The following is a 55790-nucleotide window of genomic DNA, read 5'->3' as shown; positions in this document are numbered from 1 at the left end:
TTCGGTAGAAAGGATCAGGCTGCGCAGGTGCCGCAGAGCCCGTGAATTTCAACAATGTGCCGCGCCGCCCGAAAAGCGGTTCGGTCGGTCAGTACGGTGAGTTTCGGCAGCAGATCGCTCCCGTCATGTTCTTCAACTAACCCGCAGCCTTCACAGATCGCCAGGACAGGCACACTTTCGACGTGGCTACAGCGACAAGGTGCAAAGGCTTTGATGGATTCCAGCCGGTGAGCGCGCCCCTGATCAGTCAAAGCCGAGAGCGCGCGATAAACCGTCGGTGGCGCAATATCCGGCTCACTGACCTGAAGCCGTTCAAGAATTTGATACGCCGACATCGGTTTGTCGCATGCTTTCAAAACACTCAGAACATCTGTTTGCCGGGCCGCCGCGCTCTTTCTCATGTGCCAGATTCCCTCTTTGAAAAAGAGTTATTTTATAAAATAACAACCCGCAAGCGAAGAATACAGCAATCGCCAAACCAGCCTTTGGCGCAGCCGCAGCGAAAGCACCCTTTGTCCCGCTTAGCGGTCAATCGTGGATTCCGCAGCTTGGGTCTGGATTGAGCCCAAAGCGGACACTCGCTCAAACTTGATTGGGTGTCGATTATTATCCCACAACCGTTTTATTGACTGATCGGTTGCCAGAATCGCAGTCTTAGGTGATCCTTCAAGAAATCGAAGGATCGCAATATGTTTAGGTTTCTATTAATTGCATTCGGTATTTGCGTATCTACTTCCGCGTTAGCGCAAGAGTCGTCCGAAGATGTAGCGGCAAAAGATGATACCTCGGCGACCTCGTCCAGTCTGCTAACTGACGCTGAGTTGCAGACCTTGGTCGCCCCGGTTGCTCTTTATCCCGACACGTTACTCATACAGATATTTGTCGCGGCAACCCAGCCATTGGAAATTGTTAAGGCTGAACGGTATTTGCTCGATAACGCCGACCGCGACCCTGTTGAACTAGAGCCCGAAATCGATGCGATGGGATGGGATCCTTCCGTCAGTGTGTTGGCAACGGCGTTCCCCGAAGTTGTTGGTCAGATGGCCACCCATATCGACTGGACCGAGACAGTTGGCACTGCCATGTTGGCCCAGTCCGACGATGTGATGGATGCGGTGCAGGTCATGCGGGATCAGGCAATTGACAGCGGCGCTCTTGTTTCAGGGCCCGAGCAAACTGTCGAAGTGTCTGACGATGACAACGTAGTAATTACACCGACAGAACCCGAGACGGTATACGTCCCACAATACAATCCCGAGACGATTTATACTGGCCCGTCAACTGGGGATGTTGTGGGCGCAGCACTACTGACTTTTGGCGCTGTTGCCCTGATCGACGAAATTTTCGACGACGACGATGATTGGAACGACTACTGGGGGTGCCGAAATTGCGGTGGCTGGGGCGGCGGTCCGATTTATAGAAATCCAGACATCGACATAGACGTGGATGGCAACGTCAATATCGGCAATGATATAGATTTAGGTGACCGAACGGATATCGGATGGAACCCCGATCCTGACCGGCAACAGGAGGCCCGGAACAAAATAGCGGACCACAAAAGACCCGAAGGTGGCCGTAGCGACTTGCCGGTTAACCGTCCTGACGGTCGCACGGATGAGCTGCGTGCAAAGTTGAGCCGAGAATCCGGTGCTGCAGATATTAGCCGGGACCGCGGGGTGGCTGCAGCCGCGGTCGGTGCGGGTGCAGGGGCTGTAGCAGGCGGTGCCTTGGCGAACCGGAACAACGCTGATCGGGACAAGGCTGCCGCAAAGCAACAAGCCATTGATCGCACCAAACGTCCAGATTCAGCGAAAAAGCCAGTCGCACAAAGACCACAGACCGCCAAGAAGCCGCAAGCGAAGAAAGCCGCATCGACGCAGCGCAAGCCCGCGGCATCCAAAGGGCAAGCGATGAAGAAAAAGGCGTCCGGCAGCAGAACTCAAAGCGCGTCCAAGCGTGGAAACGCCGCTAAAGGCAAGCGGAGACGGTAAAATGCGTAGATCAGTATTTTCAATTTTGTTGCTTGCCGCGACCACAAGCCCGGCCCTCTCTGAAGGAGCCAGATTTGATACGCCGCAAACCGCACTGGATGCTTTTGTTGATGCGTTGAAGGCTAATGATCAGAGCAAGCTGATCGAAATTTTCGGGCCTGAAGCCGAGGATCTGGTTGGAACGGGTGATCCGGCAGAAGATCAAGAAAGAAGGCAGGAAGTGCTTGGCATGTATGCCGAGGGGTATCGTTTCCGGCCTGAGGACGATGGCGTTGTACTTCTTCTGGGTGAAGACGGTTGGCCTTTTCCTATCCCAATTCTGCGTAAAGATGACGGTTGGCGCTTTGACCTGGAGGCTGGGATCGAGGAACTTTCAGCTCGTGAAATAGGCTTGAATGAGTTGGAAGTGATCGAATTGCTTGAGGCCTATGTTGACCTGCAGGCAGCTTTCCGACTTGTGGACCATAACGGGAATGGCGTTATGGAATTCGCTCAGACGATCATTTCCGATCCGGAAGAGCAGAACGGTCTCTTCTGGCCTGGAAAAGACAGCTTTGTCGGTGCAGCGCTTGCCCGCGCCGCAGCTTCGGGGTGGAGTGACGGTCAGGTTGACTATGAAGCTGAACCATTTCTTGGCTATTATTACACAATCCTGCAAGAGCAGGGCCCCAACGCTCCAGGGGGTGCCTACCCCTATTTCGTCGGGGATCACTTTGTTGCAGGACATGCCTTGCTGGCAATACCGGCAGACTACGGAGAAACTGGTATTCATTCCTTTCTGGTAGGCGAAAACGGCATAGTCTACGAGGCAGATTTTGGCCCGGAGACACTCAGTATTGCATCTGAAATTTCTGCTTATGATCCAGACACGAATTGGTCACCGGTCGAGTAATATTTGGATTGAAAGTGTCGCTTAAGCTCTGCGCTTTGCTGAGGCCACTATTTGCGGTTCGTGTGACAAGCTTCAGTTCGATGGTTACGTGTACCCGAATAGGTTCAGCCTGGATCGCTCTTGCAACACCCATTGTGACTGCGAGCAAATTGCCCATCTTACGACTTGATCCATTCTTCTGCCTTCACACGTTTCGACTGAATGACTGAAAAGTCCGCATCTTCCCAGTCCATCGTCGGTGCAGCGAACGGCTGCAACGTCATCGGCGGTTGATGGCGTCAGCCAATGACCGGTTTGGTGAAGTTCGCTGCGTTGCGATCTCGCGTCGCCGCAGTAGCGAAGACCTGTGGCGGATTTCAGTGATCGCGCTCGCTGCGTCTGCACGAGTCCGGTCAGTCCGCAACTCTGCCGTTCAACAGATTTCAGCGAACGTCCGCTGCCGTTCAATGCAGACCTTCAGGCGAAATTCCTCGGAATGACCACCAACAATGACCGCTATCCATTCCTAAACCGTCATCTGACTGAAAGACTCAGATGATCGCATCGAGCCCGGAACGGACTGTCTCACCTGTCTGTTTTTTTACTCTGGCCAGACCACCGCCCAGTCTTTTGCCATGTCGGCAAAGAACCACCCGCGCTCGGCCCCTTCGTCAAGACCGCGATTCAGTACGCCAACGTGGCCTTCGCGATCGTAAGCCCATTCGCGTACTGCGTCGGTGTGATGCACATAAAGTCCGAAGGACGGGCCGTCACCGGTGGTCGTCCATTCGAGCATCTGGAAATCGCCGTCAGAATTGCCACCAGCGAAGATGGGACGCTTTCCTATGTGATGGTTGATTGCAACCGGCTTACCGGCTTTGTCATCATTGAAGAACAGATCAGGTTGCTTCATCAGCGCTGGCAAGCCGTTCTGAACGACGTACTCGGAGACCAGTGATGAACCAACGACCTGGTTAACCGGAATGTTGTAGGCATCCTCTGACAATACGCGAATGAAATCTATGCCACCGCCGGAGACAATGTATGTCGCGAAGCCCTCGTCACGGAGATAGCTCAGCAGTTCCAGCATCGGTTGATAGACCATCGCAGTATACGGCTTACCTGTGGTCGGATGAGTGGCCTCCGCGAGCCAATCGGCGACTGTATCTTTGAATTCTGCTACGCTCATTCCAGTATGAGCAGCAGCCAATACCTCAATGAGTCCTTCCTTACCGGTCGCCATGAGCGCCTCAATGTCACCCTCGGCAGCGGCCTTAAGTGCCTCAGAGGTGAGTGCAGCCGCATCCATCTTCTTCACCTGATCGATTGCGAAAAATAGCTGGAAGTAGGCTGGTTTTTCCGACCAGAGAGTACCGTCATTATCAAAGACCGCGATTCTGTCAGACGGTGTGACATAATCGTCGGAGGCGGGATCCGTTACTTCTTCCACGAAAGCAATGATGGCACTTTTGGTCTCTCCGGCGTTCCAGGATGGAAGCGGGTCAGCGGCCAGCGGACTTACGAGAATGACTATGCCAGAAACAAGTGCGGCTACCTTTTTTAAGTTGAATGACATTTGAAAGACCTCTTCTATTTGTACAATTCACCCAAATGATATGTGAAAGGCCAGATGGTGAGCCGTTGGCTCTTTTCGCTGTCGAACGTAAATCAGAATGATTGTCCCCGCAACGGATCACAAAAGCTTCGGCTGCTTCCATGTCAACGAGGGGCGATTGGCGCATTACCCACTCGCACAGGCGACCGTTTTTTTGCCTAGCAGGCCTTCAGGCGGTCTTTCGTTCTGTCCCACAGCGAACAGCAACTTCGTCCCGCAACTCTGCCGTTCAACAGATTTCAGCGAACGTCCGCTGCCGTTCAATGCAGACCTTCAGGCGAAATTCCTCGGAATGACCACCAACAATGACCGCTATCCATTCCTAAACCGTCATCTGACTGAAAGACTCAGATGATCGCATCGAGCCCCGAAGGAGACCCATAAGGATTTTGTTGCGCGCGCTTGCAGCGCGACGCCCTGCTGCACTGCCGAATTTCTCACGCTGCACGGCAGAAGGAATTGCCGACATTCAGGCAGCGCGCAGCGAGTTTTCGATGGTCAATGCCCGGGTCGCGGGACGAAGCGGCCACTTTCAGCTACGATCTACGACGGCGAGCAATCCAACCTAGGCCTACGAGGCCACCGAACAGAAGCGGCAGGGAAGCTGGTAGAGGAACAGGGGCGATGGGCTGGTCATAGAGTGCAAATGCCCGGTCTCGCAGAGACGGACTAACGCAAAATTGCGCATCAGGGACACCACCACAGCCTGTTATCCAGCTTGAATACCCGTGCCAAATAGCCGGTTGGCTTCCACCACCATTTTCCGTCGACGTCCACTCCCAAACTGCCGAGGTGTTGGAGTCATTCTCAACAATAGAAATCCAGTAGTCTCCAGCCGTGAGAATAAGCGGCGCCAAGTTTGCGGTGTAACTATACACGAGCCGCCCGTCTCCAGAAGTCGTAATCCCTGTTGAGAAGCCGATGACGTTCAGTGTCTGCGAAAAAAGGGAGCTACCTAATGGAAGATAGCCGCTCCCGTCGTCAGAGAATATCCTCAGCTCAAAGCTCGTGGTGCCAGGAAAAGTTTCATCTTGACTGTAGTTGCCCCACCACTGGACGCTTCTAACCGTTGCATCGGATGTCAAACTGAAATCATCAGCCACTTGCTGATCGGAAGAGCCAGCCGCCGGGTCATTGCTGCCTAGACCTGCGTAGGGTGAAAGTAAGTCATTCGCGGTAAGTGTGGCCGCCCCAGAAGCACCAGCCGTACAAACCATCGCGATCGCCAGTGCAGCAAGCAAATTCTTCATATGAAACCCCTTAAGCACATTTTCCCACTTCACCACAGGCCAACCGAACGAGTCAATCCGGCAACAGGTTGTCCGATCATCGCGGCCAGAATCGCCATTCGCTGCAATATGTTCTTCCGTCCGCCTTGGGCTCGGTGCGGTCATCCGACTAGTTCGGTCGAATGACTGCTTTGAGTGTTAACCAGTCAGTGCCCAATCAATGGATCAATTTCTGTAGTTCTTTATCTGTGCGAATTATCTCGTTGATGGTTTTGCGCATTTTTTCGGCCTTTCGTGATCTATCTCCGTGCTTCCATGACGGATGGCTTGGCCCTGCAGCGTGTCCGCCGCGCGCGCCGTGAACACGACATACAGTCCAACCTTGAACTGCTGGCGCCTTACATCGCCCACCTGTGGACTTGGCCGTAGCAACGCATCTGGGGGCGTCTCTTAGCCGTTTTGTGGGGTCCATGAGGTTGTCGTTACTTTTTTTCATCGCCCCGCCCCCCTGTGTGGACGTTTCCAACAATTGCCTGACCACCTTCTTTAACCTCAACGCGTTCAACCCGGACGGTTTGATCCGCCTTGGAGCGATACCGCTTTAGGGTTTCAACCTGGCTGGTGAAAGTGCGCGCGAGTTTATTAAGCGCCCGTTCCGCTGAATCTTGCTGCGGGAGAGTTTTTGCGTGGTTCAGGCGCCGTGCCATCATCATCGTAGCCTGGTGGACCGCACCCATTTGGATCGCAAGCATGGCTTCGATCTCGTCCTGCGGCTTAACCCCAGCAACAACCGACATTACGAAGTTCGATGCCGTCTCGGAAACAGATCTATCCTGTTGCCCGAGAGTTGCGACTTGATCCATGACACCTTCGAAGAACCTGTAGTCTGCTGTGCCTAGCTCATGCATTGCCAAAGCACACGCTGCGTTTGGGTCTTTCCCTTTGTGGCCGACTGTAAGCCTTCGCGTTTCCTCTTCGAAGTCCAGCTTGATATCCGGGGCCCGGACACGTGATCTCTTTCGCTCCCTCAGATCAGCAATCGCATTGACTTCTGCCTCAGTAAGTTCGGAGTCCTTTCTCTGAATTTCGCCGCCTCGGTCTTTCTGTGTCTTGCTCATGCCTGCCTCGCTTAACAGGGAGTGGTTAGTATTAGTGTTCCGTTTCAGAACCGAAGGACCGACGAGAAATCGGCCTGACGGGTTCTGAATTGGAACCATGAGAGGTCTTTGGGTTCTCAAACGGAACCACAGAGGATGCTGACGGGTCCGTCTCAGAACCGCGTTTTGTTTTTCTGGGTTGCCAGAGCCGCCAATCATTGGTGGCTGCTTTCTTTCCGGAACGGGTTTGTGTGGTCTTGGTCGTTAGCCGCCACTCATGGGCGCGCCGGTGATACCAGTTGCCTTCCTGCTCGAGCACAAGGAAGCCTTTGTCCTGCAGATCCTCGAAAGCGCGTTGAACGGTGGCCTTGCCCAATCCGAGAATTTCCGCCGCCTCGTTCATCGACAGAAACACTTTGCCATTGTTGCCACCGTTGAAGCGGGTGTGAAGCTCCAGCCAGAGCTTCACTGCAGGTCCGGATAACGTCCGCCATGCCGGAGATTTGATCATCGCATAGGGCAGCGGAACATATTGGCCCTCATCCGACCGCTTGCCTTTGGGGGATCGGCGCCTATTCATCGCGACACGTCCGCTGGAAGCGCTCGGGCAATTCCTCCAATTCCGGGATATCGAAGCCTATATGCGCCCGGACGAGCCGGGTTAGGCCGGATTTGGACACACAGTACCCAAGCGTGTCCCAAGCCGCTCCCCCGGCTGGAAATTGGGGTCTCTGGCGCTGAAACAGCCATTGGATACCATCCCTGCAGACGGCGACGCGGTAGAAACCATGGCGAAACAGCTCACCGCTGTAGTTCTCAGCAGTTTCCCGATGATCAGTTCGGGAAAGGGGGCCGTCTTCCAGCCCGCTTTCATAGCTTTGGTTGCGCGACTTGGAAAAGGACATATCAGCCATGCTCGATCCGACCTTTCCGCACGATCACCCGTTCGACCGAGTGGCTCTGGGGCGACCAGTAATACCGACGCTCGTTTTGTCTTGCCGGCACGGGACATCCTGTGGCATCAACTTGACTTGCTAGGGTGGCAGTTGATGTCACTGGAAAAGCCCCATCTCCGCGCTTGGAGTTGGGGTTTTTCATTATGCAGCCTCGTTGTTGGGGTCGGTGCGCCGGGTCGCCAGCCAGTCGTTCAGATCAGCGCCATGATAGGCGATCCGCCGACCGATGCGGATAAAGGCCGGACCACACATGCGGTGGCGCCATTGAGCCAGCTTCTCGCGGTTTCCCAGCAATTGCATTTCAGGATCTTCTGGGAAATAGACCCGGTCGTCATTGAAGACGTTTGCCATCGTTGAAATCCTCTTGGATCAGTTGCGATGGCTCCCGATTATGGGCAGCTTTGCTGAAGTGTCACCAGACTTTTACCGGCGCTTAAGCGTCTTCCTGAAGCGAGAAAACGCTTAGGCGTTTTTTCTAAAAACGGCTTCATACCTTGATTTGAAGGGTTCTTCTGAACGTAACGCCGTTCCATAGTCTGCATGAGTTTTTTGCGACTTTGGGAAGCCCTTGTGTTTTGCAACTGACTTTTCCAGGGCTTGCTCGACAATTCGTTCTTCACTGATCAAGCCGACCGCGCCTGAAAGCTGCTCAATTTGTTGCATCAGAATCTCAAGGTTTGCCAACCTTCGAGTGCTAGAAGCCTTTCCGCCACTCGAACCAGCCTGATCGTATTGTTGATTCCTATTCACAATTTGGGCTTCAAATTGGAACTTCCATCTATAATGCTCAACCAGACGCCCCAGTTTCACAGCATCCGCAATGTACCTTTTTATCCAAAAATTGCGCATCTTTCCATTGAGCGGATTTTCGGGAGAACAATCATCTTCGCTTGAAGTCTCGATTTGCTTGATGGCATAAGAAATCTTCCTTGAGAGAGCCAGAGCATGACGTTCAAACCAGCGTTTCGTGTATGGGTATTGTGCGCTCTCGATCCATTGTTCAAAGCTTGGTCTATCTTCAAACGAGGAATTGAAGGCATCTTCGTTCTGAAAATGGCCGAAATAGCGTTCTGTATATTCCGAAATTACTTCTTTTCGCTTTTTCTCGAAGTACGCTTGGATTTTCATAAAATTGAATCCGAAAGGTATCGACCAAAACGTCTCCGAAGACCAATTTGTTTCCTTGAAGAAGCCGGAGTCGTCCATGTTCTCGGATTGCGTGACCGATCGGACGCTTTGATCGTCAAAATAACTCCGGCTCGAAACATAGACGACGTCTTGAGACAAAGGATTTGTGTGAAAAAGGTCTCCCATTTCGACTTTCTCTAGTTTCAAACCAGGGAGGTAGTCGTCCTTGAAACCATCTTCTAAGGCTTCCTCGAGCTCTGTCATTTCTTGCTGGGATAACTTTTCGCTCATATATGATTTATCCACTCAAATTGAGGCCGCGAACATGACGTGACCATAATTGGGTCAACTCTCGCCGCCTTTCCAACATATCCGACCGGGCGTAGGCACGCTCCACATCAGACCCAACCTGATGGGCCAAAGCTGTCTCTGCCAATTCACGTGGCGCGTTCGCAGCCTCTGCCGCCCAGTCCCGAAACGAACTTCGGAAGCCATGCACGGTGACGCCATCCTGCCGCATCCGGCGCAGCAGCATCAGCATGGACATGTTCGACAAGGGCTGATGCCGCTTTTGCCCCTCGAACACATAGTCTGAGGCCAAAGCGCGCAGCGGCTCCAGAATGGCCAGCATTTCTTCGGTGAGAGGCACACGGTGGACCTGTCCGCCTTTCATGCGCGCCGCCGGTATGGTCCACAGCCGCGCATCGACGTCAACCTCGGGCCATTTCAACTCCAGCACTTCAGAGGTCCGGCAGGCGGTCAGGATGGTGAACTGCAGCGCCTTGGCGGCCATGGCTGAGCGGGTCTGCAACTCGGCATAGAACGCGGGCACCTCCTGCCACGGCATCGCGTCATGGTGCTGAACTTTGGCTTTGAAGGTGGGCAGCACCTTACCTTCGCGGATCGCGGTCACCGGGTTCTCGCCCGAGCGGAAGCCCTTGGACTTTGCCACGTCGAGCACTGTCTTGATCCGTTGAGACAGCCGCTTCGCCGTTTCTTGTTTCTCGGTCCAGATGGGGGACAGGCACATCAGCACTTCAGGTTGATCGATGCTGTCGACCGGCATACGGCCGATCTTGGGGAACGCATAGTCGCGCAAAGTGTTGAGCCACTGCTGCCCATGCTTGGCATTCTTCCACGTCGGTAGGCGGTCAATGTGAACCTGTCGGCTGAGCTCTTCAAAGGTCGGGATTTCTCGCTGGGCATTGAAACGCGGGTTCAACCCGGACTTTGCCATTCGTCGATACTCGAGAGCTCTTTCTCGGGCTTGGTTCAGAGTGACAACATCAGCGCCACCCAATCCAAAATCCGTGCGCAGCGGAGCGCCCTTGCGGTTTTTCTGTCCCTTGACCGTTACGCGCACGATCCAGCGCCGCGCACCAGAGGGATCAACAACAAGATAAAGACCAGAACCATCGCCATGCCGACCCGGGCCTAGATTTTCTACCAGCTTCTTTGTCAGCTTCCCGCTGAGCGCAGCCATGGCAATACCACAAAATATACCACTCAACGAAAGTGTACTGGTATAGTCGGATAAAATCCAACGAAACCCGCCAACGCGGCTACAGTCATAAAACACAGAGGTTTGAGAAACCTAGTGTGTCTCATCGGAATTTTGGAAAATTACCAAGTGGCGGACCGAGGAGGATTCGAACCCCCGACCCCTTGATTCGTAGTCAAGTACTCTATCCAGCTGAGCTATCGGTCCACTTGGTGAGGGGCTGTTTAGACGCAGCATCGGGGGGGCGCAAGCCGATTCTGCAAAAAACTTTCAAAAAACCCGATCGCCTCTGGGAAGCCTTATTTCAAAGGTCGTTCCCTCCGTTCCGGTCTCTTTCAGCACCAGCTCGCCGCCATGGCCCCGCACGATTTCGGAAGAAATCGCAAGGCCCAGCCCGGTGCCGCCCTTGCGCACGCCGCCCTGAAACGGCGTGAACAGATTCTCCCGCGCCTTGGGCGGCAGGCCGGGGCCGGTGTCGCGCACCTCGATGCACCAGTCCGTTTCATGCTCGCAGGCGGCGATGGTGATGATGCCCGGTTTTTTCGCCGCCTCCAGTGCCTGACGCGCGTTGCGCACAAGGTTCATGATCACGCGGAACATCTGCTCGGGATCGGCGCGGATCACCAGATCGGCGGGCATCTCGTTGACGATCTCGATACAGCCCTCCTCGACCGCCAGCCGCTCGCTGGCGGTGACATCCTCGGCCACGTCGTGAATGCGCACCATGGTCAGGGCGGGCGCCGGTTCTTCCGCCCGGCCAAAGGCCAGCGTGCCCTCGCACAGGGACACCGCCCGGGTGATCGAGTTCACCAGCTTGGGCGCCATGCGCCGCACCAACGGGTCTTCGCTGGCCTCGATCCGGTCGGTGAACAACTGCGCCGAGGTCAGGATATTGCGCAGGTCATGACTGACCTTGGCGACAGCCCCGCCCAACTGCGCCAGCCGCTCACGCTGCTTCAGGGCCTGCGTGATCTGGGTCTGCAGCATCTGCAGCGCTTCTTCGGCTTCGCGCAGTTCGGTCACGCCCGCGTGGGGCTGGATGATGCCACGCACGTCCTCTGGCGCGCGGGCATAGCGCTGCATGTATCCGACAACCCCCTTGATCGGGCGCACGATAAAGGCGCGCACAGCCAGGAACAGGAAAAACGCGGTGATGATCGAAATGACCAGTGACAACCAGAAAATGCGCACGCCGTAATCGATCATCGCCATGCGCAGCGGCTTGGTCTCCATGGTGACTTCGATCAGCAATCCCGCGCCGCGCACTGGTTCGCCGATGACACGGATGATCTCGTTTTCCGGCTGGATCAGGCGGGCCATGGCGTCGCGGATCAAAACCCAGGCCGAAGCCGCCCGCAAATCATAGGTATCCGTGACCTCACTCGGGATCGGCGATGACAGCATCAGTTGCCGCACCTCGTCGCGCCGAAGAACCACGTTGAAAACGCCGGCATTGACCAGCAGTTCCGCCTCAAGCTCTTCGGCCAGCATGTCATCGGCCAGCAGCGCCAGCGAGGCGATTTGCGCGCGCTCCAGCCGGGTGAGCAGGAAATCCTCGCGGAAGCGCGCAATCGACGGGACAAAGATCAGAACTTCGGCCAACATGACGAAGACCGTGGTCAGGATCAGAAACCGGCCGGACAGCGAGTTCAGCATACGCTCCTTTTCCGGTCAGGGCACCCAGCGCTGGACCAGCCCGACCAACCGTTTAACCGTTTGATTCTCAAACAGCCTTGGCGAGAAATAAGCCCCCGCCACCCGTTTGTTAAGCTCTCCGATTGTCGGATAGGGCGAAACCATCGCGGCAATTTGGCTCATTTTCAGGTTATTAGCCAGCGCCAGTGACCACAAGTTAATCAATTCACCGGCCTGGTGTCCGACGATTGTAACCCCTACAGGACGACCACCGACAACCATCACCTTGATGAAACCCGTCGTTTTTCGCTCCGCCACCGCCCGGTCATTGTGGCGATAATCAAAGCGGACAACCTCAAGCTTTTCGCCATGAATATCCTTGCCTTGTGTCTCTGTCGGCCCGATCTGCGCCAATTCCGGCTCTGTATACGTCACCCAGGGAATATGGGCCGTCTTCGCCTTGGACGGCAGGCCGAACAGGGCCGAGCGGATGATCACCCCCGCATGATAACCGGCTACATGGGTGAATTGCAGCCCGCCCGCCACATCGCCAATGGCATAGACTCGGCGGTTCGTCGTGCGCAGCCCGGTGTCCACTTTGATCCCCGCCCCCTCTGTTTCGATCCCGGCGGCCTCCAGATTCAGCTGCGCGATATTCGCCTTGCGCCCCACCGCCAGCAACAGGTGGGTGCCGCGATGGATCTCCCCCTCCTGCGTGACGACCTCGACCGCGCCCGCCGCGCCCCGGACCTGTGCGACGATGGCCTGTTCGACAATTTCGACCCCCTCGCCCCGCAGCGCCTCCAGCACCACAGCGGCGGCCTCGGGATCATCCTTGCCCAGCGCCCTCAGCCCCTCGATCACCGTCACCTTGCAACCCAGCCGGACATGCGCCTGCGCCATTTCCATGCCGATGGGACCGCCGCCGATGATCAACAGATGGTCGGGTTTCTCGCGCAACTCGAATATGGTCTCGTTGGTATCGTAAGGAACAGCGTCCAGTCCCGGTATCGGCGGCACCAGCGGCGACGACCCCGTCGCGATCACCACCCGCCGGGCCGCGATCACATGGCTGCCCGCCTGCACCTCGGTCCGAGAGATGAACTTCCCGTATTCCCGGATCACCCGAACACCGAATCCCTCGAACCGCTCCTGGCTGTCCATCGGTTCGATTTGCGCAATGACGTCGCGGACGTGATCCTTGGCTGCGGCATAGTCCACCTGTGGCGCCACATCCGCGACCCCAAAGGTCAAGGCATGCGACTGCGCATGGGCGGCCTTGCCGCTGGCAATCAGCGCCTTCGAGGGCACGCAGCCGAAATTCAGGCAATCGCCGCCCATCCGGTGCCCTTCCAGCAGCACCACATCGGCCCCCATCTGCGCCGCGCCTGCCGCCACCGACAACCCGCCCGACCCTGCGCCAATGACCAGCAAGTCGGTCTTGATCCTGTTCATGCCTCAGACCTCTTTGCGGCCACGGACGGCCCTGAACACGATGGGCAGCGCCGCCAGCGCGCACAGTCCCAGAATCGGCCCGATCACGAACGGCTCCCACAACAGCGAGATATCCGGCGTGCCGCCCCGGTCAAAGACACCCCCCAGCCCGACGCCGATCCAGGTATAGACGATCCCGCCGGGGATGATGCCCAGCGCCGTGGTCAACAGGAAATTGCGGAACTTCACGCCCACCAGCGCCGGCACCAGGTTGGCCACGAAAAACGGCACCACCGGAACCAGCCGCAACAGGAACAGCACCGGGATCTCGTTTTCCCGCAACCCGTCCTTGAGCTTTCTGACGGTGCCTTCGGATGCCTCCAGCCGCGCGGTCAGCGCCTGCCCCAGCCCCCACCGGGCCGCCAGAAAGATGGCCGAGGCGCCAATCGTCGCCGCAACGACATTGTAAACCGTCCCGGCAAACAGCCCGAACAGGAACCCGCCGGTCATCGACGCCACCGCCGCCCCCGGCAGCGAAAATGCCACGATCAGGACATAGGCCGCCATGAACGACGCCACCAAGGCCCAGTAATTCGCATCGCGCCACGCCAGCAGCGCCTCGCGGTTGTCGCGCAACGTCTCGAAGGTCAGGAAATCGCCCAGCGCGAAAAAGCCGATGACGGCCACGGCGAGAATCACCAATAGCGGCACATGCCGCACCAGCCCGCGCCGGGGCATCTGGGTTGCATCACTCATCTGATTGTTTTTGCCTTTTTTCATTCGCCCCCAACATGCGCTGCGAAAGTGAAAAGCAACAGGGGCCTCACGCCGCCTTGAACTTTATGGCGGCAAATGTGAGTGTTTCGGGCCTTGTTCGCTGTTTTTGAAACCTCCCGCACCGGTCGCCGCTGATTTTGTTGCAAAAGAGGTCGAAAACACCGCCCAAGGGGTTTGACTTGCCCCCGACTTGCCAGTAGAGGACAGGCTTCGAACACCCGGGCAGGCGAATCCGCGCCGCACCCCGACCGCCAAAGATTGGAGACGGAGCGATGAAACGCACCTATCAGCCTTCGAACCTGGTTCGCAAACGCCGCCACGGTTTCCGCGCACGCATGGCCACCAAGGCAGGCCGCAAGATTCTGAACGCACGCCGCGCGCGTGGCCGCAAGTCGCTGAGCGCATAAGCCCTCAACGACCGACGTTCTGACGCACATGACGCCGCCGGAGGCCCCTGAGGATGGCATCGACCACCCCGGGGAAACGCCCCCGGCGGCGTCCGTTTGCGCGCCCGTCACCCTGACCGTGCTGCGCAACAGATCCGATTTCCTCAAAGCCGCCGGCGCCCGCAGGCAGGGCACCTCGACCATGATGGTGCAGGCCCGCAAACGCAGCCCCGACGAAGGCGGCGAGGGCATTCGCGTGGGCTTCACCTGCTCCAAGAAGGTGGGCAACGCCGTGGCCCGCAACCGCGCCAAGCGACGCCTGCGCGAAGCGGCGCGCGCGGTGCTGCCCGAAACCGGGCGTCCGGGCTGGGACTACGTCCTCATCGGCCGCGCCAACGAGACCGGCACCCAGCCCTTCGAAACACTCCTCGGCGATCTCCGGCGCGCGCTGCGTAAACTGCACAGCCCGCCCAGATAATCCCGCCTATCTGCCGTGGCTGCGGTCATACCCGTTCAGGCCGGGGCTCTGCCATCCCGCCAGCGCGCCATCTGCAGGCGCGAATACCTCGACCAGCATCGGATAGCAGGCGGCAGTGTCCGAGGAATGCTCTGACGAACAATCGCCACCCGGACAGGCGCTCAGATTGCCCAGCACATCGATCTCGGCAAAAAACTCCAGGTAATCGCCGGGCCGCACCGGCGAGGCCTTCATGAAATACTGCCCGGTATCGCGGGTGAACCCGGTGCACATGAACACGTTCAGCACGTCGTGAACATGCAGTTCGGCCTCGGCCAGCGGTATGCCCAGATGATCGGCCAGCGCCCGTGTCAGGTTGGAATGACAGCAATGGTGATACTGCGTCCCGGCCAGCAGATTGCCGGTATAGGGATCGCAGCGCGTGCCGATCACGTCATGCACCGAACCGCCGAATGCGTCGATTCCGTACCAATCCAGCGTGTCCTCGATGATGGTGGCCATCGGACGCATATGGGGCAGGCTCGACCACAACCGCTCTCCGGTGGTGACATGGGTGCCGTGCAACGCGCGGGTCTTGCCCGAAAAAAACCGCTCGGACAGATCGTGCAGATTCCACAGGTTGAAATCCCCCACCTGCGGCCCCTCGATCGAGGTGATGCGAAAGAAATGCCCGGCAGGCACTTCGAAACAGGCGGCATCGCGCGGCGGCACCACCACCTCGGCCGTCTTGGTCGCCGTCGCCCGCGCCGCCCGGTAAAGATCCAGATCGGGCGCGGGCAATGTTTCGGGCGGATAGCAGATCACCGGCGCCACGGCGCGGCGGGCAACGGCATCAGAAGGGGCATTCGTCATGGGGCACCTGTCACGGGTTTTCCGCACATAAAGCCCCAGTCAGACCCCGGAGGCAAGACGGCCCCGGCCCCAGGTCCGAAAATTCAGATCGCAATCACATCCAGCGGTGGAAACCCGTTGAACCCGACCGACGCATAGGTCGAGGTATAGGCGCCGCAATTGCGGATCGTGATCCGATCACCGCCACGCAGGCCCAGCGGCAGATGCACCAGTTTCTTTTCATACATCACGTCGGCGCTGTCGCAGGACGGCCCGGCCAGAACACAAGGCCCGGTGGGCTCGTGATCCCGCTCGGTCAGGAACTGATAACAGATCGCCTCGTCCATGGTCTCGGCCAGACCCGAGAACTTGCCGATATCCAGATAGACCCATCGGTGCAGATCGTTGTCCGACTTGCGCGCAACCAGCAGCACCTCGGCGGCAATCGCACCTGCCTCGGCCACCATGCCCCGGCCCGGCTCCGCCATGATGTGCGGAACCTCGCCAAAACGCTCGGTCACCAGCTTGATGACCTCGGCGGCGTACAGCTCGGGCGCATCCACCTCGGTGCCGTAATAGGCCGGAAAGCCGCCGCCGATATTGAGCAGGCTCAGGTCGTGTCCCGCCGCGCGGGCGGCGTGCCAGACGGCGGCGACCTGATCCAGAACCGGCACCCACATTTCGGCCCGGCGGGTTTGCGACCCGACATGGAACGACAGACCAATCGTACCCAGACCAAGCGCGCGCGCATGGTCCAGCACCGCAATCGCCTTGTCGGGTGCACAGCCGAACTTGCGGCTCAGCGGCCAATCGGCCTGCGTCGCCTCGACGATCATGCGGATATAGACCCGCGCGCCGGGCGCATGCTCGGCGATCTTGTCCAGTTCGTCTTCGGCGTCGGCAGCAAACAGGGTGATACCCGCGTCATGCGCCCACGCGATGTCGGTCGGCTTCTTGACGGTGTTGCCGAACGAAATCCGCTCAGGCCCTGCACCGGCAGCAAAGCACATTTCGATCTCGGCACGCGAAGCCGCGTCAAAATTGCTTCCTGCGCGGGCAAGCGTTTCCAGGATCGCTGGATGCGGATTGGCCTTGACGGCATAGTGGATCCAGGCCCTGCCCAAACCCTGCGCCAGCGCCGCGAACTGACGGGCAACCGCATCGGTGTCGATCACCAGCGTCGGGCGGTCAAATCGGTTGGTCAGAATGAAGGATTCAGCGCGCGACAGAGTCGCATCGCCACGGGCAAAAAGCCCGGTTACGAGAGCGTTCATGGTCATCTCCAACAGGCGCGGCGCGGTGACCGCGAAGCTAAGGTGGAGACGTTACCGTCGCTACGTAACCATAGGGAGCAGCCCTTACGACAGAGGCGCGTGCGTTGGCGTCTTTAATCGCCATATCGGAGTCTTGCGAACTCATTGCAAGAAAAAAGATCGGGTCCAAAATAAATTTTTGCCGCGCCCGCAAATTCTTTGTCGCCCCGACAACGCATTTGTACAAAACGGAACATGACCCCTTTGAAACCGGTACAATCCGGACAGTTCGAGGCCTAGTCACGCGTCCGCAAACATGCCTTGGGCGAATCCTGACCCGCCACGCGCGCCCCGCAAAACGCGCAGGTCCAGCACCCTTCGGCCCGGTGCTGCCGCCATCGGCAATCACGCGTCAGCGAAGTTGTACGCGCCCGCCAGACGAAATAGGCAAATACCCCAAGGGCAAGAAGCAATAGCAGAACCGGCATACCCCAGACATCTGCCCGGGGCCTCGCCGGAACGCAAGCCTTAGGTTACGCGGCGTTTGCGTATTCGAACAGATCGGGCTCACGCGAAACGGGCGGGATTTCCTTTTCCGGAGTGTAATATGCCCATGCCTGCTCCAACAGTTTCAGGGCCTCGTCTGCCGGGAATTTTCTTTTTTCTTCAACGGCTTTCATGGGTGTCGTCCTTCTCAAGGTCAACCATCCCTCCCCGCTTCGACATTAGGCCCGCGAACGGCGCAAATCACCCCATCTCTTTGCATTCTGGACATGCACGGACCGCAAGGCTGACCTCAATGGATCAGCATATCGCCCGCAAGACCCAGCGCGAAACCCATCACGCCACCAAGGGCCGGCGACCAGCTTCCCTTGCTTCTCGCCTCAGGTGCGATGTCCTGAAACAGCAGGTACAGAATACCGCCAGCGGCAAAGATCATGATCGCGCCCAGAGTTTCCGGATCGTTGGACAGAAAGTGGAAACCAACTGCCGCACATACCGGCCCCAATGCCGCAAGGCCCAGAAAAATAACGATAATCTGCACGCTCGACACATGACTGTTTTTCCAGATGTCGCGAAATGCCGAAAACCCCTCGGGCAGGTTTTGAAGGAAGATCATCGCCGCCAGCAGCTTGGCCGTTGCCGCCTCGACGGTCAGCAAAGCGCCCAGCGCCATCGCTTCGGGCAGGAAGTCGAGCAGCATCGCCAGCAACAAGGCACCGGTCCCCCCCTGCCGCTCAAGGTGCTTGTCGACTGCATAGAAGGTCAGCCCACCGCCCAACAGAAGCGGAACGGCAAAAAAGACGGGCAAAGCTTGCGACCCTTTCGGCACCAGTACAAGCGCAACCGCCGATAGCAAAGCACCACCTCCAAAGGCCGTGATGCCATGCAGAACCCGGTCTTTCAGCTGCAGATCGCTGATATGTTCATAGCGCGCCAAAGCTCCGCCCAAAGGCATCGCGAGGCCAGCAAAAAGGGAAAGCAACAATGCGTATGTCAGCGGCGTCATACCGCTGACACTAGGCATCTCAAACGGTGCGTTCCACCATCATTTTCTTGATCTCCGCAATCGCCTTGGCCGGGTTCAGACCCTTGGGACAAGTCTTTGCACAGTTCATGATCGTATGGCAGCGGTAAAGCTTGAATGGATCTTCCAACTCATCCAGACGCTCCCCCGTTGCCTCATCCCGGCTGTCGATGATCCAACGATAGGCGTGCAAAAGCGCGGCGGGGCCAAGATAACGATCACCGTTCCACCAATAGCTGGGGCACGAGGTCGAGCAGCTGGCGCACATCACGCATTCATACAGCCCGTCCAGTTTCTTGCGGTCCTCTATCGACTGCTTCCACTCCTTGGCCGGACGGTTGGTCTTGGTTTCCAGCCACGGCATGATCGAAGCGTGCTGGGCATAGAAATGCGTCAGATCCGGGATCAGGTCCTTGACCACCGGCATATGCGGCAGCGGATAGATCTTCACGTCGCCCTTGATCTCATCCATGCCGTAGATGCAGGCCAAAGTGTTTATTCCGTCGATATTCATCGCGCATGAGCCACAAATGCCTTCGCGGCAGGAGCGGCGGAAAGTCAGCGTCGGATCGATCTCATTCTTGATCTTGATCAGTGCGTCCAGAACCATCGGGCCGCATTCGTCCATATCGACGAAATAGGTATCCACGCGCGGGTTTTGACCGTCATCCGGGTTCCAGCGATAGATCTGGAATTTCCGCACATTGGTCGCGCCTTGAGGCTTGGGCCACGTCTTGCCCGTGGTGATCCTGGAGTTCTTGGGGAGGCTGAATTGAACCATGATCTGTCTCCTTAGAACGTCCGCGCCTTGGGCGCGATTTTCTTGAGGCTGATGCCGCCTTCTTCTTCGGTGGTCAGCGGATCAACGATGACGGGACGATAGCTGAGTTCGACCTGGTTGCCTTCAACCCGGCTGACTGTATGCACCCGCCAGTTCTCGTCGTCGCGCGTGGTGAAATCCTCGTGCGCATGCGCGCCGCGGCTTTCCTTGCGCGCCTCGGCACCGACGATGGTGGCCAGCGCGTTGGGCATCAGGTTGGTGAGTTCCAGCGTTTCCATCAGGTCGCTGTTCCAGACCAACGACCGGTCGGTGACTTTCAGGTCGTCCAACTTGGCTGCGATGGCGGTCATCTTCTCGACGCCTTCGGCCATGGTTTTCGAGGTGCGGAACACTGCCGCGTCCGCCTGCATGGTCTTTTGCATCTCAAGCCGCAGATCGGCGGTTGCGACGCCTCCGCTGGCATTTCGCAGCCCGTCGAACCGATCAAACGCCTTGTCGACCGACGTCTGGTTCAACACCGGGTTCGGCGCCTCGGCATCGACGACCGTGCCAGCGCGAATCGCGGCGGCACGGCCAAAGACCACCAGGTCGATCAGCGAGTTCGAACCCAGGCGATTGGCGCCATGTACCGAAGCGCAACCCGCCTCGCCCACGGCCATCAGGCCAGGCACGACGGCGGTCGGATTGTCGGAGGTCGGGTTCAGCACTTCGCCCCAATAGTTGGTCGGAATGCCGCCCATGTTGTAGTGCACGGTCGGCAGAACCGGGATCGGTTCCTTGGTCACGTCCACTCCGGCAAAGATCTTGGCCGATTCCGAGATACCTGGCAGACGCTCTGCCAGAGCCTCGGGCGGCAGGTGGGAAAGATTCAGGTGGATGTGATCGCCATCCTTGCCCACGCCGCGGCCTTCGCGGATTTCCATGGTCATCGAGCGGCTGACATAGTCACGCGGCGCGAGGTCCTTGTACTGAGGCGCGTAACGCTCCATGAACCGCTCGCCTTCGGAGTTGGTCAGGTATCCACCTTCGCCCCGAGCACCTTCGGTGATCAGGCAGCCCGAACCGTAAATGCCGGTCGGATGGAACTGTACGAACTCCATATCCTGCAGGGCCAGTCCAGCACGTGCCACCATGCCGCCGCCGTCACCGGTGCAGGTATGCGCCGAAGTGGCCGAGAAGTAGGCGCGCCCATAACCGCCGGTCGCCAGCACCACCATCTTGGCATTGAAGACATGCATGGTGCCGTCGTCCAGCTTCCAGCAGACAACCCCCTGACATTGCCCGTCATCGGACATGATCAGATCGATGGCGAAATACTCGATGTAGAACTCGGCGTTGTTCTTGAGGCTCTGGCCATAGAGCGTGTGCAGGATGGCGTGGCCGGTCCGGTCGGCGGCGGCACAAGTCCGCTGCACCGCGGGGCCCTCGCCGAACTCGGTCGTGTGACCGCCAAAGGGGCGCTGATAGATCTTGCCCTCTTCAGTGCGGCTGAAGGGTACGCCATAATGCTCCAGCTCATAAACCGCCTTGGGCGCGTGGCGGGCCAGGTATTCCATCGCGTCGGTATCGCCCAACCAGTCCGACCCTTTGACGGTGTCGTACATGTGCCATTGCCAGTTGTCCGGCCCCATATTCGACAGCGAGGCGGCGATCCCACCTTGTGCGGCAACCGTGTGCGAGCGGGTCGGGAAAACCTTGGTCACACAGGCGGTGCGCAGGCCCTGTTCGGCCATGCCCAGCGTCGCCCGCAGACCGGCACCGCCAGCGCCGACAACGACCACGTCATATTCATGCGTTTCGTATTCGTAAGCAGCCATGTTCTTTCAGCTCCGGTCGTTAGAGGGCGATGCGCGCGATAGCAAAAAGGCCGGTCGCGGCGGCGGCATAGGACAAGCAGATCACGCCGATGATCAGAATTTTCTGCGTCAGGCCATGGACGTAATCTTCAAGCATCACCTGCGCGCCGTCAGCAAAGTGCTTGAAGCCGACGAGCAGCGTCAACGCCGCGACGATGGCCGGGAACGGGCGCGAGAAGTAGTCCAGCACTGCATCATGTGGCTGACCCAACATCGGGCCAAAGGTAAAGACGAACAGTGGCACAAGGATCAGCAGAGCCACCGAGCTGACTTTCATGGCCCAGAAATGAGCGGTTCCGGCTTTCGCGGCCCCCATGCCAACGGCACGTTTGCGGTCGGTAAGATAACGCATCATCGGCCTCCGTTATGCGATGACCAGAAGGGTCAGGATGGTCAGGACGAACGAGCCGATCACCACAGCCCATCCCAGCTTGTAGGCGGTCGGGATGTCCAGGCCGATTGCGTTGTCCCAAACCAGATGCCGGACGCCGGCCAGAGTGTGATACCACAGCCCCCAAAGCGACAGCGCCATGACTATGTCACCCAGCAAAGACGTGATCACGGCATTGGCGAATGCGTAGTACTCGGGCGAGGTCGCGGCGGCGAGGAACCACCAGACGATCAGCAGCGCCGCAACGATGAGTGCGTTTCCGGTGATGCGCGTCAGAATGGACGTCACCGACGTCAGCTGCGGCCGGTAAATGCTCAGGTGCGGTGAAAGCGGGCGGTTGCCCCGATTGACATCGGCCATTGTGGCTCCTTTCAGGTTGGTTGAGAGAGTTTTTACCCGATTTTCCGAATCTGTCACGCGCTGCAGGTGCAAAAAGATCAGAAAAAGCGATCAATTCTGCGGATATTGCATGTTTGTGATCACGCGGACAATCTGTGTGATCACGTTGCCCCCGCCGGAGCGGGAATGTGAGCGATATCAAGCAACCGCCATTGTGATCACGAATCTTGTCTTGTCACCGAAACGCGGTTTGTTGGGTAACTTCGCGCAGCAATTTCTTCCGGATGCGCTCGGGATAATCCCGAAAGCCCCCGGCTGTGACGACAAAAGCACCTTCGCCAATAATGACGTTTTCGTAAAAGTAAGCGGTCAAGTCTGGCTCGCTTTCCTCAATGGCAATTGCATTGACCGTAATGCCCAATTCGCGCAAACCCTCATGCGTTTTTGTCGGTTCAATCCCTTCGTTGGAAACCCCATCCCCCGAAACATCAATCAACAGCCGCGAGCAATCCCGAACTTCGGCAAAGGTCGCCATCGTCGCTTCCAGCGCCTCACCGATCGCGGTCGAAAAATTTCGCCAGATGCGGGGATCGTTTTCCACATTCCGCGCAAACGCCTCAAGGGCTTCGAAACTGTCAACGCTGGTCCAGGGGATCGTGACCTGCTGGCGGGACGCGCCTGTCCACTGGATCAGCATCAGTTGCGCCTCGGCCCGCACCAGCGCCTCGGACACTACCGGGTCGCGCAAGCCTTCGGCCAAGCCGTCCATCTGAAGGCGGTATTCCCGAGAATCAACGGAACCAGAAACATCCACAGCCAAGGCCAACGCCAGATCGCAGGCCGCCGCTGGCGGCGCCAGAACAACACTGAAAGCAATGCAGCGCAGAACGTTCATGCCCCCAGCCTAGCACGGAAAATCCGCGTTGGGATCACATGACTGTCAGGTTCCCGATGTTACTTTGGCATCAACGCCCAATAGTCCAGATCCAACAGCACCTCGGGGCGATATTTACCCTCGTCGGTTTTCAGCGCAAACGCCTCGCCACCCTTGGTCGCCACCAGCCGCAGACGGATTGCACCAACGCCGGGCGCGCCAGTGTCCGCCTTGTCCAGAACTTCGGTCCAGGCTTTTACCGTGTCCCCGGCAAAACACGGATTGGCGTGCGCGCCGCCGTTCAGACCCACAATCATCTGGGCATTGGCCAGACCGTTGAAAGACAAGGCGCGCGCCATCGAGATGACGTGACCGCCATAAATCAGGCGGCCTTCGGGACGGAAAGTCAGGTCAAAATGCACCTTGGCGGTGTTCTGCCACAACCGGGTGGCGATCATGTGTTCGGCTTCTTCGATGGTCACGCCATCAACATGGTCGATTTTTTCCCCGACTTCATAGTCGCCCCAGCGATGCGGTTCGCCCGCCAGGTCGAAATCGTAGGTCGAGAAATCCAGCCCTTCTGGGATCACCAGCCGGTCGGCAGGCACGACCTTGTCAAGCTCCGGTACCACGGTATCCGGTGCGGGGGCGTCAAGGTTCGATTTGCGCACCATCACCCAGCGGACATATTCCATGACCACCTCGTCGCGCTGGTTCAGCCCGCGCGTGCGCACCCAAACCACCCCGGTTTTGCCGTTCGAGTTCTGCTTGAGCCCGATCACTTCGGACACAGAACGCAGCGTGTCGCCTGGCCAGACCGGTTTCAGCCAACGCCCCTCGGCATATCCCAGATTGGCGACCGCGTTCAGCGACACATCTGGTACTGTCTTGCCAAAAACCACATGGAACGCCGCCAGATCATCGATCGGGCTTTGCGGCAGACCGCAGGACTGTGCAAATGTGTCCGACGAGTAAAGCGCGTGGCGTGCTGGGTAAAGCGCGTGGTACAATGCGCGCTCCCCCCCCGATACCGTGCGTGGAACCGCGTGGATCAAGGTTTGCCCGACGGAATAATCCTCGAAAAAGCGGCCCGGGTTGGTCTTCGCCATCATTGCTGCCCCAGTTTCATTGCCGGAGAATAGTCGGCCTCGACATCCTTGGTTACTGCCTGCGCGCAACGCATGACGTTGTTTGCAGGGTCAAAGGCATAGGACGGAGACCCATGCAATTCCCACCCCTTGGCCAATGCATCCGAAACCTTGTGACAGAATGCTGACGTGTCCTCCTCGGTCAGGAGGCGATAGAGCTTCGACATGCTGTTTCCTTATGTCGGGAAGGGTGACGGACCGACGAGCCCATGAACATAGCCGATGACGACCAGCAGAACGATCGAGGCCACAAAGAACATTCCGTCCTTGCCCAGCGTGCCCGGCTGCGACGGGGTCCAGTTTGGCTCTGCCCGGTTGATCGCGACAACCTCGACCATGCCCCACAGGAAGAGGCCACCGAACAGGATGATCGACGCAAGATCGCCGTTTACCAGCAGATGCGCCACGGCCCATGCCCGGAAACCCGCCAGCATCGGATGGCGCATTTTGTTCAGGATCAGGCCCTTGGTGCCCGCAGGGCTCATCATCCAGATCGCGATCAACACCAGCAGGTTGTTGATATGCACCATGAAGGTCGGCGGTGACCAGACATGGATGAAATCGGTCATGCGATAGCCGATAACCATCAAAACGATGGACACCAGCAGTGCTGCGGCAACCGCCCCTTTGCCAGACTCGCCCATCGCGGCGCGTCGCTCGGGCATAATACGTTTGAACAGATGGGCGGCCCACCAAAGCGCCACACCCAGGATCAGAAGAACGAAGCCCATTGCCGGCCTACCCCGCTTGCAAAGTCAAAATCGCCTCTGCTTTTGCCAGAATTTCGCGGGCCGTTGCAACGTGAAGATTTTCGACGATCTTGCCATCCACCACGGCAACCCCCTGCCCCCGCGCTGTGACTTCTTCGAAAGCGGCAATCTGGCGACGGGCCAGGTCGACTTCGCTATCCGACGGAGCAAAGGCGGCGTTGGCGATATCCACCTGCGCCGGGTGGATCAGGGTCTTGCCATCAAAACCCATATCCCGGCCCTGTTCACATTCGGAGGCCAGCCCCTCGACATCCTTGAAGGCGTTGTAGACGCCGTCGATGATGATCAGGCCCTCGGCCTTGGCCGCCAGAACACACAGGCCCAGTGAGGTCATCAGGGGCGTGCGGTCAGGGCGGAAACGGGTCTGAAGCTCCTTGGCAAGGTCGTTCGTGCCCATGACGAAGCCCGCCATCAGCGGATGCGCCGCGATTTCCGCCGCGTTCAGCATGCCGCGCGGTGTTTCCATCATCGCCCAAATCGGCAGATCGCCGGTGATCGCAGCGAGCGCCTCTACATCCGCGGCGCTGTTCACCTTGGGCAACAGAACGACATCCGCCGCCATCTCGCGCACTGCTTCGGCATCGGCCCGCCCCCAAGGGGTGTCGAGGCCGTTGATTCGCACGATCCGCACCCGATCGCCATAACCGCCCGCCGCCAGAGCCGCCTTGAGCGTCTCGCGGGCGTTGTCCTTTTCATTCGCGGCAACCGCATCCTCGAGATCAAAGATGATGGCATCGACAGGCAAGGTTCTGGCCTTTTCCAGAGCCCGCTCCCGGGATCCCGGAATGTAAAGTACTGAGCGATAGGGGCGCAGGCGTTGATCCATGGTTTTCCCTCAAGAAATAAAGTTGCGCAAAACTGCCCCCTTTTTTCCGGAAAGTTCAAGAGCTAAAACGCCGCATTGCAGCATTATCGCCGCGTAGCAACGCAACGCGCGCGCATTTCATCACTCTGTCAGCCTCTCTGACGCAGCCTTTCCTTACAAACATGCAAGGGTGATACGATGAACAAAATAGCATTGGCGATGAGCTTTGGTATACTGGCGCTGGCGGCTCAGCAGTTGCAGGCACAGGGGCAAAACTGTGCGCCGCGTGAAGCGGTTCTGGAAAGACTTTCGGAAACCTTTGGTGAAACCCGTCGAGGGATCGGGTTGGCCCAGCAGGGGGTGGTGATGGAGGTTTTTGCCCCGGACGAGACCGGTTCCTGGACAATCACCGTCACGTTGCCCAACGGTGTGACCTGTCTGGTGGCATCGGGTCAATCTTATGAAGCCCTGGCCGACAACCTGCCCGCATCCGGACAGGACGCCTAGGTCAGGGCGTCCCAGATCAATTTGCATCCCGTGACCATCAACAAAACATAGGCGATGCCGAAAAACACCCGCTCGGACACCATCCAATGCGCGCGGACGCCAAGCCATGCGCCCAGCAACGCGAAAGGGGCCAACAGCAGATCCGCCACTGCGGTCTGGAGTGTGAACATCCCAAGAAAAGCATACGGGACGAATTTGGCAATGTTGATGGCCCAGAAAACAAGAACTGTCGTCGCCTGAAACTGCGTCTTCGAAAGCTGTTGTGACAGCAGATAGACGGCCGCAGGCGGGCCTCCGGCATGGCTGACAAAGCTGGTGAACCCGGCAACCACGCCCGACAGCAACCCGACCGAAGCAGGCAGCCGGTTGGCAAGTGATGGCGCCCAACCCCGCGACTGGCCAAGGTGCCATATCACGAAAAGTACCGAAATCCCGCCGATCAGCAGGCGCAGCACATCTGCATCGGTGACCTGATACAGGCAGGCCCCCAATGCGACGCCGGGCAGGCCACCGAGGATCAGCAACCTGGCATCTGGCAGACTCCACCGCTTCCAATAGGGACGCAAGGTCGCCAGATCGATCAACATCAAAAGCGGCAGCATCAGCGCAAGCGCTTGACCCGGTTCCAGTATCAGCGCCAGAATCGAGGCTGATGCAAAGGCCACGCCTGAACCGAAACCGCCCTTGGAAATGCCTGCAAAGACCACCGCCGGGATCGCAACGACGAAAAACAAGACGTTGATTTCCAACACGTCAGCGCCCCCGAAACCCCTGTTCCCCAAGTCCTTTAGCGCAATCAGAAGGCCGTGCGCAATCTGTATGCGGTCGCATGCCGCGTTGTAGAACCCTTGCGCGATGCCGTTTTAACGACTAGCAAAACCGCGATTTCAAACCCGACCGGAGATATTCCAAATGGCCAGACCCAAGATCGCGCTGATCGGCGCAGGTCAGATCGGCGGCACGCTCGCCCACCTCGTCGCACTGAAAGAACTCGGCGACGTCGTTCTCTTTGACATTGCCGAGGGTATCCCCGAAGGCAAGGCATTGGACATCGCTGAATCCGGCCCGGCCGAAGGATTCGACGCCAAACTCAAAGGTACCCAGTCCTACGAGGATATCGCAGGCGCGGACGTCTGCATCGTCACCGCCGGTGTGCCCCGCAAGCCGGGCATGAGCCGCGACGACCTGCTGGGCATCAACCTCAAGGTCATGAAATCGGTTGGCGAAGGCATCGCCGCCAATGCGCCCGACGCATTCGTGATCTGCATCACCAACCCGCTCGACGCCATGGTCTGGGCGCTGCGCGAGTTCTCGGGCCTGCCCCACAACAAGGTCTGCGGCATGGCCGGGGTGCTGGATTCGGCCCGCTTCCGCCACTTCCTGGCGGAAGAGTTCAACGTGTCGATGAAAGACGTGACCGCATTTGTTCTGGGCGGCCACGGTGACACGATGGTGCCTTCGGTGCGCTATTCGACTGTCGCCGGCATTCCGCTGCCCGATCTGGTTGAAATGGGCTGGACCACGCAAGAGCGCCTTGATGCCATCGTGCAGCGCACCCGCGACGGTGGCGCCGAGATCGTCGGCCTGCTGAAGACCGGTTCGGCCTACTATGCGCCCGCCACCAGCGCCATCGAAATGGCCGAAGCTTACCTCAAGGACCAAAAACGCGTCCTGCCCTGTGCCGCCTATTGCGATGGCGAACTGGGCGTGAGCGGCATGTATGTCGGTGTTCCGACCGTGATCGGCGCAGGCGGCATCGAGAAGATCGTGAACATCAAGCTCAACGCTGTCGAACAGGAAGGCTTCGACAATTCGGTCAACGCCGTCAAGGGCTTGATCGAAGCGTGCAAGGGCATCGACGGCTCGCTGGCCTGACGAGTCGCATTCCGCAAAATCAGGATCGGCTCGTATCGGGCCGATCCTTTGCTGATGTCACCACCCGCAATCGGCGACATTGCAAGGCCGCACGACCCGGCCGGGTGATATTAGAGTCGGTTTTCAGCTTCTTGCTGGCGTTCCCACGTTTCGATCATACGGTAGTCAACAGCATAGAAGCGTTCGATGTCCCCCCGGATCGCGTCCGATACCGCAACCTTCAGTTTCGCCGATCTGTTTTCCCAGATACCGTGGTCGGCCGGTTCGGTGCCGGTTGCCTCGTCAACCCAATCAAATACCTGCGCCAAACCATCCTCGAACCTGAACAGCTTTGTATCAGGCACGACGAAGTCGGCCTGAGGTTTGATATGGTTGTCGAACGTGTATTCATCCCGTCCATACCGGTCAAAAGCCGCCTTGACCCAATCATCAAAGGGCTTCGGGTTCGCCTTGCCTGCGGCACGGTATCTATACTCGCTGACTATCCGGGACACCGGGTCGCGGAATACGGCAAAGGAGTGATCATAAAACTCGCGCGGAACCAATTTGGAGTGAATATGCGAATCCATGTGATGAGCAACCGTGGCTGACCATCCCATTCTACGACCATGCCGCAGGGCAAGCGGGCCTTTCAGCGCCAGATATCTCTCAATGCTGGTCCCACCCGTTTTGGGAATGTGCACAAAAAACAGTATAGATTGAGATATCCGCGCAAGAGGCATGATCCACCAGTATGAAGCTCCGGCCTTGGAATCCGGCCTTGTTTGTCTCACCCCGACATTGCACAGGTCGGGACCTCTCTCAACACCATCGTTTGCAAGACAGCCAAGCCGAGTCGCACAGAGCGCTGTTTCCCAAGCCAACCATTTCCGTATGTGATCACACCTAAAAAACCTGTGATCACAAAACATAAAAATCTTCGTGAAAATCCCCCATTTCGGCAAAAAACCCTTTAAATCCGGATGCCGAACACGCCTATATCGGTGAAATCGCAGTCACACGGGACAGTTTCGATGAACATTCACGAATACCAAGCCAAGGCTCTTCTTCGCAGTTACGGTGCGCCGGTTTCCGACGGGCGTGTCGTTCTGCGCGCGGAAGAGGCGAAAACCGCCGCCGGTGCGCTCGACGGCCCGATGTGGGTGGTAAAAGCCCAGATTCACGCAGGCGGGCGCGGCAAAGGGCACTTCAAAGAATCCGACGCCGGCGAAAAGGGGGGCGTGCGCCTGACCAAGTCGGTCGAGGAAGCTGCCGAGGAAGCCAAGAAGATGCTGGGCCGCACTCTGGTGACGCATCAGACCGGCCCGGTCGGCAAGCAGGTGAACCGCATCTATATCGAGGACGGCTCGGGCATTCAGACAGAGATGTACCTAGCCCTGCTGGTGGACCGTGGCACCAGCCGCATTTCCTTTGTCTGCTCGACCGAGGGCGGTATGGACATCGAAGAGGTCGCCGCCGAGACACCTGAAAAGATCCTGTCCTTCTCGGTCGACCCGGCAACCGGCTATCAGCCCTATCATGGACGCCGCATCGCGTTCATGCTGGGCCTCGAAGGCAAACAGGTGAAACAGTGTGTCGCGCTGATGGGTACGCTGTACAAGATGTTCGTCGACAAAGACATGGAGATGCTGGAAATCAACCCGCTGATCGTGACCGACGCGGGCGATCTGAAATGCCTCGACGCAAAGATGGGCTTTGACGGCAACGCTGTCTATCGCCACCCCGACATCGCCGAACTGCGCGACACGACCGAGGAAGACCCCAAGGAACTGGAAGCCTCCAAGTACGATCTGAACTACATCGCGCTGGATGGTGAGATCGGGTGCATGGTGAACGGTGCCGGTCTGGCCATGGCCACCATGGACATCATCAAGCTCTACGGTGCCGAGCCTGCCAACTTCCTCGACGTGGGCGGCGGCGCAACCAAGGAGAAAGTGACCGAAGCCTTCAAGATCATCACCTCGGACCCGAACGTCAAAGGCATCCTGGTGAACATCTTCGGCGGCATCATGCGCTGTGACGTCATCGCCGAGGGCGTTGTCGCCGCGGTGAAAGAGGTCGGCCTGCAGGTTCCGCTGGTCGTGCGTCTGGAAGGCACGAATGTCGAGAAAGGCAAAGAGATCATCAACACCTCTGGCCTGGACGTGATCGCGGCGGACAACCTGAAAGACGGTGCCGAGAAGATCGTGAAGGCTGTTAAGGGATGAACCCCGTTGAAATCCTGTCTGCACTAGGAAGCTTAGCCAGCTTAGCTTCTTTTGCTGATGTAGTTCTAAAAAGCACAGATCGTGATCGCATCCTGCTTGATAGAGCAGAAGCTGCGGGAGAGAATCTTGCCACCAAACAGGATGCCTTAGCTGAAATAGCTGCCGCGATGAAGGACCCTGTCGTTGAGGCTATCGCAGAACGCATTAGGGATCGTAAGAACCGCGCCGCCCACAAAATTCGCTCAGGCGGAAGTGTGACGGCAGAAACGCAAGAGATGATTGCAGACATTTGTGAGTTCTTGAACGCAGTGCGCGCGCAGCAGGGCGGACAGATAACACAACCTGATCTCTCGGAAATCTGGAACAACTTCGGTTGTGAAAACATATAGGAGAACGCCAAATGGCAGTCCTCATCGACGAAAATACCAAAGTGATCTGTCAGGGCTTTACCGGCTCGCAGGGCACATTCCACTCTGAACAGGCCATCGCCTATGGCACCAAGATGGTCGGCGGTGTGACCCCCGGCAAAGGCGGGATGGAGCATCTGGGCTTGCCCGTGTTCAACTCGGTCCACGAGGCCAAGCACGTGACCGAAGCCAATGCCAGCGTGATCTATGTGCCGCCGCCCTTTGCGGCTGACTCGATCCTCGAAGCGATTGATGCCGAGATGGAAGTGATCGTCTGCATCACCGAAGGCATCCCGGTTCTGGACATGATGAAGGTGAAGCGCGCGCTGGAAGGCAGCAAGTCGCGCCTGATCGGGCCGAACTGCCCCGGTGTCATCACGCCTGACGCCTGCAAGATCGGCATCATGCCCGGCCACATTCACAAACGCGGGAGCGTGGGTGTCGTTTCCCGCTCGGGTACGCTTACTTATGAAGCTGTGAAACAGACAACTGACGTAGGACTGGGCCAATCCACCTGTGTGGGCATTGGCGGCGACCCGATCAAGGGCACCGAACATATCGACGTGCTGGAATGGTTCCTGGCCGATGACGAAACCACTTCGATCATCATGATCGGCGAAATCGGCGGCTCGGCCGAGGAAGAAGCCGCACAATTCCTGGCGGATGAGGCAAAGAAGGGCCGCAAAAAGCCGGTCGCCGGTTTCATCGCAGGCCGCACGGCCCCTCCGGGCCGCCGTATGGGCCACGCGGGCGCGATTGTCGCCGGTGGCAAGGGCGGTGCCGAGGACAAGATCGAAGCCATGCGCTCGGCCGGTATCGTCGTGGCCGAAAGCCCGGCGCAACTGGGTGAGGCTGTGCTGGAAGCGATTGGGTAAGATGCTCAAGGACCGGGACATAGCTGTGAGGGCAGCGCCCGGCCGCGGGTGGGCGCAAAGCGCCCGCCCATGGGGGCGGTCGGGCGCTGCCCGGCGGTGCCGCCGGGCGGGTGCAGTATTCGTCGCGCTAAGCACTCTGTGCAGCCCCGTATATGCATCCGGTGAACCGGAAACCGTCCGCGATGTATTGAGACTGTGTTCTGACATCGGAAACAACGTTGCGGCGGTTGATGACGAGTTGAAAAATCTCGGCTGGCAGGCTGCTGATACACCGCGAACGAGTTTGAACGTGCTGTTCTGGTCGTTGTTTGCGCGGGACTTCGCAGTCTTTGGCGATGACGCCCTCGAGCTAATGGCAAATAGCGACGACCTTGGCACGCAGCTTGGTTATTTGATTGTAAATGCTGACTTCATGGCCGCTTCAATTCTGGGCAACTCTGCGCTGCCTCCGAACCAGCCCGCCTATAGCAAAGGCGAGTACCAACTGGCAGTTCTCGGCGTAAGCCTCGGTAAGGGTTATTGCATCATGGCGGGACCCAGCACCATCCTTGACGCCGTAACACAGCTCGACAGTTTTGCAGAAAAATGGCCCGAGGACATGCCAAGGAGCAATCGGGACGGCGTGACAGCCTTGTTTGGAACAGCGGGCAACGCAAAGATCTTTGCCGCCAATCTGGACGAACCGACACTCAGAACGCTCTATTCGTCGACGACAATCGAGCTCCCCGAATCCAGACGAACATTCGATCCGCAAATCTTCGATGCTCTGCCACCGGCAGTCATCAGTATCTCTCCCACTAAGCCTCAGTGAGGTAACCTCATGACCTTATCTGGCGCCATCCGAACCTGTTTTGCCAAGTTCTTCACGTTCTCGGGCCGTGCCTCGCGGCCCGAATACTGGTTCTTTTTCCTGTTCATCATGATCTGGAACATGATCGCCGGGATCGTCGACTGGCAGTTCTTCACTCAGGTTGTAGTGACTGAAACCGAGACTTCCAAATCCGTCACGGCCATCTCAACAGGTCCGGTGCAGACCATGGTCAGCTTGATCATCTTTTTCCCGCATCTGGCCGTCGTGTGGCGACGCATGCATGATACCGGACGCAGTGGGCTTTATGCTTTGCTGCCAATCCTGCTGATCCTCGGTGCGCTGGCCGTTCTGGTTTTTGGTATCGGCCTAGCCAGCCAGTTCCACGGCGGCACGCTGGATATCCTGTTCACGCGGGCAACCCTGCTCATCGTTCTTCCGACACTGCTGGTTCTGGTGGTGTCACCACTCCTGGTCCTGTGGTGGTTGACCCGCCCCAGCCAGCCAGGCACCAATCAATACGGTCCCAACCCATATGAGGTAGCCCCATGACCGAACATACGCCCAACGACGTCTTTCACGCCTCCAGTTTCATGCAGGGGCACAATGCGGAATATCTGGAGCAACTCTATGCCCAATACGCCAACGACCCCGGTGCCGTGGACGCGGCCTGGGGCGAGTTCTTTCGTCAGATGGGCGACGCCGATCTGGACGTGAAGAAAGAGGCGCAAGGCCCCTCCTGGGCGCGAACAGACTGGCCGCCGATGCCTGCCGACGACCTGACCGGCGCGTTGACGGGCGAATGGGCCGAGATCGACGCCAAGGCAGCGGGCAACAAGATCAAGGACAAGGCTGTCGCCACCGGCGTTGAGGTCAGCGAAGACCAGATCAAACGTGCGGTGCTGGATTCGATCCGGGCGCTGATGCTGATCCGGGCCTATCGCATCCGGGGCCATCTGGTGGCCGATCTGGACCCGCTGGGAATGCGCGCCAACACCCCGCATCCCGAGCTTGATCCCAAGACCTATGGGTTCACAGATGCCGACATGGACCGGCCGATTTTCATCGACAACGTACTGGGCCTGCAAATGGCCTCGATGCGGCAGATCGTTGAAATCGTAAAGCGTACCTATTGCGGCACCTTCGCGATGCAGTACATGCATATATCCGACCCGGCGCAGGCCGCATGGCTGAAAGAGCGGATCGAAGGGTATGGCAAGGAAATCTCGTTCACCCGCGAAGGGCGCAAGGCCATCCTCAACAAGATGGTCGAAGCCGAAGGGTTCGAAAAATTCCTGCACGTCAAATACATGGGCACCAAGCGGTTCGGTCTGGACGGCGGCGAAAGCCTGATCCCGGCGATGGAGCAGATCATCAAGCGTGGTGGTGCCCTTGGCCTCAGCGACATCGTCATCGGCATGCCGCACCGTGGCCGCCTGAACATTCTGGCCAACGTGATGGGCAAGCCCTATCGCGCGATCTTCAACGAGTTCCAGGGCGGCAGTTTCAAGCCCGAGGACGTCGACGGCTCGGGCGACGTGAAATACCATCTGGGCGCGTCCAGCGACCGCGAGTTCGACGGCAACACCGTACACCTGTCGCTGACCGCCAACCCCTCGCACCTCGAGGCGGTGAACCCGGTGGTGCTGGGCAAGGTCCGCGCCAAACAGGATCAATTGGGCGATGTCGAACGCACCAAGGTCATGGGCATATTGCTGCACGGCGATGCTGCCTTTGCCGGTCAGGGGGTCGTGGCCGAGGGCTTCGGCCTTTCCGGGCTCAAGGGGCACCGAACCGGTGGCACCATGCATATCATTGTCAACAACCAGATCGGGTTCACCACCGCGCCGCACTTCTCGCGATCCAGCCCCTATCCGACCGATATCGCGCTGATGGTCGAGGCGCCGATCTTTCACGTCAACGGCGACGACCCCGAGGCGGTTGTGCATGCGGCCAAGGTGGCGACCGAGTTCCGGCAAAAATTCCACAAGGACGTGGTCATCGACATCTTCTGCTATCGCCGGTTCGGTCACAACGAGGGCGACGAGCCCATGTTCACCAACCCGATCATGTACAAGAAGATCAAGACGCATAAGACCACTCTCAGCCTTTACACAGAGCGGTTGGTCAAGGACGGCCTGATCCCCGAGGGCGAGATCGAGGACATGAAGGCCGCCTTCCAGGCGCATCTGAACGACGAGTTTGAATCGGGCAAAGATTACAAACCCAACAAGGCCGACTGGCTGGATGGGCGCTGGTCGCATCTGGACAAGAACAAGGATGACTATGTCCGTGGCGAAACGGCCATTTCCCCAGAAACTCTTGCCGAGGTCGGCGCAGCGCTGACCCGTGCGCCCGAAGGTTACGCGCTACACAAGACAGTCGGGCGTCTTCTGGAAGCCAAGGCGCAGATGTTCGAGACCGGCAAGGGGTTCGACTGGGCCACCGGCGAGGCGCTGGCATTCGGCTCGTTGCTGACCGAGGGCTACCCGGTACGTCTGGCCGGTCAGGATGCAACGCGCGGCACCTTCAGCCAGCGCCATTCGGGCTTCATCCATCAGGAAACCGAAGAACGTTATTACCCGCTGAACAACATCCGGACGGGACAAGCGCAATACGATGTGATCGACTCGATGCTCAGCGAATACGCCGTGCTGGGCTTCGAGTATGGCTATTCGCTGGCCGAACCCAACGCGCTGGTCCTGTGGGAGGCCCAGTTCGGCGATTTCGCAAACGGTGCGCAAATCATGTTCGACCAGTTCATCAGCTCAGGCGAAAGCAAATGGCTGCGCATGTCCGGTCTGGTCTGCCTGCTGCCACACGGCTTCGAGGGCCAAGGCCCCGAACACTCGTCCGCGCGGCTCGAGCGGTATCTGCAGATGTGTGGCCAGGACAACTGGATCGTGGCCAACTGCACCACGCCTGCGAACTATTTCCACATCCTGCGCCGCCAGTTGCACCGCACCTTCCGCAAACCGCTGATCCTGGTGACGCCGAAATCCCTGTTGCGCCACAAGCTGGCGATCAGCGAAGCCGAGGATTTCACCACCGGTTCCAGCTTTCACCGGGTGCTGTGGGATGACGCGCAAAAAGGCAACTCGGACACCAAACTGGTCGCCGACGACAAGATCAAGCGGGTTGTCATGTGTTCGGGCAAGGTCTATTTCGACCTGCTGGAAGAACGCGACGCGCGCGGCATCGACGACGTTTATCTAATGCGGATCGAACAGTTCTATCCCTTCCCCGCCCATTCGCTGATCAACGAACTGGAGCGGTTCAAGCAGGCCGAAATGGTCTGGTGCCAGGAAGAACCCAAGAACCAGGGCGCATGGACCTTTATTGAACCCAATATCGAATGGGTCCTGACCCGCATTGGCGCGAAACACCCCCGACCGGCCTATGTGGGCCGCGCAACCTCGGCCTCGCCCGCGACCGGTCTGGCCAGCCAACACAAAGCCCAACAAGAGGCGCTCGTGAACGAAGCGCTGAGCATCGAAGGAAAGTAAGCGATGACGATTGAAGTTCGAGTACCCACGCTTGGCGAATCCGTGACCGAAGCCACCGTTGCCACCTGGTTCAAGAAACCTGGCGATGCCGTGGCAGTGGACGAGATGCTGTGCGAACTGGAAACCGACAAGGTGACCGTCGAAGTACCATCGCCCTCGACCGGCGTGTTGGGAGAGATCGTGGCCGCCGAAGGCGAAACCGTTGGCGTGAACGCCCTGCTGGCGACCCTTGCGTCCGGCGAAGGGGCGGCCCCGGCGCCTGCCGCGGCGGCAGAACCCGCAGAGGCCCCTGCAGCTTCGGGTGGCGGCGTTGATGTGATGGTGCCGACGCTGGGTGAATCCGTGACCGAGGCGACGGTTTCCACCTGGTTCAAGAAGGTCGGCGATACCGTCGCACAGGATGAAATGCTGTGCGAACTGGAAACCGACAAGGTGTCGGTCGAGGTTCCTGCCCCTACCTCGGGTGTGCTTGCAGAGATTGTTGCTCCCGAAGGCTCCACCGTCGAAGCCTCGGCCAAGCTGGCGGTAATCTCCAGCGCGGCCTCGGGCACATCGCGCGCACCCGCCGCCCCGGCAGCAGCAGTCACCCCGGCGGTTGCGACAAGCGGATCAAAGGACGTGGCCAACGCGCCTTCGGCCGAAAAAGCCATGTCCGAGGCCGGATTGACCGCCGGTCAGGTTCAGGGAACCGGCCGTGACGGACGCATAATGAAAGAGGATGTGGCCCGTGCGGTGGCAGCGGCCGCCGCCCCGGCGCCTGCGGCGGACGCACCTGCTCCGGCGGCACCAGCCCCACGCGCGCCTGTGGCCGCCGAGGATGCGGTGCGCGAAGAACGCGTGCGCATGACCCGTCTGCGCCAGACCATCGCCAAGCGCCTGAAGGACGCCCAGAACACCGCCGCGATCCTGACCACCTATAATGAGGTGGACATGACCGAAGTGATGGCCCTGCGGAACCAGTATAAAGACGAGTTCGAAAAGAAACACGGCGCACGCTTGGGCTTCATGTCCTTTTTCACCAAGGCGTGTTGCCATGCCCTGAAAGAAGTGCCGGAAGTGAACGCCGAAATCGACGGCAACGACATCGTCTACAAGAACTATGTTCATATGGGCGTGGCTGCAGGCACGCCGCAGGGTCTGGTGGTGCCGGTGATCCGGGACGCTGATACCATGTCCTTCGCCGCCATCGAAAAGGCAATTGCCGAAAAGGGCAAGCGCGCCCGCGACGGCAAGCTGAGCATGGCCGAGATGCAGGGCGGCACCTTTACCATCTCGAACGGTGGCGTCTATGGCTCGCTGATGTCCTCGCCCATTCTGAATCCCCCACAATCGGGCATTCTGGGCATGCACAAGATCCAGGACCGCCCAATGGTGATCAATGGTGAGATCAAGATCCGCCCGATGATGTATCTGGCCCTGTCCTATGACCACCGGATCGTCGACGGCAAAGGTGCCGTGACCTTCCTTGTGCGGGTGAAGGAGGCGCTGGAGGACCCGCGCCGCTTGCTGATGGATCTGTAATCATGGCAACGCACGTACTCTGGCAGGCGGATGTCGCCAATTTCGACGCCTGGCTCAAGGTGTTCCGCGAGGACAAGGCGATGCGCAAATCGGCGGGCATCCGTGACCTGCATGTCTGGCGCGACCCCGAACAAAAGGATCATGCGGTCGCTTTGTTCGAGGTCACCAATCTGGACAAGGCCAGGGCTTTCTTCGAGTCCGAGGAACTGGCCATGCACCACGAACGCGGCGGCATCGCGCATATCACGGTCAAGCTGTTGGAACCGGTTTGAATTTTCACGCAGCGGCCCGCCTTGGCGTGCCGCGCGAACACCGGGAGCACCCGGTCGAATTAGGAGAATGTAATGGCAAACTATGACGTCATCGTAATCGGCGCCGGACCCGGCGGATATGTCTGCGCAATCCGCTGCGCGCAGCTGGGGCTGAAAACCGCCGTGGTCGAAGGACGTGAAACCCTCGGCGGCACGTGCCTGAACGTTGGCTGCATCCCCTCCAAGGCGCTCTTGCACGCCAGTCACAGCCTGCACGAGGCGCAGCACAACTTCGCCAAGATGGGGCTGAAGGGCAAAAGCCCGTCCGTCGACTGGAAACAGATGCTGGCCTACAAGCAAGAGGTCATCGACGGCAACACCAAGGGTATCGAGTTCCTGTTCAAGAAGAACAAGATCGACTGGCTGAAAGGCTGGGGCAGCATTCCCGAGGCCGGCAAGGTCAAGGTTGGCGACGACGTTCACGAAGCCAGGAACATCATCATCGCATCCGGGTCCGAGCCGTCTTCGCTACCCGGTGTCGAGGTGGATGAAAAGGTCGTCGTGACCTCGACCGGCGCGCTGGAACTGGGCAAGATCCCGAAAAAGATGGTGGTGATAGGCGCAGGTGTAATTGGGCTGGAACTCGGCTCGGTCTATCAGCGTCTGGGGGCCGAGGTCACGGTGATCGAATTCCTCAACGTGGTCACCCCGGGCATAGATGGCGAGATCCAGAAAACCTTCCAGCGCACGCTCAAGAAACAGGGGCTGAAATTCGTCATGGGCGCCGCGGTGCAAAAGACCGAAGCCACCAAGACCAAGGCCAAGGTTACCTACAAGCTGCGAAAGGATGACAGCGAGCATGTCATCGAGGCCGACACCGTGCTGGTCGCGACCGGGCGCAAACCCTTTACCGAGGGACTGGGGCTCGACACGCTGGGCATCGAAATGACGCCGCGCGGCCAGATCAAGGTGGGCAAGGACTGGCAGACCAACATCAAGGGCATCTACGCCATTGGCGACGCCATCGAAGGCCCGATGCTGGCGCACAAGGCCGAGGATGAAGGCATGGCCGCCGCCGAGCAGGTTGCGGGCAAGCATGGGCACGTCAACTATGGCGTCATTCCGGGCGTGATCTATACCACCCCCGAGGTCGCCAGCGTCGGCGAAACCGAAGAAACGCTCAAGGAACAGGGTCGCGCCTATAAGGTCGGCAAGTTCATGTTCATGGGCAATGGCCGCGCCAAGGCGAACTTTGCCAGCGACGGGTTCGTAAAAATCCTTGCCGACAAGGAAACCGACCGAATCCTCGGCGCCCATATCATGGGACCGGCGGCCGGTGAATTGATCCACGAGGTCTGCGTCGCGATGGAATTCGGCGCATCCGCCGAGGATCTGGCGCTGACCTGCCACGCGCACCCGACCTATTCAGAAGCCGTGCGCGAGGCCGCCCTTGCCTGCGGCGACGGGCCTATACATAGCTGAACCTGACCTTGGGCGACCCGTGTTGCGCCGGGTCGCCTGCACCGGCCAGACAACAACTATTCGGCAGGGTGCCGATCTGCCTGATCCGAACCGGCAGTTTGTCGTTTCTTGCGGTTCATGACACGCCAGGCATCTTTGAACGGCACGAAATAAAGCTTCATACACGTGTCCAACTCGTGCCCGCGATCCTTGTCGGTGACCCCGAATTTCACATCTCTGTTGTCTTCGGGCATCACATAGGTGCCGAACAGAACATCCCAGACCGGAAACATGAAAGCGAAGTTCTTGTCGAGATGATCGGGATGACAACTGTGGTGCACATGATGGTGCGCCGGTGACGGGAACACTTTCGACCACACTCCGGGCCACCGCAGCCAGATATGAGAATGGCGCAGATTGTACCCCACGATATTGAAAAGGAACATCAAAAGCGGCACACCCAGCAATGTTGGCAGGCTCGGTGTATAACCCAAAAAGTTGAAACAGAACCCGGTAACAGCACCACTGCCCAAACCAATCGCGATCTTGTAGAAAAAGTTGTCAACCGGATGTTCGCGAAAATTGGACAGCGGGTGCATGACCTCGGCACTGTGATGCACCTTGTGGAACTGCCACAAGACCGGAATCTTGTGCTGAAGGTAATGAATGTAGAAGCCGATGAAATCCACAACCAGAAAAAACACCGTCATATAGACGATGGTTGCCGCAACGCCTTTCCATCCCTCAAGCGGCTGGACGGCGGTCGGGTCCAGTGCATTCACATCACCGATTGTCCAGTGATACGCCATGGCCGCCGCTCCGGCGAACAGCCCAAGCATCAGGAAATGCCCGATCAACTGGTGAAAGAAAAAGTACCGGACATCCAGCCAGGCCGAAGGGTGATTCCAGACCTTTTTGGGAAAAAGAAACCTTAGAAAGCTGCGTTCGCCCTCGACTTCCAAAGTGGTCCGCCGCTTCAAAGTATAGACCAGAAACGCAATCAGGGCGGAACTCGCCAGATAGACGAAATAGATGCGGTTGCCTGGATCCAAAGGAAACAGGGCGACGTTACCTGCATGGTCCAGAAATGACCCCAGAAAGGATTTCAACTGCTGCATCGACGCCTCTGGTTTTTGTTAGTCTATCCATGATCTTCAAATTGTCCACCAGCGTGAAATTCAAGTGACCAATTCAAGGCGACACGCGCAGCTACCAAAGTGTTCGCTCTGCCCGCGTTTTCCATGCGGAATCGTAGGGTGTGCCCCCCTCCTCGCCGTTTGTCATTTCGGCCAGGATGTCACCCATGGTCGGCAACGCGCCGCTTTCGTCGCCGCCAGTCCAGGTTCTCGCGCGCATCAGGGCGCGGGCGCACTGGGTATATATTTCACTAATTTCGATAACGATGACTGTCGCAGGCAGGATTCCCTTCTTTTCGAACCGCGCCCGCAGCGCCTCATCCGAGGTCACGCGAGCATGGCCGTTCACGCGCACCACGTTGTTCGAACCGGGAACCAGAAACATCAGCGACACGCGCGGGTCCGTTACGATGTTGCGCAACGAATCCAAACGGTTGTTGCCGCGCCAATCGGGCATCGCCAGCGTACCGGGGTCCAATTCCATTGCCACCGGGCCGTCATCCCCACGCGGACTGCCATCGGTTCCATCCAGGCCCACCGTACTGAGCACACACAGGCGCGAAGCCATGATCCACTTGCGATAAAGCGGCGTCATCTGGCGCGCCACCTTTCGCAGCGACGGAGCGGCGGGAGTGCCGTAAAGCGCCTCGAGCGCCGCAATATCCTCAATGAACTCCATCTGGATCAAACCCCACTTCGCGCATCAATGCGTTCGACCGGCTTTCGATGGCCTCTTCCAGCTGAGCCATGAAATCACCACGTTCGACACCGGGTTGGATCGGAGTGAGAAACTCCACGATCGCATGGCCAGGTTTGCGCAGGATGCCCTTGCGCGGCCAGAACACACCCACATTGGTCGCCGCAGGCACGCAAGGATTGTTCAGTCCCTCATACAGCACCGCCGTACCCACCTTGTAGGGCTTGTGCACGCCGGGTGCCACGCGGGTGCCCTGCGGATAGATGATCAGCTGCCCGGGCTCTTCGAACTCTTTGGCGACATCCTTGACCATCCTGGCAATTGCGGCACCCTTCTTTCCCCGGTTTACCGGAATGCAACCCAGCCTTTTTGCATAAAGGCCGATCACTGGCGTCCACAGCAACTCGCGTTTCATGATGAATTTTGCATGTGGAACCGCGTCGAAGATCAGCAGGATGTCGAAAAAGGACTGGTGCTTGGCGGCGATCATCACCTCACCGGTCGGCACCATGCCACGCACTTCGCCGCGCAAACCCACCATCCAGCGCGACATCCAGATTGTCGAACGCGCATAGAGCTTGCAGGCCCTCAACGCCCCTCTTTTTGAGAACAGGGCATAAGGCGAAAAGAGAATGCCCAGAATCCCCATCCAGGCATAGATCACGATCACAAAGATCAAAGAGCGAAGCCATTGGAACGCAAATGCCACTACGAAAGCTCCTTCAACCTGCGATGCGCCGCGGCCCAGGTGGCGACAAAGGCGACAATCGCCCCCATAAGCGGGATCAGCAAGGGCAATAACCAGTCAACCCCACGAAAGCCCAGACCCGTAAGAAACCCACCGGCATCGGAGGCATCGGGCAAAAGCAGCACACCACTAATGCCCAGAAGAACACCGGCAGTCGATCCGATCAAGGCGCGAACAGCGAAGCGGCGCACGAAAGCACCCGCGATGAACCGGTCGCGGGCCCCGATCAGACGCAGGACCTCGATCACCTGAGCATTGGCCGAAAGCGCCGCATTTGCCGCCAGCGTGATCATCGCTGCGGTCGCCCCGCCGATCAGCAAAACGGAAATCAGCGCAAGCCGACGCAGCGCATTTGCCGCATCCACCAGGGGTTCCCGCCAGCGTGTGTGATCGTCCAGCACGGCGCCGGGCACTTCAGCGCTGAGCCTCAGGCGCAATCCGGCCGCATCATAGCCGTTTTCGTCCTTCAGTATCTCTATCAGTTGTGGAACCGGCAGGCTATCCAGCGGCAGGTCAGGCCCGAACCAGGGTGACAACAGCGCGGTTTGTTCCTCGGCCGACAATGCCCGCGCCGAGCCGACGCCGGGCGTCTGCCGCAGCACTTTCAGCGCCATTTCGGTCTGCGCTGCTCGTTGCTCTGACGGAGCGTTGATGCGCAGAGTGGCTGCACTCGCCAGTTCCGAAGCCCAGCGGTCGGCCAGCCGCCCGGCCGCCAGCGACAACGCCAGCGCGAACACCGCCAGAAAGGCCATTGCGGCAGAGACAAACACCGTCAGCCTCGCGGTAATGCCGGTCGGCGGTACAACGCGGTCAGCGCGCTTGTCGCCGCGCAGCATGTTTCGGATCGTTCCCTTGCTCACAGATCCGCCCCCGCAAGTTGCAGTCGTCGTTTGGAAATCCGCAATACGCGCGCCTGAATCTGTTTCTTTGCCGCGCGGATCAGGCTCAGATCGTGGGTCGCGATGACCACGGTCTTGCCCATCCGGTTCAGCTCGACCAACAGGTGCAGCAATCGTTGGGACATGTCCCAATCGACGTTGCCGGTTGGCTCATCAGCCAGCACCACGTCGGGAGACATGATTACCGCCCGCGCCAGGGCCACCCGCTGCCGCTCACCTCCCGACAGCTCCGGAGGATGGGCGTCCGCGTGTTCCCCCAACCCGACCCAATGCAGCAATTCGCGCAAGTTGGTTTCGTCTGCCTTAGGATCCCGACCGGACACCAGCAACGGAAGCGAGACATTCTCGCTTACCGACAAATGATCCAGAAACCGGCAGTCCTGATGTACCACGCCGACCCGCCTGCGCAAGACCGCCATCTGATCGCGGTCCAGATTGCGGATGTTCTGTCCGAAAACGCTCAATGACCCGGCGGTCGGAATTAGCGCCCCATAGCAAAGTTTCAGAAATGTCGTTTTCCCCGAACCGGAAGGGCCGGTCAGAAAATGAAACGAGCCCGGCGATAGCTGCACGGAAACTTCGCGCAGTAATTCGCGGCCACCGTAGCCGTAGCTTACATCTTCAAGCTCGATCAAGACCCGCTCCCGTTAATATTTTGGCCTTCTTGCCTCAGGCAGGTGTTGGTTTCAATGCCCGTACCGGTTAGGATTTGGTTCAGTTGCGGAATGAATCTGAAAACGCCCTTTGCCTACAGGTTGTAAATGACTATCATTCAGCAAAAAAACACACACACGCCACGAGCAAGGCCTGGAGGCAGTATGCGTCTTACATGTCCGAAATGCAGTGCCAAATATGAGGTGCCGGACGAGGTTATCCCGACCAACGGTCGTGACGTGCAATGCTCGAATTGCGACGAGATCTGGTTTCAGAATCATCCGGATCATCCCAGGGTTGAAATTCCCGGTGGCTCACCGGAACCGGCGAGACAGGAACCCTCGACCCCATCGCCGGTAGAAACGGCCTTGCGAGAGACCAAAGAACCAGTTCCCGAAAAACCCCAGGCGCCGCATGCCGAACGAAGTGCTACGGCCACTACTGAACCCGAGCCAAAGCGTGAGCGCAGCCTGGACCCTGCCGTTGCCGACATCCTCCGGCAAGAGGCGGCTCGGGAATCAGAGCTTCGCGCCAAAGAGGCCGAGGCGCTGGAGACTCAGACAGAACTTGGGCTTGAAACAACTGTCAGCAGCCGACCGCCAAAAACCGAATCGAAAAAACCTGCACCCCCGATGCCACGCAGCAGCGCGTTGCCTGATGTCGAGGAAATCAATTCATCGCTCCGCAGCAGTGAAAGCGACAGAACCAGCGGAACAACCTCTGGGACAGGCACCAGCAACCGTGGGTCAACGGGTTTCTTACGCGGCTTTGCCCTGATTGTCATTCTGGGTGTGGGGATGATGATGGTCTATGGCAACGCCAGACAGATATCACAATCCATTCCCCAAGCCGACCCAATGTTGCAGGCTTATGTGACCATGGTCGATCAGGCGCGCATCTGGCTTGAGGGCAAGGCCGCAGCCATTCAGCCCTGAGCCCGCTTCAATCCGGGCTCAGAATCGTTCCAGCAACCGCTTGAGATAGTCCAGTTCGATTTTCGGACGGTCGGTTTCCCCGCTGCGTCTGCGGATCTCATCCAGCAACTCACGGGCGCGGCGATAGACGTCATCACCATGCAGCAGGTTTTCTTCGGTCGAAATCGATCCACCCGCGCCCTGATTGCGCCCCAGTGGATCCCGTCTGCGGGCCTGCATCTCGCCAGCTTCGGTGCCTTGGCCCGGCTGACCCTGCTGTTCCTGCGCCAATGCCTCACCCAAGGCTCGCATGCCCTCGCGCAATGCGTCGATTGCCTCGGACTGGTTGTCGATCGCATCGGCAAACTCGTCGTTTCGCAGCGCCTCTTCGGCCTCTTCCATCGCGCGCCCAGCGCGCCCCAGCGCATCCCGCGCCTCGTCACCTTCGGGGGTCCCAAGGCCTGGCAGGTTCTGCTCTTGCCGACGCAACTCATCCCGCAAGGCCTGCTGCCGGTCTGCCAGCGAACCCTGACCCGGCTGGCCTTCTCCGGCCTGGTCACCCTGCCCTTGACCACCTTGGCCTTCGTGGCTTTGACCACGCCCCTGCCCGCCTGACTGGCCCTGATTGTTCTGGCTTTCGCCGGACTGGGCGCCGGGGTTGAACTGCTCCTGCAAATCACGGAACGCCTGATCGCTCAGCCCCTGTTGGTTGCGCAGGGTCTCTGCCAGCCCCTCCATCGCCTGCTGCCCCTCGGATTGTCCGTTCTGGCCCTGACTTTGAGTGACGCGCATGTTTTCCATCATCTGCTGGAATTCCTGCAACGCCTGCTGCGCCTCGGCCATGCGGCCCTGTTCCATCAACTCCTGAATGCGATCCATCATGCGTTGCAGGTCATCCTGCGTCATCTGCAAGGTTTCGCCATTTTGACCCTGTGGAGGTTGAGTGCCATCCTGCTGCGCCTGCCGCTGCAACTGACGCAGATAGTCATCCGTGGCCTCGCGCAGTTCTTGCATCAATTCCGCAATTTCCTGATCAGACGCGCCGTTTTTCATCGCTTCTGACAAACGCTCCTGTGCGCGGCGCATCCGCTCCAGCGCGTCGCTCAGCGTGCCTTCCTCGATGAGGATCGCCAGATCCCACAATGCCTGTGCAATCTCGGCCTGCTGCTCGGGCTGCAAGCCGAACTTGGTAAAGGTTTCAAGCCGTCGCAGCACCACCCGCAAACGCAGATAGGCAGTCTCGGAACGGAAAATATCCTCGGGCCGGTGTGAGATCGCACGCAATAATTGCGCCACCCGCGTGGCATTGGACTTTGCCCACAACAAATCCCGCCGTTGTTCGATCACCGCTGCCGCCAACGGATCGAAAAAGCGGCGGGCGGGCAGATCGGTCGAATATGGCACGGCAGTGGTTTGCTGTTCTGATGCATCCTGCGCCGAAAGTGTGATCTTCACCGGCAGATGGGCCCAAGGATGTTGCGAGAAGTCTTCGATCAGGTCTTCTTCGAAATCGCTGCGATCCCCGGCTATCGGCAAGGGCAACTGCACCGTTATCCTGTCCCGTGGTTCGGGATCGGCGCTCAATCCGTATCGGCGGTCGACCGCGGCCAGATCAAGCTCGATCACGGCCTCACCGCCAGTGACGCCAAAATCATCCTTGGCGGCAAAAGGCAGGATCATCTGCCCGCCGGCTTCCGACTCGGCAGCGCCCGTCACCTTGATCCAGGGGGCCCGGTCCGGCACCACGTCGATGACCCATTCCCGGCCACCCGGCCCCTCAACCTTCAAAACACCGGATCGGTTCGAAAGAAACTCCTGTTCGGGTTCGCTTGCATCCTGCGTTCCCGTCTCCGACACCGTCTCGGTCAAAGACAGCACTCCGACCTGCCCGTAAAACCGCAATGTCACGCGGCTTCCTTCGGGCACTTCGACTGCTTCCTTCGGCAGATCAGCCAGATAGAGCGTCGGCCGCCCGGTATAGCGCGGCGGCTCGATCCAGCCTTCCCAGGTCGGCCCTTGCGCCGCCGTCGCCGCGCCCGGCGTCATCTCGGCGATCGAGCCGGCACGCCAAAGCGACCCGAACAGCACCGCAACCACCAGAGCCACCAGCGCCGAGTATCTTAGGGCATAGGGGTCGCGCGCGGCCAGATTCAGATCAGGCCTGACCGGCGCCGCTCGCGACGCGCGTGCTGCCATCCTCTCCTGATGGGCACGCCACAACACGACCGAAGCCCGATCAAGTGTCCCGATCGCCTGATCATCCAAAAGCGCCTGAATCGGGCGGCCCGGAAGCGTTTCGTCCAACCGGCTTAGGACATCGACGTATCGCGGCCAGCAAAACCGCTTGATCCCCAGTACCAGCGCAACCAACAAGCCCAGACCGGCAATCGCAGCCGCGACCCACACCGTCTCGGTCGATACGAGGTCATGAATACCCAGCATCAGAAACGCAAGCGCGGCCATCACGATGGAAATCGCCGGCCAGAACGACCGCAACACCTGTTCGGCCACCATGCCCCCGCGCGTCAGCCACAGGGTCAGTCTTGGAACCGGTAATGGAGTTCTGGCGTTCACGACGGGCCTCCTGCCAGGGCCCGCGCGGTCATCGCGTCAAAGCCACTCGGGTATGGTATCGCGGTTTATGATTTCGTCAAAGGTCGGACGCGCACGAATAACCGCGAATTGATCCCCATTGACCATAACCTCAGGGATCAATGGGCGCGTGTTGTACTCGCTCGCCATCACCGCCCCATAAGCCCCGGCGCTGCGAAACGCGATCAGGTCACCCGGAGACAGCGGCGGAAGATCGCGTTGCTTGGCAAATGTATCGCCGGTTTCGCAGACTGGCCCGACGATGTCATATCGCTGTTTTTCCAAACCCGGCTCAGGCTCCGACACCGGATCGATATCGTGATGCGCCTCGTACATCGCGGGGCGGATCAAATCGTTCATTGCACCGTCGATGATCAGGAAATCGCGCCCCTCTCCGGACTTTACATAGATGACCTTGCTGACCATCAACCCGGCATTGCCCGCGATCAGGCGACCGGGCTCGATCTCGATCTCACAACCCAGATGGCCCAGTTTTTCCTTGATCAGCGCGCCGTATTCCAACGGCAGCGGCGGTGCCGCGTTCGAACGGGTATAGGGAATGCCAAGCCCGCCGCCCAGGTCCAGCCGCCGGATATCATGCCCCTCGCCGCGCAGGCGCTCGGTCAGCTCTGCCACTTTCTGATAGGCCTGTGCAAACGGTTCCAGATCGGTCAGCTGCGAGCCGATGTGAACGTCAATGCCAACCACTTCCAGACCGGGCAATCCGGCGGCATGGGCATAAACTTCGGACGCACGCGAAATCGGTATGCCAAACTTGTTCTCGGACTTGCCGGTCGCAATCTTGGCATGGGTCTTGGCGTCCACGTCCGGATTCACCCGCACGGTGATCGGCGCAACCTTGCCAAGCTCCAGCGCAATCGCGTTGATCACCTCCATCTCGGGCTCGGACTCGACATTGAATTGTCGAATGCCACCGCTCAGAGCGGTCCGGATCTCGTCCGCTGTCTTGCCGACGCCCGAAAACACGATCCGCTCACCCGGCACACCAGCCGCTTTGGCACGCAGGTATTCACCGACTGAAACCACGTCCATCCCCGCGCCCGCCTGCGCCAGCGTTTTCAGGATCGCCTGATTGCTGGCTGCCTTCATCGCATAGCAGACAAGGTGGTCGGTGCCCTCCAGCGCCTCATCGAACAGCCGGAAATGCCGCAGCAGCGTGGCCGTCGAATAGACATAGAACGGGGTACCCACCGAAGCGGCGATTTCGGTTATCGGAACGTCCTCGGCGTAAAGCGCGCCGTCGCGGTACAGAAAGTGATCCATGTGCCCGCGCTTAGACCAAAAGAGGCATAGGGATCAAATGATTCCGCTTAAAGCTCGCCTCAGAACCTGTGCGAGCCGCCGACCCGCGCATAGCCGGATATCCGGATGCCTGGTTGCGACGGTTCCCCCTGCGCCTGAGACGTCGAGAGCGGTTTTGATGCCGTGCTCGCCTCACACGCAGCCAGAGCAAGAAGTGACATGATCAAAGCGATGAATTTCATAACGTCTTCAGAACCCGAACAGGACGCTGACCGGCCCCTTCTGCAGGCCGACAGCCCCCGCTGTATAAATTCCGCTGTTCGAAATGCCCACGCCCGCGTTCAGTGTCGGCTGCACCGGTTCACCATCCGCACCGCAGCCTGCGAAAAGCAACGTCAAAACGAGCAACGGAATGGTTCGGATCAGGGTCATGCAATTGCCGCCTTCCACCGTTCGATCTGGCTACGCACCTGCGACGGAGCGGTGCCGCCATAGGACTGGCGCGAGTTTACCGAATTTTCCACGCCAAGGACAGAATAGACGTCGCCGGTGATCCCGGCATGGGCCGACTGCATCTCGTCCAGCGACAGGTCCGGCAGGTCGCAGCCTTTCTTTTCCGCCAGGGCCACCAACGCGCCGGTGACGTGGTGGGCATCGCGGAACGGCAGGCCCAGCACCCGCACCAGCCAGTCGGCAAGATCGGTGGCCGTCGAAAATCCCGACCCGGCAGCAGCCGCAAGACTATCGCGGTTGGCTGTCATGTCCCTGACCATGCCCTCCATCGCCGCAAGCGCCAGCATCCAGTTGTCGGCGGCATCAAAGACCTGTTCCTTGTCTTCCTGCATGTCCTTGGAATAGGCCAGCGGCAGCCCCTTCATCACCATCATCAGCGCGGTGTTGGCGCCAAATATCCGGCCCACCTTGGCCCGGATCAGCTCGGCTGCGTCGGGGTTCTTTTTCTGCGGCATAATCGACGACCCGGTCGAGAACCGGTCGCTGAGGATCACAAAGCGGAACTGGGCCGACGACCAGATCACCAGTTCCTCGGCAAACCGCGACAGATGCACGGCGCTGATCGAAGCCACCGACAGGAATTCCAGCGCAAAGTCACGGTCGCTGACGGCATCCAGCGAATTCGCGGCGGGACGGTCAAAGCCCAACGCCTCGGCCGTCATGCGCCGATCAATCGGGAAAGAGGTACCCGCCAGCGCCGCTGCTCCCAACGGCGATTCGTTCATCCGCGCGCGGGCATCGCGGACGCGGCTCAGGTCACGGCCAAACATCTCGACATAGGCCATCATGTGATGACCCCATGTCACCGGCTGTGCGGTTTGCAGGTGGGTAAAGCCCGGCATGACCCAATCGGCCCCGGCCTCGGCCTGCGCCAAAAGCGCGCGGATCAGGGCCAGAAGACCGGATTCGGCGGCATCCAGCTGGTCCCGAACCCAGAGTTTGAAATCTGTCGCCACCTGGTCATTGCGCGAGCGACCCGTGTGCAAACGACCCGCCGGTTCGCCGATGATCTCCTTCAGTCGCGCCTCGACATTCATGTGAATGTCTTCCAGCGCGGTGGAAAACTGAAACTCTCCGTCCTGAATTTCTGACAAAACGGTGAGCAGCCCTTCCCGAATGGCCTTGGCGTCACTATCACTAATTACGCCCGTCGCGGCCAGCATGGCGGCATGGGCCCGCGAACCGGCAATGTCTTGCGCCGCCATCCGCTTGTCGAACCCGATCGAAGCATTGATTGCTTCCATGATCGCGTCTGGACCGGCGGCAAAGCGGCCGCCCCACATCTGGTTCGAGGATTGATCGGTCATGCTGGAAAACCCGGAGTTGATATGCGCCTATTTCGTCTGATCCCCCTTTATATGGCCCTCGCGCTGGGTGCAAACACCGCAATGGGCGCGGATGTCGCAACGCTCGAAGCGCTGCGCGACGGCAGCCTCAAGCGTCTGATCGTGCATTCCCAGCCCAAACCGGTCGAAGTCGTCGAATTCCAGCTGGAGGATGACAAGGGTACCGGCTCAATCGCCGATTATCGCGGCAAATATGTCCTGCTGAACTTCTGGGCCACCTGGTGCGCGCCCTGCCGCAAGGAAATGCCCCAGATCGCCGAGTTGCAGGAAGAATTCGGTGGCGACAAGTTCGAGGTCCTGACACTTGCCACGGGTCGCAATTCGCCCGCGGGCATCAAGAAATTTTTCGAAGAAAATGGCATCACCAACCTTCCGCGCCATCAGGATCCGAAACAGGCGGTCGCACGCGAGATGGGCGTCATCGGATTGCCGATCACGGTGATTCTCGATCCCGAAGGCAACGAGATCGCCCGCCTGATCGGTGACGCCGAATGGAATTCAGACAGCGCCAAGGCGATCGTTTCCGAGTTGATTGGCGCCAATAGCTAAACAATCAGGCCAAAAACGACCGAATCGTGTTATTCTCCGAGCGTTTTTTAAAGGAGAATAGCTATGAGAATTGTTTCGCACTTGGCCGTTGCGGCCAGCATCGTTCTGTTTGCGGCGACTGGCGCCAACGCCAAGGAGATCAAAAAGAAGCAACAATTCATGGATGCGGTCGTTGGCAAGAAACTTGTCAGCGGGAACACTTGGGTAATGGTATCGGCAGACGGAAAGATCTCGGGCGTTGGCAAAGACAATGCCAAGGTCGTGGGTGCCTGGGTGTGGAACAAACGCTACTGGTGCCGAAATGTAGTGGTTGGCGACAAGGCCCTTCCCGAGGATTGCCAAAAGGTTTCAATCGACGGCAATCAGGTCACCTTTACGCGCAACAAGGGCAAGGGTGAATCGGGAACCTTCACAATTTCCAACTAAGAACACTTCTTTCCTGTTTTGTGCTAAACTGAAACCGGCTCCATCCGAGCCGGTCTTTGCGTGCAGCCGGGGAAAGGAGGTAGCGATGAAACCCGTGGTTTTGCTGATAGGACGCCTGCCGAACGTGATCGGCGACGTGGCGCGTCAACTGGAACATCTGCCCATCGAATGGCTGGGCGCCCATGATCAGGCCGAAGTGATCCGTCAGTTGGAAACCGAACCCCGCATTGCCTGCGCGATCATGGGGGCCGGGCTTGACGATGCCACACGCGGTGCCCTTGTCGGGATCATCGCATCGCGGCGTCCCGACATCTCCATCCACCTCAAGGACCGTGCCTCGGGGCCAAGCGGGCTCGGGCCGTTCGTCGAACGCGTCGTCCGGCACGAGGTTCTGAACCGGATGCAGCCAAGCTGACGCCACGCCACCTTTGACAGTTTCCCGCCGCATTTGCAGATTGTCGCCGGGAGGCACCGATGCCGCTGGAAATACTGTTACTCTTGGTCGTCGGCGGCATCGCAGGGATCGCCGTGGTTCTGCACCTGTCGGGTCGCTCGAACCTGCGCGTTCTGACACCCGACAGCGTACGCGCGGAATGGGCGCGCCACTTTCCCGAAGACCGCATCATCGACGCAACGCTCAACCATTGCGGCCACGCCGCGCTGGTGCGCACCGACACGGGCCCCGGACTGCTGTGGTCCTTCGGGGCCGACACGGTGGGCCGGCGCCTTTTTGACTTTGACTGGCTGGATCATCCGCAAGGGGTGCATTTCTTCTTCCACGATTTCGGCGCGCCACAAACACTCGTCCGGCTGGACGAAACCGAACGCCCGCACTGGAAAAACCTGTTGAGACAGCCATGACAGACCAGATCACCTATCCCGATGTCGTCCAATGGGCGGTGCCGTTCTTCATCGCCGCGATCATGGCCGAGTTTCAGTGGATCGCCCTCAAAGGCCGGGGCGGGCGGTATGAAACCCGCGACGCCGTGACCTCGCTGATCATGGGGGCGGGCAATGTCGCCTCGGGGCTTTTGCTGGGCTTCATCGCCTGGGCTTTCTTCATGTGGCTGTGGCGCCTGACCCCGCTTGATCTGGGTGCCTCCCTCCCTGTTGTTCTATTGTGCTTTGTCCTCGACGACCTGCGCTACTATTGGGTGCACCGCTTCGGCCACCGCATCCGATGGGTCTGGGCCAGCCATGTGAACCACCACAGCTCGCAGCACTACAATCTCACCACCGCCCTGCGACAGACCTGGACCTATACGTTCACCTTCATGATGGTGGTACGCGCGCCGCTCATCCTGCTGGGCTTTCACCCGGCGATGGTGCTGTTCTGCGGCGGCCTGAACCTGATCTATCAGTTCTGGATCCACACCGAGGCCATCGGCAAGATGCCCCGCTGGTTCGAGGCGGTGATGAACACCCCCAGCCATCACCGGGTGCATCACGGGCGCAACGCGCGCTATCTGGATTGCAACTATGCCGGCGTGTTCATCATATGGGACCGGATGTTCGGCACCTTTGTCCCCGAACAGGCGAGCGAAAAGGTGGACTATGGGCTGGTCCACAACATTGGCACCTTCAATCCCCTTCGCGTGGCCTTTCACGAATGGGTGGCCATATTCCGGGACATCGCACAACCTGGGCTGAATCTGCGGCAACGCCTGGCCTATGCCTTTGGCCCCCCGGGCTACAGCCATGACGGCAGCCGCGACACCTCGGACCGGATCAAGGCAAAGCACCTTGCCCGCCATCCCCACTTGCAGGGCACGCCGGGATTTGAAGGGTCCGGCGACCCAGCCATTTCCGGCTCACAGCAGGCTTCCTGACCGGGGGTCGCTTGCGGCCGTGCTTGAAATCCGGACCGCCAAACCCCCATATGAAGGCGATGCAGTTCAGGTGCCCGTCGGAGTCGAGTATGAGCAGAGTGTTTGTTTTTTCGGTCGCAATCGGGCTGATCGGGCTGGCCCTGACAATGATCGCCGCTCTGGGCGCTTTCCCTGCCGCAATTATCCTCGCCGGGTACGGCCTGATGAGCCTCGGAACCCTCGGAGCGGTGACGAGCGCGGTTCTGGCGCACCTGTCGACGCGCTGAACCTCCACAACATTTTCATAAAAAGCGAAAGTTAACCGATACTTCACCACTCGGCCCCGAGACTGCTGCCGTGTGTTGACAGGATTCGGTTGGCGGAATGCAAAAACGCAGGTTCAAAAAGGCGGTATCCGACGGGACGGAAACCCCCCTGAGTGCAGCGGTGGCGGGTCGGGACCGGTCGGTTCTGCAAATGGTGACCGAAGCGGTCAAGCACAAGCAATGCATGCTCGCCTATCAGCCCGCCGTTCAGGCCACGCCGCCCAATACACCGGCGTTTTACGAAGCATTCATAAGGGTTCTGGACGAAACCGGCCGGATCATCCCGGCAAAGGAGTTCATGCCACAGGTCGAAGACACCGAAGTTGGCCGGGAACTGGACTGTATCGCGCTGGAAATCGGGCTGCGCCAGATGGCGCACAATCCCGATATTCGGCTGTCGATCAACATGTCGGCCCGCTCAATCGGGTATTCCCGTTGGTCTGCGGTGCTGGATAGATTCCTGACCAAGAACCCGACGCTGGGTGAGCGGCTGATTCTGGAAATCACGGAAAAATCAGCCATGCAGGTTCCCGAACTGGTCATCGATTTCATGGATCGGTTGCAGACCCGTGGGATTGCCTTTGCACTGGACGACTACGGGTCAAGCACTTTCAGCTTTCGCCATTTCCGCGACTTCCTGTTCGACGCGGCCAAAATCGATGGCCAATTCGTTCGCGGCGTCGACCAGAATCCTGACAATCAAACCCTGATCCGGGCTTTGATCGCCGTCGCCCGCGAATTCGACATACTCGTCACGGCCGAATCGGTCGAAACCCGGGAAGAGGCCGAGTTTCTGGTGCGCCACGGTGTCGATTGCCTGCAGGGATTCCTGTATGGCGCCCCCTCCGTCGCACCGCCCTGGAAGACAAAAAATGATGAACGGGCCAGCGCTTAAGGCCTTGCCGCAACAGCGAAACACCGCCTGAAATATCGAACTGAGACAAGCTGACCGTTGCTGCAACTGCAGCATTGCGCTATGGCAATGGGTGTTAGAGCGGGGGATAACGAGGCGCTCTGCATTCTGAGGGATGCCGTCCCGATGACCTGCGCCGTCAAATTTCCCGAAAGACTATGACGGTAAAGGATTGACTGAATGACCAACGTAGTAATCGCATCCGCCGCACGGACCGGCGTCGGCAGTTTTGGCGGCTCATTTGCGAACACCCCCGCACATGACCTTGGCGCAGCCGTTCTCGAAGCGGTCGTTGAACGCGCCGGTGTCGACAAGGGCGAAATCAGCGAAACCATCATGGGTCAGGTCCTGACCGCCGCCCAAGGCCAGAACCCTGCCCGCCAGGCCCACATCAACGCTGGCCTGCCACAGGAAAGCGCCGCCTGGGGCATCAACCAGGTGTGCGGCTCGGGTCTGCGCGCCGTGGCGCTGGGCGCGCAGCACATCATGCTGGGCGATGCCGAAATCGTCTGTGCAGGCGGCCAGGAAAACATGACCCTTTCGCCTCACGCCGCCGCTCTGCGCGCCGGTCACAAGATGGGCGACATGAAATACATCGACACCATGATCCGCGATGGTCTGTGGGATGCCTTCAACGGCTATCACATGGGCCAGACCGCCGAGAATGTTGCCGAAAAATGGCAGATCAGCCGCGACATGCAGGACGAGTTCGCCGTCGCCTCGCAAAACAAGGCCGAAGCGGCGCAGAAGGCAGGCAAATTCAAGGACGAAATCACGCCGTTTACCATCAAGACCCGCAAGGGCGACATCGTGATGGACAGCGACGAATACATCCGTCACGGCGCAACGATGGAAGCCATGGCAAAGCTGCGCCCCGCCTTTACCAAGGACGGCTCGGTCACAGCCGCAAACGCTTCGGGTCTGAACGACGGCGCTGCGGCCACGCTGCTGATGTCGGCTGAAAACGCCGAAAAGCGCGGCATCCAGCCTCTGGCCCGTATCGCCTCTTATGCGACCGCCGGACTGGACCCGTCGATCATGGGCGTCGGCCCGATCTATGCCTCGCGCAAGGCGCTGGAGAAAGCCGGCTGGTCGGTTGACGATCTGGATCTGGTCGAGGCGAACGAAGCCTTTGCCGCGCAGGCCTGCGCCGTGAACAAGGACATGGGCTGGGATCCGGCCATCGTGAATGTCAACGGCGGCGCAATTGCCATCGGCCACCCGATCGGCGCTTCGGGCTGTCGCGTTCTGAATACGCTGCTGTTCGAGATGAAGCGCCGCGACGCCAAGAAAGGTCTTGCGACCCTCTGCATCGGCGGCGGCATGGGCGTTGCCCTGTGCGTGGAGCGCGACTGAGTGCTCTGTCACCGCAAATAGTCAAAGGCGCTTTCGGGCGCCTTTTTCTTTGACACCGCGATTTTTTGCTGCACCTGCGACAATATTTGCACGAAAGCCCTGAATTACTTCGCGAAACAATATTGCGCATCTGCGGCATAGTTTGTAGCAAGATTACCAAGACAACTCTAATCGGAGGAATTCTCTATGGCACGTACAGCACTCGTCACCGGCGGCTCCCGCGGTATCGGCGCAGCAATTTCCAAGGCGCTCAAAGCCGAAGGGTACAACGTCGCAGCCACCTATGCAGGCAATGACGAAGCTGCGGCAAAGTTCACCGAAGAAACCGGCATCGCCACCTACAAGTGGAATGTCGCCGATTACGATGAATCCAAGGCGGGCATCGCCAAGGTCGAGGCCGAGGTCGGCCCGATCGACATTGTGGTCGCCAACGCCGGCATTACCCGCGATGCGCCGTTCCACAAGATGACCCCGGAACAGTGGCACCAGGTGATCGACACGAACCTGACCGGCGTGTTCAACACCGTGCACCCGATCTGGCCCGGCATGCGCGAACGC

Annotated in this window: 62 protein-coding genes and 1 tRNA gene (2 of these 63 only partly in view); 25 read left to right on the top strand and 38 right to left on the bottom strand. The window is 58.9% G+C overall.

Features of this window, described 5'->3' with window-relative positions; translation table 11 throughout:
• Positions 1-55, bottom strand: partial view of a DUF2796 domain-containing protein gene (locus ACR0LZ_RS05475; RefSeq protein ID WP_480748760.1) — the start only. The gene continues 596 nt to the left of window position 1, outside the view; only the first 55 of its 651 coding nucleotides appear in the window; its start codon is at positions 53-55; its stop codon lies off the left edge, out of view.
• Positions 15-401: a Fur family transcriptional regulator gene (locus ACR0LZ_RS05470; RefSeq protein WP_480748759.1), complete on the bottom strand. Its 387-nt coding sequence runs from the start codon at positions 399-401 to the stop codon at positions 15-17. Before ACR0LZ_RS05470 ends, ACR0LZ_RS05475 begins: the two co-directional genes overlap by 41 nt.
• A 288-nt stretch (positions 402-689) precedes the next feature.
• Between ACR0LZ_RS05470 and ACR0LZ_RS05465 the strand changes: the two genes are divergently transcribed.
• Both ACR0LZ_RS05465 and ACR0LZ_RS05460 read left to right on the top strand, forming a co-directional pair.
• A complete protein-coding gene (locus ACR0LZ_RS05465) occupies positions 690-1991 on the top strand; it encodes a DUF3300 domain-containing protein (RefSeq protein WP_480748758.1) in 1302 nt (433 codons plus the stop codon).
• Position 1992: 1 nt separating this feature from the next.
• Entirely contained in the window at positions 1993-2883 is an 891-nt protein-coding gene (locus ACR0LZ_RS05460; RefSeq protein ID WP_170780201.1) for a DUF2950 family protein, read from the top strand.
• A gap of 580 nt (positions 2884-3463) precedes the next feature.
• Here ACR0LZ_RS05460 and ACR0LZ_RS05455 read toward each other — a convergent pair.
• From ACR0LZ_RS05455 to ACR0LZ_RS05400, 12 genes are all read right to left on the bottom strand, one after another.
• Complete coding sequence (locus tag ACR0LZ_RS05455) at positions 3464-4438, bottom strand: HAD family hydrolase (RefSeq protein WP_480748757.1); 975 nt, start codon at positions 4436-4438, stop codon at positions 3464-3466.
• 575 nt (positions 4439-5013) lie between these two features.
• The gene (locus ACR0LZ_RS05450) at positions 5014-5727 is read right to left on the bottom strand and encodes a DUF7901 domain-containing protein (RefSeq protein WP_480748756.1); all 714 of its coding nucleotides are present in this window, start codon (positions 5725-5727) and stop codon (positions 5014-5016) included.
• A gap of 461 nt (positions 5728-6188) precedes the next feature.
• Positions 6189-6824 carry a hypothetical protein gene (locus ACR0LZ_RS05445; RefSeq protein WP_480748755.1) on the bottom strand — a complete coding sequence of 212 codons (636 nt, stop codon included), beginning with the start codon at positions 6822-6824 and terminating at the stop codon, positions 6189-6191.
• 31 nt (positions 6825-6855) lie between these two features.
• Positions 6856-7383, bottom strand: a complete 528-nt coding sequence (locus ACR0LZ_RS05440) for a helix-turn-helix domain-containing protein (protein ID WP_480748754.1) — start codon at positions 7381-7383, stop codon at positions 6856-6858.
• On the bottom strand, positions 7376-7717 hold the full coding sequence (locus ACR0LZ_RS05435; protein WP_480748753.1) for a hypothetical protein: 342 nt from the start codon (positions 7715-7717) through the stop codon (positions 7376-7378). Before ACR0LZ_RS05435 ends, ACR0LZ_RS05440 begins: the two co-directional genes overlap by 8 nt.
• 183 nt (positions 7718-7900) lie before the next feature.
• Complete coding sequence (locus tag ACR0LZ_RS05430; protein ID WP_480748752.1) at positions 7901-8110, bottom strand: MerR family transcriptional regulator; 210 nt, start codon at positions 8108-8110, stop codon at positions 7901-7903.
• 111 nt (positions 8111-8221) lie between these two features.
• On the bottom strand, positions 8222-9178 hold the full coding sequence (locus ACR0LZ_RS05425; RefSeq protein WP_480748751.1) for a hypothetical protein: 957 nt from the start codon (positions 9176-9178) through the stop codon (positions 8222-8224).
• Positions 9179-9185: 7 nt separating this feature from the next.
• Positions 9186-10370, bottom strand: a complete 1185-nt coding sequence (locus ACR0LZ_RS05420; RefSeq protein ID WP_480748750.1) for a tyrosine-type recombinase/integrase — start codon at positions 10368-10370, stop codon at positions 9186-9188.
• Positions 10371-10518: 148 nt separating this feature from the next.
• Positions 10519-10595: transfer RNA gene (locus tag ACR0LZ_RS05415), tRNA-Arg, on the bottom strand.
• A gap of 63 nt (positions 10596-10658) precedes the next feature.
• Positions 10659-12044 carry a sensor histidine kinase gene (locus tag ACR0LZ_RS05410; RefSeq protein WP_480748749.1) on the bottom strand — a complete coding sequence of 462 codons (1386 nt, stop codon included), beginning with the start codon at positions 12042-12044 and terminating at the stop codon, positions 10659-10661.
• A 15-nt stretch (positions 12045-12059) separates the two neighbouring features.
• Entirely contained in the window at positions 12060-13478 is a 1419-nt protein-coding gene (locus ACR0LZ_RS05405) for a dihydrolipoyl dehydrogenase family protein (RefSeq protein WP_480748748.1), read from the bottom strand.
• 3 nt (positions 13479-13481) lie between these two features.
• Entirely contained in the window at positions 13482-14213 is a 732-nt protein-coding gene (locus tag ACR0LZ_RS05400; protein WP_480748747.1) for a TVP38/TMEM64 family protein, read from the bottom strand.
• Positions 14214-14506: 293 nt separating this feature from the next.
• Between ACR0LZ_RS05400 and rpmH the strand changes: the two genes are divergently transcribed.
• Both rpmH and rnpA read left to right on the top strand, forming a co-directional pair.
• Positions 14507-14641, top strand: a complete 135-nt coding sequence (gene rpmH, locus ACR0LZ_RS05395) for a 50S ribosomal protein L34 (RefSeq protein WP_005980833.1) — start codon at positions 14507-14509, stop codon at positions 14639-14641.
• A gap of 28 nt (positions 14642-14669) precedes the next feature.
• Positions 14670-15098 carry a ribonuclease P protein component gene (gene rnpA / locus ACR0LZ_RS05390; protein ID WP_480748746.1) on the top strand — a complete coding sequence of 143 codons (429 nt, stop codon included), beginning with the start codon at positions 14670-14672 and terminating at the stop codon, positions 15096-15098.
• 6 nt (positions 15099-15104) lie between these two features.
• On the opposite strand, the gene ACR0LZ_RS05385 is transcribed toward rnpA, so the two are convergent.
• From ACR0LZ_RS05385 to ACR0LZ_RS05325, 13 genes are all read right to left on the bottom strand, one after another.
• On the bottom strand, positions 15105-15950 hold the full coding sequence (locus ACR0LZ_RS05385) for an urea carboxylase-associated family protein (RefSeq protein ID WP_480748745.1): 846 nt from the start codon (positions 15948-15950) through the stop codon (positions 15105-15107).
• A gap of 83 nt (positions 15951-16033) precedes the next feature.
• The gene (locus tag ACR0LZ_RS05380) at positions 16034-17203 is read right to left on the bottom strand and encodes a type III PLP-dependent enzyme (protein ID WP_480748744.1); all 1170 of its coding nucleotides are present in this window, start codon (positions 17201-17203) and stop codon (positions 16034-16036) included.
• A gap of 512 nt (positions 17204-17715) precedes the next feature.
• Positions 17716-17862: a hypothetical protein gene (locus ACR0LZ_RS05375; protein WP_480748743.1), complete on the bottom strand. Its 147-nt coding sequence runs from the start codon at positions 17860-17862 to the stop codon at positions 17716-17718.
• Positions 17863-17978: 116 nt separating this feature from the next.
• Positions 17979-18692 (bottom strand): ZIP family metal transporter, encoded by a 714-nt coding sequence (locus ACR0LZ_RS05370; protein ID WP_480748742.1) that lies wholly within the window; start codon positions 18690-18692, stop codon positions 17979-17981.
• Positions 18693-18711: 19 nt separating this feature from the next.
• Positions 18712-19491, bottom strand: a complete 780-nt coding sequence (locus ACR0LZ_RS05365; RefSeq protein ID WP_480748741.1) for a succinate dehydrogenase iron-sulfur subunit — start codon at positions 19489-19491, stop codon at positions 18712-18714.
• Positions 19492-19502: 11 nt separating this feature from the next.
• On the bottom strand, positions 19503-21308 hold the full coding sequence (gene sdhA / locus ACR0LZ_RS05360) for a succinate dehydrogenase flavoprotein subunit (protein WP_480748740.1): 1806 nt from the start codon (positions 21306-21308) through the stop codon (positions 19503-19505).
• 19 nt (positions 21309-21327) lie between these two features.
• Positions 21328-21699: a succinate dehydrogenase, hydrophobic membrane anchor protein gene (gene sdhD, locus ACR0LZ_RS05355; RefSeq protein WP_480748739.1), complete on the bottom strand. Its 372-nt coding sequence runs from the start codon at positions 21697-21699 to the stop codon at positions 21328-21330.
• Positions 21700-21711: 12 nt separating this feature from the next.
• Positions 21712-22098, bottom strand: a complete 387-nt coding sequence (gene sdhC, locus ACR0LZ_RS05350; protein WP_480748738.1) for a succinate dehydrogenase, cytochrome b556 subunit — start codon at positions 22096-22098, stop codon at positions 21712-21714.
• A gap of 214 nt (positions 22099-22312) precedes the next feature.
• The gene (locus ACR0LZ_RS05345; RefSeq protein ID WP_480748737.1) at positions 22313-22972 is read right to left on the bottom strand and encodes a DUF1194 domain-containing protein; all 660 of its coding nucleotides are present in this window, start codon (positions 22970-22972) and stop codon (positions 22313-22315) included.
• A gap of 59 nt (positions 22973-23031) precedes the next feature.
• Positions 23032-24060: a MaoC family dehydratase gene (locus ACR0LZ_RS05340; protein WP_480748736.1), complete on the bottom strand. Its 1029-nt coding sequence runs from the start codon at positions 24058-24060 to the stop codon at positions 23032-23034.
• Positions 24060-24266, bottom strand: a complete 207-nt coding sequence (locus ACR0LZ_RS05335; RefSeq protein ID WP_480748735.1) for a DUF1737 domain-containing protein — start codon at positions 24264-24266, stop codon at positions 24060-24062. The genes ACR0LZ_RS05340 and ACR0LZ_RS05335 overlap by 1 nt, the downstream gene beginning before the upstream one ends.
• 9 nt (positions 24267-24275) lie before the next feature.
• On the bottom strand, positions 24276-24830 hold the full coding sequence (locus tag ACR0LZ_RS05330; protein ID WP_480748734.1) for an NnrU family protein: 555 nt from the start codon (positions 24828-24830) through the stop codon (positions 24276-24278).
• Between the two features lie 7 nt (positions 24831-24837).
• Positions 24838-25695, bottom strand: coding sequence for an HpcH/HpaI aldolase/citrate lyase family protein (locus tag ACR0LZ_RS05325; RefSeq protein WP_480748733.1), 858 nt, complete (start codon positions 25693-25695; stop codon positions 24838-24840).
• Positions 25696-25872: 177 nt separating this feature from the next.
• Between ACR0LZ_RS05325 and ACR0LZ_RS05320 the strand changes: the two genes are divergently transcribed.
• Positions 25873-26181: a hypothetical protein gene (locus tag ACR0LZ_RS05320; protein WP_480748732.1), complete on the top strand. Its 309-nt coding sequence runs from the start codon at positions 25873-25875 to the stop codon at positions 26179-26181.
• Here the strand turns inward: ACR0LZ_RS05320 and ACR0LZ_RS05315 are convergent.
• Positions 26178-26933, bottom strand: coding sequence for a sulfite exporter TauE/SafE family protein (locus tag ACR0LZ_RS05315; RefSeq protein WP_480748731.1), 756 nt, complete (start codon positions 26931-26933; stop codon positions 26178-26180). The genes ACR0LZ_RS05320 and ACR0LZ_RS05315 overlap by 4 nt on opposite strands.
• A 160-nt stretch (positions 26934-27093) precedes the next feature.
• Between ACR0LZ_RS05315 and mdh the strand changes: the two genes are divergently transcribed.
• Complete coding sequence (mdh, locus tag ACR0LZ_RS05310; protein ID WP_480748730.1) at positions 27094-28056, top strand: malate dehydrogenase; 963 nt, start codon at positions 27094-27096, stop codon at positions 28054-28056.
• 110 nt (positions 28057-28166) lie between these two features.
• Here mdh and ACR0LZ_RS05305 read toward each other — a convergent pair whose 3' ends face one another.
• Positions 28167-28778 carry a sulfotransferase family 2 domain-containing protein gene (locus ACR0LZ_RS05305; RefSeq protein WP_480748787.1) on the bottom strand — a complete coding sequence of 204 codons (612 nt, stop codon included), beginning with the start codon at positions 28776-28778 and terminating at the stop codon, positions 28167-28169.
• Positions 28779-29069: 291 nt separating this feature from the next.
• Here ACR0LZ_RS05305 and sucC point away from each other — a divergent pair, with 291 nt between their 5' ends.
• From sucC to lpdA, 9 genes are all read left to right on the top strand, one after another.
• Complete coding sequence (sucC, locus tag ACR0LZ_RS05300; protein WP_480748729.1) at positions 29070-30263, top strand: ADP-forming succinate--CoA ligase subunit beta; 1194 nt, start codon at positions 29070-29072, stop codon at positions 30261-30263.
• Entirely contained in the window at positions 30260-30652 is a 393-nt protein-coding gene (locus ACR0LZ_RS05295) for a hypothetical protein (protein WP_480748728.1), read from the top strand. Before sucC ends, ACR0LZ_RS05295 begins: the two co-directional genes overlap by 4 nt.
• 11 nt (positions 30653-30663) lie before the next feature.
• Positions 30664-31545 (top strand): succinate--CoA ligase subunit alpha, encoded by an 882-nt coding sequence (gene sucD, locus ACR0LZ_RS05290; RefSeq protein WP_209506539.1) that lies wholly within the window; start codon positions 30664-30666, stop codon positions 31543-31545.
• A gap of 238 nt (positions 31546-31783) precedes the next feature.
• Positions 31784-32356 carry a hypothetical protein gene (locus ACR0LZ_RS05285; protein WP_480748727.1) on the top strand — a complete coding sequence of 191 codons (573 nt, stop codon included), beginning with the start codon at positions 31784-31786 and terminating at the stop codon, positions 32354-32356.
• Positions 32357-32365: 9 nt separating this feature from the next.
• Positions 32366-32905, top strand: a complete 540-nt coding sequence (locus ACR0LZ_RS05280; RefSeq protein ID WP_480748726.1) for a DUF805 domain-containing protein — start codon at positions 32366-32368, stop codon at positions 32903-32905.
• Positions 32902-35859, top strand: a complete 2958-nt coding sequence (locus tag ACR0LZ_RS05275; RefSeq protein WP_480748725.1) for a 2-oxoglutarate dehydrogenase E1 component — start codon at positions 32902-32904, stop codon at positions 35857-35859. Before ACR0LZ_RS05280 ends, ACR0LZ_RS05275 begins: the two co-directional genes overlap by 4 nt.
• Positions 35860-35862: 3 nt before the next feature.
• Positions 35863-37380, top strand: coding sequence for a 2-oxoglutarate dehydrogenase complex dihydrolipoyllysine-residue succinyltransferase (odhB, locus tag ACR0LZ_RS05270; RefSeq protein ID WP_480748724.1), 1518 nt, complete (start codon positions 35863-35865; stop codon positions 37378-37380).
• Between the two features lie 2 nt (positions 37381-37382).
• Entirely contained in the window at positions 37383-37652 is a 270-nt protein-coding gene (locus ACR0LZ_RS05265; RefSeq protein ID WP_480748723.1) for a hypothetical protein, read from the top strand.
• Between the two features lie 72 nt (positions 37653-37724).
• Positions 37725-39113 carry a dihydrolipoyl dehydrogenase gene (gene lpdA, locus ACR0LZ_RS05260; protein WP_480748722.1) on the top strand — a complete coding sequence of 463 codons (1389 nt, stop codon included), beginning with the start codon at positions 37725-37727 and terminating at the stop codon, positions 39111-39113.
• Positions 39114-39169: 56 nt separating this feature from the next.
• On the opposite strand, the gene ACR0LZ_RS05255 is transcribed toward lpdA, so the two are convergent.
• The 5 genes from ACR0LZ_RS05255 to ACR0LZ_RS05235 all read right to left on the bottom strand — a co-directional run bounded on the left by ACR0LZ_RS05255 (position 39170) and on the right by ACR0LZ_RS05235 (position 43207).
• Complete coding sequence (locus ACR0LZ_RS05255) at positions 39170-40210, bottom strand: sterol desaturase family protein (RefSeq protein ID WP_480748721.1); 1041 nt, start codon at positions 40208-40210, stop codon at positions 39170-39172.
• Positions 40211-40301: 91 nt separating this feature from the next.
• Complete coding sequence (locus tag ACR0LZ_RS05250; RefSeq protein WP_480748720.1) at positions 40302-40907, bottom strand: pyridoxamine 5'-phosphate oxidase family protein; 606 nt, start codon at positions 40905-40907, stop codon at positions 40302-40304.
• Complete coding sequence (locus tag ACR0LZ_RS05245) at positions 40894-41634, bottom strand: lysophospholipid acyltransferase family protein (protein ID WP_480748719.1); 741 nt, start codon at positions 41632-41634, stop codon at positions 40894-40896. Before ACR0LZ_RS05245 ends, ACR0LZ_RS05250 begins: the two co-directional genes overlap by 14 nt.
• The gene (locus ACR0LZ_RS05240; RefSeq protein WP_480748718.1) at positions 41634-42533 is read right to left on the bottom strand and encodes a cell division protein FtsX; all 900 of its coding nucleotides are present in this window, start codon (positions 42531-42533) and stop codon (positions 41634-41636) included. The genes ACR0LZ_RS05245 and ACR0LZ_RS05240 overlap by 1 nt, the downstream gene beginning before the upstream one ends.
• Positions 42530-43207, bottom strand: a complete 678-nt coding sequence (locus ACR0LZ_RS05235) for a cell division ATP-binding protein FtsE (RefSeq protein ID WP_480748717.1) — start codon at positions 43205-43207, stop codon at positions 42530-42532. Before ACR0LZ_RS05235 ends, ACR0LZ_RS05240 begins: the two co-directional genes overlap by 4 nt.
• Before the next feature lie 183 nt (positions 43208-43390).
• Between ACR0LZ_RS05235 and ACR0LZ_RS05230 the strand changes: the two genes are divergently transcribed.
• The gene (locus ACR0LZ_RS05230; protein WP_480748716.1) at positions 43391-44161 is read left to right on the top strand and encodes a zinc-ribbon domain-containing protein; all 771 of its coding nucleotides are present in this window, start codon (positions 43391-43393) and stop codon (positions 44159-44161) included.
• A gap of 18 nt (positions 44162-44179) precedes the next feature.
• Here ACR0LZ_RS05230 and ACR0LZ_RS05225 read toward each other — a convergent pair whose 3' ends face one another.
• From ACR0LZ_RS05225 to argH, 4 genes are all read right to left on the bottom strand, one after another.
• On the bottom strand, positions 44180-46714 hold the full coding sequence (locus tag ACR0LZ_RS05225) for a TIGR02302 family protein (RefSeq protein WP_480748715.1): 2535 nt from the start codon (positions 46712-46714) through the stop codon (positions 44180-44182).
• Positions 46715-46750: 36 nt separating this feature from the next.
• On the bottom strand, positions 46751-48016 hold the full coding sequence (gene lysA, locus ACR0LZ_RS05220; RefSeq protein WP_480748714.1) for a diaminopimelate decarboxylase: 1266 nt from the start codon (positions 48014-48016) through the stop codon (positions 46751-46753).
• A 228-nt stretch (positions 48017-48244) separates the two neighbouring features.
• Positions 48245-48427 carry a hypothetical protein gene (locus tag ACR0LZ_RS05215; RefSeq protein WP_480748713.1) on the bottom strand — a complete coding sequence of 61 codons (183 nt, stop codon included), beginning with the start codon at positions 48425-48427 and terminating at the stop codon, positions 48245-48247.
• Positions 48424-49815 carry an argininosuccinate lyase gene (argH, locus tag ACR0LZ_RS05210; protein ID WP_480748712.1) on the bottom strand — a complete coding sequence of 464 codons (1392 nt, stop codon included), beginning with the start codon at positions 49813-49815 and terminating at the stop codon, positions 48424-48426. The genes ACR0LZ_RS05215 and argH overlap by 4 nt, the downstream gene beginning before the upstream one ends.
• Before the next feature lie 21 nt (positions 49816-49836).
• On the opposite strand from argH, the gene ACR0LZ_RS05205 reads away from it, so the two are divergent.
• From ACR0LZ_RS05205 to phbB, 9 genes are all read left to right on the top strand, one after another.
• Positions 49837-50403 carry a TlpA disulfide reductase family protein gene (locus ACR0LZ_RS05205; protein WP_480748711.1) on the top strand — a complete coding sequence of 189 codons (567 nt, stop codon included), beginning with the start codon at positions 49837-49839 and terminating at the stop codon, positions 50401-50403.
• A 63-nt stretch (positions 50404-50466) separates the two neighbouring features.
• Positions 50467-50829: a hypothetical protein gene (locus ACR0LZ_RS05200; protein WP_480748710.1), complete on the top strand. Its 363-nt coding sequence runs from the start codon at positions 50467-50469 to the stop codon at positions 50827-50829.
• Positions 50830-50914: 85 nt separating this feature from the next.
• Positions 50915-51244, top strand: a complete 330-nt coding sequence (locus ACR0LZ_RS05195) for a hypothetical protein (protein WP_480748709.1) — start codon at positions 50915-50917, stop codon at positions 51242-51244.
• A gap of 59 nt (positions 51245-51303) precedes the next feature.
• Positions 51304-51690 carry a hypothetical protein gene (locus ACR0LZ_RS05190; protein ID WP_480748708.1) on the top strand — a complete coding sequence of 129 codons (387 nt, stop codon included), beginning with the start codon at positions 51304-51306 and terminating at the stop codon, positions 51688-51690.
• Positions 51687-52658: a sterol desaturase family protein gene (locus tag ACR0LZ_RS05185; RefSeq protein WP_480748707.1), complete on the top strand. Its 972-nt coding sequence runs from the start codon at positions 51687-51689 to the stop codon at positions 52656-52658. Before ACR0LZ_RS05190 ends, ACR0LZ_RS05185 begins: the two co-directional genes overlap by 4 nt.
• An 89-nt stretch (positions 52659-52747) precedes the next feature.
• A complete protein-coding gene (locus ACR0LZ_RS05180; RefSeq protein ID WP_480748706.1) occupies positions 52748-52924 on the top strand; it encodes a hypothetical protein in 177 nt (58 codons plus the stop codon).
• Between the two features lie 97 nt (positions 52925-53021).
• Positions 53022-53858, top strand: coding sequence for an EAL domain-containing protein (locus ACR0LZ_RS05175; protein ID WP_480748705.1), 837 nt, complete (start codon positions 53022-53024; stop codon positions 53856-53858).
• A gap of 198 nt (positions 53859-54056) precedes the next feature.
• Positions 54057-55232 carry an acetyl-CoA C-acetyltransferase gene (locus ACR0LZ_RS05170; RefSeq protein WP_480748704.1) on the top strand — a complete coding sequence of 392 codons (1176 nt, stop codon included), beginning with the start codon at positions 54057-54059 and terminating at the stop codon, positions 55230-55232.
• 186 nt (positions 55233-55418) lie between these two features.
• Positions 55419-55790, top strand: the 5' portion of a protein-coding gene (phbB, locus tag ACR0LZ_RS05165) for an acetoacetyl-CoA reductase (protein WP_480748703.1). The gene runs 351 nt beyond the window's last position; the window shows 372 of its 723 coding nt (coding positions 1-372); its start codon is at positions 55419-55421; its stop codon lies off the right edge, out of view.

The sequence above is a fragment of the Ruegeria sp. CI1 genome (assembly GCF_056536925.1).
This window is presented reverse-complemented; position numbering and strand designations above follow the sequence as displayed.

Coding starts and splice junctions, on each gene's coding strand:
- ACR0LZ_RS05470 (WP_480748759.1), bottom strand. CDS start 401: ATGAGAAAGAGCGCGGCGGCCCGGCAAACAGATGTTCTGAGTGTTTTG.
- ACR0LZ_RS05465 (WP_480748758.1), top strand. CDS start 690: ATGTTTAGGTTTCTATTAATTGCATTCGGTATTTGCGTATCTACTTCC.
- ACR0LZ_RS05460 (WP_170780201.1), top strand. CDS start 1,993: ATGCGTAGATCAGTATTTTCAATTTTGTTGCTTGCCGCGACCACAAGC.
- ACR0LZ_RS05455 (WP_480748757.1), bottom strand. CDS start 4,438: ATGTCATTCAACTTAAAAAAGGTAGCCGCACTTGTTTCTGGCATAGTC.
- ACR0LZ_RS05450 (WP_480748756.1), bottom strand. CDS start 5,727: ATGAAGAATTTGCTTGCTGCACTGGCGATCGCGATGGTTTGTACGGCT.
- ACR0LZ_RS05445 (WP_480748755.1), bottom strand. CDS start 6,824: ATGAGCAAGACACAGAAAGACCGAGGCGGCGAAATTCAGAGAAAGGAC.
- ACR0LZ_RS05440 (WP_480748754.1), bottom strand. CDS start 7,383: ATGAATAGGCGCCGATCCCCCAAAGGCAAGCGGTCGGATGAGGGCCAA.
- ACR0LZ_RS05435 (WP_480748753.1), bottom strand. CDS start 7,717: ATGGCTGATATGTCCTTTTCCAAGTCGCGCAACCAAAGCTATGAAAGC.
- ACR0LZ_RS05430 (WP_480748752.1), bottom strand. CDS start 8,110: ATGGCAAACGTCTTCAATGACGACCGGGTCTATTTCCCAGAAGATCCT.
- ACR0LZ_RS05425 (WP_480748751.1), bottom strand. CDS start 9,178: ATGAGCGAAAAGTTATCCCAGCAAGAAATGACAGAGCTCGAGGAAGCC.
- ACR0LZ_RS05420 (WP_480748750.1), bottom strand. CDS start 10,370: ATGGCTGCGCTCAGCGGGAAGCTGACAAAGAAGCTGGTAGAAAATCTA.
- ACR0LZ_RS05410 (WP_480748749.1), bottom strand. CDS start 12,044: ATGCTGAACTCGCTGTCCGGCCGGTTTCTGATCCTGACCACGGTCTTC.
- ACR0LZ_RS05405 (WP_480748748.1), bottom strand. CDS start 13,478: ATGAACAGGATCAAGACCGACTTGCTGGTCATTGGCGCAGGGTCGGGC.
- ACR0LZ_RS05400 (WP_480748747.1), bottom strand. CDS start 14,213: ATGAGTGATGCAACCCAGATGCCCCGGCGCGGGCTGGTGCGGCATGTG.
- rpmH (WP_005980833.1), top strand. CDS start 14,507: ATGAAACGCACCTATCAGCCTTCGAACCTGGTTCGCAAACGCCGCCAC.
- rnpA (WP_480748746.1), top strand. CDS start 14,670: ATGACGCCGCCGGAGGCCCCTGAGGATGGCATCGACCACCCCGGGGAA.
- ACR0LZ_RS05385 (WP_480748745.1), bottom strand. CDS start 15,950: ATGACGAATGCCCCTTCTGATGCCGTTGCCCGCCGCGCCGTGGCGCCG.
- ACR0LZ_RS05380 (WP_480748744.1), bottom strand. CDS start 17,203: ATGAACGCTCTCGTAACCGGGCTTTTTGCCCGTGGCGATGCGACTCTG.
- ACR0LZ_RS05375 (WP_480748743.1), bottom strand. CDS start 17,862: ATGAAAGCCGTTGAAGAAAAAAGAAAATTCCCGGCAGACGAGGCCCTG.
- ACR0LZ_RS05370 (WP_480748742.1), bottom strand. CDS start 18,692: ATGACGCCGCTGACATACGCATTGTTGCTTTCCCTTTTTGCTGGCCTC.
- ACR0LZ_RS05365 (WP_480748741.1), bottom strand. CDS start 19,491: ATGGTTCAATTCAGCCTCCCCAAGAACTCCAGGATCACCACGGGCAAG.
- sdhA (WP_480748740.1), bottom strand. CDS start 21,308: ATGGCTGCTTACGAATACGAAACGCATGAATATGACGTGGTCGTTGTC.
- sdhD (WP_480748739.1), bottom strand. CDS start 21,699: ATGCGTTATCTTACCGACCGCAAACGTGCCGTTGGCATGGGGGCCGCG.
- sdhC (WP_480748738.1), bottom strand. CDS start 22,098: ATGGCCGATGTCAATCGGGGCAACCGCCCGCTTTCACCGCACCTGAGC.
- ACR0LZ_RS05345 (WP_480748737.1), bottom strand. CDS start 22,972: ATGAACGTTCTGCGCTGCATTGCTTTCAGTGTTGTTCTGGCGCCGCCA.
- ACR0LZ_RS05340 (WP_480748736.1), bottom strand. CDS start 24,060: ATGGCGAAGACCAACCCGGGCCGCTTTTTCGAGGATTATTCCGTCGGG.
- ACR0LZ_RS05335 (WP_480748735.1), bottom strand. CDS start 24,266: ATGTCGAAGCTCTATCGCCTCCTGACCGAGGAGGACACGTCAGCATTC.
- ACR0LZ_RS05330 (WP_480748734.1), bottom strand. CDS start 24,830: ATGGGCTTCGTTCTTCTGATCCTGGGTGTGGCGCTTTGGTGGGCCGCC.
- ACR0LZ_RS05325 (WP_480748733.1), bottom strand. CDS start 25,695: ATGGATCAACGCCTGCGCCCCTATCGCTCAGTACTTTACATTCCGGGA.
- ACR0LZ_RS05320 (WP_480748732.1), top strand. CDS start 25,873: ATGAACAAAATAGCATTGGCGATGAGCTTTGGTATACTGGCGCTGGCG.
- mdh (WP_480748730.1), top strand. CDS start 27,094: ATGGCCAGACCCAAGATCGCGCTGATCGGCGCAGGTCAGATCGGCGGC.
- ACR0LZ_RS05305 (WP_480748787.1), bottom strand. CDS start 28,778: ATGCCTCTTGCGCGGATATCTCAATCTATACTGTTTTTTGTGCACATT.
- sucC (WP_480748729.1), top strand. CDS start 29,070: ATGAACATTCACGAATACCAAGCCAAGGCTCTTCTTCGCAGTTACGGT.
- ACR0LZ_RS05295 (WP_480748728.1), top strand. CDS start 30,260: ATGAACCCCGTTGAAATCCTGTCTGCACTAGGAAGCTTAGCCAGCTTA.
- sucD (WP_209506539.1), top strand. CDS start 30,664: ATGGCAGTCCTCATCGACGAAAATACCAAAGTGATCTGTCAGGGCTTT.
- ACR0LZ_RS05280 (WP_480748726.1), top strand. CDS start 32,366: ATGACCTTATCTGGCGCCATCCGAACCTGTTTTGCCAAGTTCTTCACG.
- ACR0LZ_RS05275 (WP_480748725.1), top strand. CDS start 32,902: ATGACCGAACATACGCCCAACGACGTCTTTCACGCCTCCAGTTTCATG.
- odhB (WP_480748724.1), top strand. CDS start 35,863: ATGACGATTGAAGTTCGAGTACCCACGCTTGGCGAATCCGTGACCGAA.
- ACR0LZ_RS05265 (WP_480748723.1), top strand. CDS start 37,383: ATGGCAACGCACGTACTCTGGCAGGCGGATGTCGCCAATTTCGACGCC.
- lpdA (WP_480748722.1), top strand. CDS start 37,725: ATGGCAAACTATGACGTCATCGTAATCGGCGCCGGACCCGGCGGATAT.
- ACR0LZ_RS05255 (WP_480748721.1), bottom strand. CDS start 40,210: ATGCAGCAGTTGAAATCCTTTCTGGGGTCATTTCTGGACCATGCAGGT.
- ACR0LZ_RS05250 (WP_480748720.1), bottom strand. CDS start 40,907: ATGGAGTTCATTGAGGATATTGCGGCGCTCGAGGCGCTTTACGGCACT.
- ACR0LZ_RS05230 (WP_480748716.1), top strand. CDS start 43,391: ATGCGTCTTACATGTCCGAAATGCAGTGCCAAATATGAGGTGCCGGAC.
- lysA (WP_480748714.1), bottom strand. CDS start 48,016: ATGGATCACTTTCTGTACCGCGACGGCGCGCTTTACGCCGAGGACGTT.
- ACR0LZ_RS05215 (WP_480748713.1), bottom strand. CDS start 48,427: ATGACCCTGATCCGAACCATTCCGTTGCTCGTTTTGACGTTGCTTTTC.
- argH (WP_480748712.1), bottom strand. CDS start 49,815: ATGACCGATCAATCCTCGAACCAGATGTGGGGCGGCCGCTTTGCCGCC.
- ACR0LZ_RS05205 (WP_480748711.1), top strand. CDS start 49,837: ATGCGCCTATTTCGTCTGATCCCCCTTTATATGGCCCTCGCGCTGGGT.
- ACR0LZ_RS05200 (WP_480748710.1), top strand. CDS start 50,467: ATGAGAATTGTTTCGCACTTGGCCGTTGCGGCCAGCATCGTTCTGTTT.
- ACR0LZ_RS05195 (WP_480748709.1), top strand. CDS start 50,915: ATGAAACCCGTGGTTTTGCTGATAGGACGCCTGCCGAACGTGATCGGC.
- ACR0LZ_RS05190 (WP_480748708.1), top strand. CDS start 51,304: ATGCCGCTGGAAATACTGTTACTCTTGGTCGTCGGCGGCATCGCAGGG.
- ACR0LZ_RS05185 (WP_480748707.1), top strand. CDS start 51,687: ATGACAGACCAGATCACCTATCCCGATGTCGTCCAATGGGCGGTGCCG.
- ACR0LZ_RS05180 (WP_480748706.1), top strand. CDS start 52,748: ATGAGCAGAGTGTTTGTTTTTTCGGTCGCAATCGGGCTGATCGGGCTG.
- ACR0LZ_RS05175 (WP_480748705.1), top strand. CDS start 53,022: ATGCAAAAACGCAGGTTCAAAAAGGCGGTATCCGACGGGACGGAAACC.
- ACR0LZ_RS05170 (WP_480748704.1), top strand. CDS start 54,057: ATGACCAACGTAGTAATCGCATCCGCCGCACGGACCGGCGTCGGCAGT.